At 66.6% G+C, this 45,306-nt stretch carries 40 protein-coding genes; 23 read left to right on the forward strand and 17 right to left on the reverse strand.

The window, feature by feature from the left end; translation table 11 throughout:
- Positions 1–95: 95 nt before the first annotated feature.
- Entirely contained in the window at positions 96–806 is a 711-nt protein-coding gene (locus E3D03_RS13805) for a tyrosine-protein phosphatase (RefSeq protein ID WP_263567408.1), read from the reverse strand.
- A 119-nt stretch (positions 807–925) separates the two neighbouring features.
- Complete coding sequence (locus E3D03_RS13810; protein WP_263567409.1) at positions 926–3,721, reverse strand: LuxR C-terminal-related transcriptional regulator; 2,796 nt, start codon at positions 3,719–3,721, stop codon at positions 926–928.
- 392 nt (positions 3,722–4,113) lie between these two features.
- Between E3D03_RS13810 and E3D03_RS13815 the strand changes: the two genes are divergently transcribed.
- The 5 genes from E3D03_RS13815 (at position 4,114) to E3D03_RS13835 (ending at position 9,064) form a co-directional block, all read left to right on the forward strand.
- On the forward strand, positions 4,114–4,971 hold the full coding sequence (locus tag E3D03_RS13815) for a branched-chain amino acid ABC transporter permease (protein ID WP_263567410.1): 858 nt from the start codon (positions 4,114–4,116) through the stop codon (positions 4,969–4,971).
- Positions 4,968–5,963 carry a branched-chain amino acid ABC transporter permease gene (locus tag E3D03_RS13820; RefSeq protein ID WP_263567411.1) on the forward strand — a complete coding sequence of 332 codons (996 nt, stop codon included), beginning with the start codon at positions 4,968–4,970 and terminating at the stop codon, positions 5,961–5,963. Before E3D03_RS13815 ends, E3D03_RS13820 begins: the two co-directional genes overlap by 4 nt.
- Positions 5,960–6,658 (forward strand): ABC transporter ATP-binding protein, encoded by a 699-nt coding sequence (locus tag E3D03_RS13825; protein ID WP_263567412.1) that lies wholly within the window; start codon positions 5,960–5,962, stop codon positions 6,656–6,658. The genes E3D03_RS13820 and E3D03_RS13825 overlap by 4 nt, the downstream gene beginning before the upstream one ends.
- Positions 6,655–7,350 (forward strand): ABC transporter ATP-binding protein, encoded by a 696-nt coding sequence (locus E3D03_RS13830; RefSeq protein WP_263567413.1) that lies wholly within the window; start codon positions 6,655–6,657, stop codon positions 7,348–7,350. Before E3D03_RS13825 ends, E3D03_RS13830 begins: the two co-directional genes overlap by 4 nt.
- Before the next feature lie 70 nt (positions 7,351–7,420).
- Positions 7,421–9,064, forward strand: a complete 1,644-nt coding sequence (locus E3D03_RS13835) for an AMP-binding protein (protein ID WP_263567414.1) — start codon at positions 7,421–7,423, stop codon at positions 9,062–9,064.
- Between the two features lie 66 nt (positions 9,065–9,130).
- On the opposite strand, the gene E3D03_RS13840 is transcribed toward E3D03_RS13835, so the two are convergent.
- Positions 9,131–10,039: an SDR family oxidoreductase gene (locus E3D03_RS13840; protein ID WP_263567415.1), complete on the reverse strand. Its 909-nt coding sequence runs from the start codon at positions 10,037–10,039 to the stop codon at positions 9,131–9,133.
- Complete coding sequence (locus E3D03_RS13845; protein WP_263567416.1) at positions 10,026–10,934, reverse strand: 3-keto-5-aminohexanoate cleavage protein; 909 nt, start codon at positions 10,932–10,934, stop codon at positions 10,026–10,028. The genes E3D03_RS13840 and E3D03_RS13845 overlap by 14 nt, the downstream gene beginning before the upstream one ends.
- 275 nt (positions 10,935–11,209) lie before the next feature.
- On the opposite strand from E3D03_RS13845, the gene E3D03_RS13850 reads away from it, so the two are divergent.
- On the forward strand, positions 11,210–11,971 hold the full coding sequence (locus tag E3D03_RS13850) for a glucose 1-dehydrogenase (RefSeq protein WP_263567417.1): 762 nt from the start codon (positions 11,210–11,212) through the stop codon (positions 11,969–11,971).
- Positions 11,972–11,982: 11 nt separating this feature from the next.
- Positions 11,983–12,456 (forward strand): PaaI family thioesterase, encoded by a 474-nt coding sequence (locus tag E3D03_RS13855; protein ID WP_263567418.1) that lies wholly within the window; start codon positions 11,983–11,985, stop codon positions 12,454–12,456.
- A 61-nt stretch (positions 12,457–12,517) separates the two neighbouring features.
- On the opposite strand, the gene E3D03_RS13860 is transcribed toward E3D03_RS13855, so the two are convergent.
- The 7 genes from E3D03_RS13860 to E3D03_RS13890 all read right to left on the reverse strand — a co-directional run bounded on the left by E3D03_RS13860 (position 12,518) and on the right by E3D03_RS13890 (position 21,105).
- On the reverse strand, positions 12,518–13,534 hold the full coding sequence (locus E3D03_RS13860; protein WP_263567419.1) for an NADP-dependent oxidoreductase: 1,017 nt from the start codon (positions 13,532–13,534) through the stop codon (positions 12,518–12,520).
- Positions 13,535–13,556: 22 nt separating this feature from the next.
- Positions 13,557–14,336, reverse strand: coding sequence for an enoyl-CoA hydratase-related protein (locus E3D03_RS13865; protein WP_263567420.1), 780 nt, complete (start codon positions 14,334–14,336; stop codon positions 13,557–13,559).
- Positions 14,337–14,632: 296 nt separating this feature from the next.
- Entirely contained in the window at positions 14,633–15,832 is a 1,200-nt protein-coding gene (locus tag E3D03_RS13870) for an ABC transporter substrate-binding protein (RefSeq protein WP_263567421.1), read from the reverse strand.
- A gap of 46 nt (positions 15,833–15,878) precedes the next feature.
- On the reverse strand, positions 15,879–17,429 hold the full coding sequence (locus E3D03_RS13875; protein WP_263567422.1) for an AMP-binding protein: 1,551 nt from the start codon (positions 17,427–17,429) through the stop codon (positions 15,879–15,881).
- Between the two features lie 28 nt (positions 17,430–17,457).
- Positions 17,458–18,258: an acyl-CoA dehydrogenase family protein gene (locus tag E3D03_RS13880; protein WP_263567423.1), complete on the reverse strand. Its 801-nt coding sequence runs from the start codon at positions 18,256–18,258 to the stop codon at positions 17,458–17,460.
- 41 nt (positions 18,259–18,299) lie between these two features.
- Complete coding sequence (locus tag E3D03_RS13885) at positions 18,300–19,124, reverse strand: acyl-CoA dehydrogenase family protein (protein WP_263567424.1); 825 nt, start codon at positions 19,122–19,124, stop codon at positions 18,300–18,302.
- A 52-nt stretch (positions 19,125–19,176) separates the two neighbouring features.
- Complete coding sequence (locus E3D03_RS13890; RefSeq protein WP_263567425.1) at positions 19,177–21,105, reverse strand: AMP-binding protein; 1,929 nt, start codon at positions 21,103–21,105, stop codon at positions 19,177–19,179.
- A gap of 121 nt (positions 21,106–21,226) precedes the next feature.
- On the opposite strand from E3D03_RS13890, the gene E3D03_RS13895 reads away from it, so the two are divergent.
- From E3D03_RS13895 to E3D03_RS13935, 9 genes are all read left to right on the forward strand, one after another.
- Complete coding sequence (locus E3D03_RS13895) at positions 21,227–23,527, forward strand: hypothetical protein (RefSeq protein ID WP_263567426.1); 2,301 nt, start codon at positions 21,227–21,229, stop codon at positions 23,525–23,527.
- Complete coding sequence (locus tag E3D03_RS13900; RefSeq protein WP_263567447.1) at positions 23,527–23,970, forward strand: helix-turn-helix transcriptional regulator; 444 nt, start codon at positions 23,527–23,529, stop codon at positions 23,968–23,970. Before E3D03_RS13895 ends, E3D03_RS13900 begins: the two co-directional genes overlap by 1 nt.
- 121 nt (positions 23,971–24,091) lie before the next feature.
- On the forward strand, positions 24,092–25,129 hold the full coding sequence (locus E3D03_RS13905) for an MBL fold metallo-hydrolase (RefSeq protein ID WP_263567427.1): 1,038 nt from the start codon (positions 24,092–24,094) through the stop codon (positions 25,127–25,129).
- 188 nt (positions 25,130–25,317) lie between these two features.
- Positions 25,318–26,106 (forward strand): SDR family NAD(P)-dependent oxidoreductase, encoded by a 789-nt coding sequence (locus tag E3D03_RS13910; RefSeq protein ID WP_263567428.1) that lies wholly within the window; start codon positions 25,318–25,320, stop codon positions 26,104–26,106.
- Between the two features lie 171 nt (positions 26,107–26,277).
- Positions 26,278–27,138 (forward strand): AMP-binding protein, encoded by an 861-nt coding sequence (locus E3D03_RS13915; RefSeq protein ID WP_263567429.1) that lies wholly within the window; start codon positions 26,278–26,280, stop codon positions 27,136–27,138.
- Between the two features lie 95 nt (positions 27,139–27,233).
- Positions 27,234–28,478, forward strand: coding sequence for an acyl-CoA dehydrogenase family protein (locus E3D03_RS13920; RefSeq protein ID WP_263567430.1), 1,245 nt, complete (start codon positions 27,234–27,236; stop codon positions 28,476–28,478).
- Positions 28,475–29,527 (forward strand): phosphotransferase family protein, encoded by a 1,053-nt coding sequence (locus E3D03_RS13925; protein ID WP_263567431.1) that lies wholly within the window; start codon positions 28,475–28,477, stop codon positions 29,525–29,527. Before E3D03_RS13920 ends, E3D03_RS13925 begins: the two co-directional genes overlap by 4 nt.
- Positions 29,528–29,538: 11 nt before the next feature.
- A complete protein-coding gene (locus tag E3D03_RS13930) occupies positions 29,539–30,264 on the forward strand; it encodes a nitroreductase (protein WP_263567432.1) in 726 nt (241 codons plus the stop codon).
- Positions 30,261–31,019 (forward strand): SDR family NAD(P)-dependent oxidoreductase, encoded by a 759-nt coding sequence (locus E3D03_RS13935; protein WP_263567433.1) that lies wholly within the window; start codon positions 30,261–30,263, stop codon positions 31,017–31,019. The genes E3D03_RS13930 and E3D03_RS13935 overlap by 4 nt, the downstream gene beginning before the upstream one ends.
- 162 nt (positions 31,020–31,181) lie before the next feature.
- Here E3D03_RS13935 and E3D03_RS13940 read toward each other — a convergent pair whose 3' ends face one another.
- Both E3D03_RS13940 and E3D03_RS13945 read right to left on the reverse strand, forming a co-directional pair.
- On the reverse strand, positions 31,182–32,210 hold the full coding sequence (locus E3D03_RS13940; RefSeq protein ID WP_263567434.1) for a TRAP transporter substrate-binding protein: 1,029 nt from the start codon (positions 32,208–32,210) through the stop codon (positions 31,182–31,184).
- A 72-nt stretch (positions 32,211–32,282) separates the two neighbouring features.
- Positions 32,283–33,839: an AMP-binding protein gene (locus E3D03_RS13945; protein ID WP_263567435.1), complete on the reverse strand. Its 1,557-nt coding sequence runs from the start codon at positions 33,837–33,839 to the stop codon at positions 32,283–32,285.
- 271 nt (positions 33,840–34,110) lie between these two features.
- On the opposite strand from E3D03_RS13945, the gene E3D03_RS13950 reads away from it, so the two are divergent.
- The 4 genes from E3D03_RS13950 to E3D03_RS13965 all read left to right on the forward strand — a co-directional run bounded on the left by E3D03_RS13950 (position 34,111) and on the right by E3D03_RS13965 (position 37,554).
- Entirely contained in the window at positions 34,111–35,265 is a 1,155-nt protein-coding gene (locus E3D03_RS13950) for a CaiB/BaiF CoA transferase family protein (protein ID WP_263567436.1), read from the forward strand.
- Between the two features lie 4 nt (positions 35,266–35,269).
- Positions 35,270–36,133 (forward strand): MaoC/PaaZ C-terminal domain-containing protein, encoded by an 864-nt coding sequence (locus tag E3D03_RS13955; RefSeq protein ID WP_263567437.1) that lies wholly within the window; start codon positions 35,270–35,272, stop codon positions 36,131–36,133.
- A 12-nt stretch (positions 36,134–36,145) separates the two neighbouring features.
- Positions 36,146–36,955: an SDR family NAD(P)-dependent oxidoreductase gene (locus E3D03_RS13960; protein ID WP_263567438.1), complete on the forward strand. Its 810-nt coding sequence runs from the start codon at positions 36,146–36,148 to the stop codon at positions 36,953–36,955.
- A 122-nt stretch (positions 36,956–37,077) separates the two neighbouring features.
- Positions 37,078–37,554, forward strand: a complete 477-nt coding sequence (locus E3D03_RS13965) for a hypothetical protein (RefSeq protein ID WP_263567439.1) — start codon at positions 37,078–37,080, stop codon at positions 37,552–37,554.
- Positions 37,555–37,597: 43 nt separating this feature from the next.
- On the opposite strand, the gene E3D03_RS13970 is transcribed toward E3D03_RS13965, so the two are convergent.
- A complete protein-coding gene (locus tag E3D03_RS13970) occupies positions 37,598–38,008 on the reverse strand; it encodes a VOC family protein (RefSeq protein WP_263567440.1) in 411 nt (136 codons plus the stop codon).
- 221 nt (positions 38,009–38,229) lie between these two features.
- On the opposite strand from E3D03_RS13970, the gene E3D03_RS13975 reads away from it, so the two are divergent.
- From E3D03_RS13975 to E3D03_RS13985, 3 genes are all read left to right on the forward strand, one after another.
- Positions 38,230–39,435 carry an MFS transporter gene (locus E3D03_RS13975; RefSeq protein WP_263567441.1) on the forward strand — a complete coding sequence of 402 codons (1,206 nt, stop codon included), beginning with the start codon at positions 38,230–38,232 and terminating at the stop codon, positions 39,433–39,435.
- Between the two features lie 260 nt (positions 39,436–39,695).
- Positions 39,696–40,553, forward strand: a complete 858-nt coding sequence (locus E3D03_RS13980) for an SDR family oxidoreductase (RefSeq protein WP_263567442.1) — start codon at positions 39,696–39,698, stop codon at positions 40,551–40,553.
- A 153-nt stretch (positions 40,554–40,706) separates the two neighbouring features.
- On the forward strand, positions 40,707–41,753 hold the full coding sequence (locus E3D03_RS13985) for a TRAP transporter substrate-binding protein (protein ID WP_263567443.1): 1,047 nt from the start codon (positions 40,707–40,709) through the stop codon (positions 41,751–41,753).
- 106 nt (positions 41,754–41,859) lie between these two features.
- Here E3D03_RS13985 and E3D03_RS13990 read toward each other — a convergent pair whose 3' ends face one another.
- From E3D03_RS13990 to E3D03_RS14000, 3 genes are read right to left on the reverse strand one after another with little or no spacing between them, the layout of a single operon-like run.
- Positions 41,860–43,017: an acyl-CoA dehydrogenase family protein gene (locus E3D03_RS13990; RefSeq protein WP_263567444.1), complete on the reverse strand. Its 1,158-nt coding sequence runs from the start codon at positions 43,015–43,017 to the stop codon at positions 41,860–41,862.
- 52 nt (positions 43,018–43,069) lie between these two features.
- Positions 43,070–44,275, reverse strand: coding sequence for an acetyl-CoA hydrolase/transferase family protein (locus tag E3D03_RS13995; protein WP_263567445.1), 1,206 nt, complete (start codon positions 44,273–44,275; stop codon positions 43,070–43,072).
- A 13-nt stretch (positions 44,276–44,288) separates the two neighbouring features.
- Complete coding sequence (locus E3D03_RS14000) at positions 44,289–45,083, reverse strand: enoyl-CoA hydratase-related protein (RefSeq protein WP_263567446.1); 795 nt, start codon at positions 45,081–45,083, stop codon at positions 44,289–44,291.
- Between the last annotated feature and the right edge of the window lie 223 nt (positions 45,084–45,306).

The raw sequence follows: 45,306 nt of genomic DNA on the forward strand, positions 1-45,306 counted from the left end.
ACCCGAATATGTGATCGCCCCGCCCGGCAGCCCCCACTCTGTCGCAGAATAGGGGGGCGATGCCATAGGCGCGCTTTTCGCGTGCGACCGCGCGGTCACTCCAGAAAGCGCCGCCGCAAGGCAGCAAACGCCGCCTCGTCCAGCCCGATCTTCCGGCGCAGATAGGTCTTGGCCGGCCCGATACTGTCCAGGAAGGCGTCCAGATAGGCGGCTTCGACCTGCAGCACCGGGCGCAGTGCCGGATCGTCCATGGAAGCCAGGTGCGGATGACGGACCCGGACGCTGGCGGCAATTTCTTGATAGGCGCCGTTGCTGAGCAGATAATCGTGATAGACCGCCTCGCGCTCGACCCCGAGCGCCTGCAGCAGCAGTGCCGTCATGGCGCCGGTGCGGTCCTTGCCCACGGCGCAATGGATATAGACCGGCCCCTCGCCGGTCACCAGATCGGCGAAGGCCGCCTCGAAGGTCGGCCGGAACACGCTGTGGAAGTCGCCATAGATCGCCAGCATTGCGGCGCGGTTGCTTTCGGCATCGGCGGCGCCGTCGCGAACCAACCGTATGGGCGCGGCAAGGTCGATGTCGTGATGGCGCAGCGGATGGCGCAGTCCCAGCTCGCGCAGCGCCGAGGGGCGGGCGGCCTCTTCGCGCCGGTTGCGCAGGTCGAAGACCGTGGTCACGCCATGGCCCCCGAGGCGCGCGGCCGTGGCGGGATCGGTGACAGCGCCGCCGCGAAAGATCATCCCCGGCCGGATCGCGCGCCCGTCATGGCCCCGCAGGCCCGAGACTTCGCGGAAGTTCAGCAGCATCGCAACACCCTTTCCATATGGCAGCTCATCATATGCATCGCATGCGGTCCCGTGAAATCGGGGCGGCGCCGCGATCCGCCGGCGGAAGCGTATCGCGCGCACCGTCTGTTCCGCACGGGCTATGCATCCTGCGTGAAGCGGCGCACCGCCGAGGTCCGGTTGGCGACGTCCAGCTTGCAGAACACGTTCTTGAGGTGCCATTTGACGGTGTTCTCGCTCAGGCCCAGCGTCCGTGCGATCATCGAATTGCTCATGCCGTTGCCGACCAGCTGCATCAGCTCGTGCTCGCGTTCGCTGAGGGGGGCAGGGGAAAGACCGGCCGCCCCGGACGGCAGGGCCACCGGATGTTCGTCCAGCCCCAGCAGGTCCAGGATCCGGCGGACGAACGCCCGTTCCCCGCGCAGGGGAAAGCAGCTTTCCAGCCGCTGCGCCATCCCGCCGGCAAGCGCCGCGATGACGGCGCGATGGTTCTGGAACGGCTGCAGGATGCCGCATCGTTCGGCCAGCCGCAGCGCGGCCAGGAGATGGCGCACGGCTTCGGGTTGGCGGCCGGTCTGGACGCTGATCGACATGATGGTCAGCTCAAGCCGGACGCATCGCAGCATCCGGCCCTGGTGCCTTGCCCGGCGCAGCTCCTGCCCGGCCAGTTTCAGGGATGCGGCATGGTCGCCGCGGCCGTGCAGCAACTCGATCGAGGTCATCACCAGCAGGTCGCGGAAGCGCGCGGGCTGTTCGTCGCGATTGCCGCGCAGGACCGCCTTGCGCATGTCCAGGTCGATCTCGCGCGCCACCGCCTCGGCATCCTGCATCCGGCCCAGCTGGACCAGCCGCCGCGCCAGCAGGCAGCGGAAGGTCAGCGCAAGGCGCGGGGCATCGGTGCCGATCAGGGTCTCAAGCCGCTGGAACGAGGGATCGGTCTCGTCGCCGTTCCAAAAGGCGATGGCGGTTTCGACGGCATAGGCGCTGGATCCGACCGCGCCGTGGCGGTCCATGCTGCGCAGGCCGCGCTCCAGCCAGGCGCGCGCGACCCGATGGTCGCCCTGCTCGAAGGCGCATTTCGAGCCGATCGAGCAGATCGCGTCGCAGATCTCCGCATCCGGCCCCATGCTTTGCTCGGCCGCGGCCAGTCCCGCGTCGATGATCCGGCGCGCCTTGGACAGGTTGCCCTCATGCACCGAGACGGTGCTGCGGATCAGGTCGCACCAGGCCGTCAGATAGGGCGAGCCGGCCTCGCGGATCATCGGTGCGGCCCTGCGCAGGCATTCGCGCGTCTCGGCCAAGCGATTGGCCCTCAGGTGGTGGGCCGCGAGGATCGACAGCACCCAGCCCCGGTCGAACGGGTCTTGGGCCGCGGGCGCGTTCAGCCAAGCCTGGGCCCGGCGCCCCGCCGCCGGAACGTCGTCGGCCAGAAAGGCAAGGGCGGCCGACAGATGCGCCAGCCGATGCGGGAAATCGGCAGGTCCGGGGCCTGCCGCGTCCAGCAGGTCCGCCAGCCGCCGCCGCTGCGTGTCCGCCGCAGCGTCGCGCAGGTGGAAGGACTGCGCGAAGGCATACCAATAACGCGCTGCGGTGCCCAGCGGGACGCCTTGTGCCTGCAGCCCGTCCACGATCCGCATATAGACCTGCAGGCGGCCCTGGTCCCGAACCAGCCGCGGCGCGGCCTGTTCGAGAACGGCGTTGATGACGCCGTGGTCCTGGGACCGGACGGCCGAGTCGATTGCCGTCTGCCAGGCGCCTTGCCTCATCGACCATTCGGCCATGCGGCGGTGGCATTCCTGGCGCCGGGCGGCGGGGATGCGCTGCTCGGCCTCGGACCGCAGCCGGTCCAGGAACAGGGTGTGAAACCGATAGGTCTGTTCCTGCCCCGCGACGGGAATGATGAACATGCCCGCGTCCAGCAGCATGGACAGGTGCCGAGCGGCATTGGCGATGCCCGTGACCTCGGCCATCTGGGCGGCGCTGAAATGCGCGAACAGCGAGGCGTGACGCAGGAAGTCCCGGGTTTCGGCCGGGACCGCCGCCAGCACGTGATGGTCGAACCAGGACCGCAGGTCGGGGGCATCGCCCGAAAACCCGCTGGCCGCGGCGGCGCTGTCCGGCGCGTTGTCCAGCAGCAGCCTGCCCAGGCGCAATCCGGCTGCCCAGCCTTCGGTCCGGGCGATCAGCGCGTCCAGCGTCGCGGTCTCGACCGGGCGCAGTCCGTCCTGCAGAACCTGGCGGGCCTCGTTCTCGGTCAGGGCCAGGTCGGCCGTGCCATGGGGCCGCAGGCGGTTGTTCAGCCGCGCAGCTGCCAGATCGCTGCCGATCGGGCGATTCGCGGTGACCAGCAGATGCACCCCCGCGGGCGCGGCCCGGACCAGCTCTTCGATGAAGTCCGGGCAATTGCCGGCATTCCGGCTGTCGGCACAGTAATCGGCATTGTCGATGCAGATCAGGACCGGGCGGGGCAGCCGTTCCAACAGATGCGCAAGATGGGACTGGCGGGACGGGTCGGTCCCGGCGTCGGCGGGGGACGGGGCACCCCTTGCGTCGGCGGCGGAACGATCAAGGCGCGCGGCCAGATGCGTGACAAGCGCCCGCGCATCGGTCCTTGCCCGGTTGAGCCCCAGCCACAGCCCCCGGTGTTTCAGCTCCTCGACCCAGTGCTGATAGATCTGGCTTGCGGCAACCGTCTTGCCCCAGCCGTTCGGCGCGACGATCAACTCGATCATCGCGGCCTTCGCATCGGCCCCCGCCAGCCGCTGCAGGATGGTCGAGACCAGGCGTGTCCTGACCGGCTTGAAATGGACCACGGGCGGCGCGGCCGCGAACAGGCCGCTCTGGGATTCGCTCCGTGGCAACGAGGGCCGGTGCAGAGCGGGCCCGGGCAGGACGGGTTCCGCCCCGGTCGCGGCCACGATAGATTCGGCTTTCATCCCGCGCCTCCCCTCGCGTTCCGACTAAAATGTATGCTAGTGAATTATCTGCTTGCAGGGAAGGCCATTATGTCGGGGCCCAGGGGTCGGCTGCGGAGATCATGCTGCAGAAGCGGCGCAACTCTCGGCATCGGCGAGCATCTGGTCGATGCTCGGCGACATGGCCGGGCTTGCCCCGACCGGCCAAGTTCCCGAAGCACCGGTTGCGATAGTCGCGGATGCATGCGCGAGATTGATGTGCGGATGGCGAGGCAGGATGTTGACTGCTTGCATATAGTTTGCTAGCGTTTTAAAGTCCTGACTGTGCCGATCGCCGATACGCCGCAGCGGGAACCGGAAAGGTCTTGGTCAACGGGCCTGCCGGGACTTTCTTCGCTTTGGGAGGGGCGGGAATGATACCCACATTGATACTGAACGCGCTGGCCGTGTCGTCGCTGTATATCATGATGGCAAGCGGTCTGGCGTTGATTTTCGGTCTGCGGAGGGTAATGAATTTCGGCCATGGCGCCATCTACATGGTCGGCGCCTATCTGGGCTATACCATCGCCTCGGGCCTGAATTTCTGGGCGGCGCTGATCCTCGTGCCGCTGATCATGTCGGTCTTTGGCGTGCTGCTGGAGCTGCTGGTGCTGCGGCCGCTGGAAAAGCGCCAGCAGATCGAGGTGGCGCTGATCACCTTCGGCATCGGCATCGTCATCGCGCAGATCGTGATCCGGATCTATGGCGGCACGCCGCTTTCGGTGTCGGCCCCGCCGCTGCTGGCCTCCTCGGTCAAGATCTTCGGGGCGGATTACCCGGTCTATCGGCTGTTCATCACCGTGATCGGCCTTTGCTCGGTCGTCGCGCTGGCGGTCTGGCTGAACGCCACCCGGACCGGGATGTTCGTCCGCGCCGTCAGCCATGCGCCGAATGTGTCCTCGATGATGGGGATCAACGCCAACCGGCTGAGCCTGCTGATCTCGACCCTCTCGACCGCCTTTGCGGGGCTCGCCGGGGTGCTGGTCGGACCCTATCTGTCCATCGACCCCGGTATGGACGTGGCGATGATCATCACCTGCATGATCGTGGTGGTCATCGGGGGCACCGGCTCGATCTGGGGGGCGATCCTTGCGGCCCTGATCTTCGGGTTCCTGCAAACCTTCGGCACCGTTTACCTGCACGAGATTTCCGTCCTTATTCCCTATCTGATGCTGATCGGCATTCTGGTCTGGCGTCCGCAGGGCTTCAACTTCGGAGGAAGCGCCGAATGAGCAGCGCCACCCTGTCCCTGCGCGCGGCCTCGCGGGCGCGGCTGCCCATCCTCGGCAGCGTTGCGCTGCTGATCTTCCTCGCCGGGTTCCTGCTGCCGGGCTATCTGGAGGGGGGCTATCTGCAGTCGATGCTGAACAATGGCCTGATCACCGGCATCCTGGCGCTTTGCGTGGCTTTCGTCATGCATCAATGCGGACTGGTGCTGTTCGGGATCGCCACCTATTACGGCCTCGCCGGCTACGCCTGCGCCATCCTGGTGAACAGCTTCGGCTTTTCCGCGATGGCGGCGGCGGGGCTGGCGCTGCTGATCACGCTTGCCGCGGCCTTCCTTGTCGGGGCGATCGTCATCCGCGTGAAGCCGCTGGCCTTCATGATGATCTGCCTGTCGCTGGCCGAGCTGATGCGCCATCTGGTCGCGCTGCCCAGCCTGCGCAAGACCACCGGCGGCAGCGACGGGTTGCTGTTCATGCCGGAAGGGCGGGTCTTCGGCATCGAGGCGATGGACCTGCTGGACCCCGCCCGCATCTGGCCGCTGATCTGGTCCGCGACCTGGGTGATCGGCGCGGCCTTCCTGATCGTGGTGTCGTCGCATTTCGGGGTCCGCCTGCGCGCGATCAAGGAAAACGAGGAGCGGATGCGCTTTTCCGGCTTCAATACCTATTGGCCGCGCGTCTTCGCCTTTGCCGGGGTCGGGCTGGCCGCCGGCGTCGCCGGGGTGATCCAGGCCTTGGCAAGCGGCTTCGCCTCGCCCGAAATGTTCAGCATCATCACCTCGACCAACGCCCTGCTGGCCGCGATCACCGGCGGCGTGTCTTCGGTCGTCGGCCCGGTCATCGGCGGCGTCCTCTATACCTGGGCAATCAGCGAATTCGGCGCGATGGGCTATTCCCAGCTGTTCACCGGCATCGCCGTGATCCTGGTCATGCTGTTCATCCCGCGCGGCATCCTGCATCCGCTGCGGCTTTTGCGCCGGAAAGGAGGCCGGGCATGATCCGCGTCGAGAATCTGACCGTCGCCTATGGCGCGTTCAAGGCGCTGACCGACATCTCGGTCGATCTGGGCCAACGCGGCCAGGTCCATGCCATCATCGGACCGAACGGCGCCGGGAAATCCACCTTCATGGACGCGATCGTCGGCAAGCGCCGGCCCAGTGCCGGGCGCATCTTCTACAAGGACCGCGACATCAGCCGCGAGACCATCCAGTGGCGCCGCAAGAACGGCATGGCGCGGGCCTTCCAGAAGACCTCGATCTTTCCCGGCCTGACCGTTTTCGAACAACTCGACCTGGTCGCCAAGCATCTGGACGAACCCGACCTGGACGCGATCATCGACACCATGGACCTGCGCGAAGTCTTGAATGTCGAGGCCACCCGCGCCGCCTATGGCGTCCAGCGCCGCGTCGATGTCGCGCTTGGCCTGATCGGCATGCCGGACATCCTGCTGCTGGACGAGCCGGGCGCCGGGCTTTCCGCGGAAGAAACGGCCAATCTGTTTCGTCACCTGCGCAAGCTGGCGGCCGAGCGCAACATTGCCGCCGTCGTGGTCGAGCATGACGTCGAGGCGGTGTTCGCGCTGTCGGACGTGGTGACCGTGCTGGATCTTGGCCGCCATCTTGCCACCGGCACCCCGGCCGAGATTCGCGCCAATCCGCAGGTCGTGGCCGCCTATCTGGGGACCGCAGCATGAGCTTTCTGGAAATCACGGACCTGTCCTCGGGCTATGGCAAGGCAACCATCCTGCGCAACCTGTCGCTATCGGTGGACCGCGGGGAATCCGTCGGCGTCCTGGGGCGCAATGGTGCCGGTAAATCGACGCTGCTGCTGTCGATCTTCGGCCAGACCCGCATTTTCGGTGGCGAGATCCATGTTGCCGGAACCCGTATCGACCGGCTGCCCGCCTATCGCGCCGCGCATCTGGGCGTGTCGTTCTCGCCGCAGGGGCGGATGATCCTGCCCAATCTGACGGTGCAGGAAAACCTGTGCATGAGCCTGGCGACGGGCCGCAAGGGCGACTGGAACCTGGACGCCGTCTTCGACCTGTTCCCGATCCTGCGCGAGCGTGCCCGCCAGCCCGGCGTGGCGCTGTCGGGCGGGCAGTTGCAGATGCTGGCCATCGGCCGGGCGCTGATGGCCAATCCCGAGGTGCTGGTCCTGGACGAGCCGACCGAGGGGCTGGCGCCCGTGCTGGTCGATGTCCTGACCGAGGCGCTCTTGAAGGTGCGCGCCAGCGGCACCGGAATCCTGGTGGTCGAGCAGCACCATGCGCTGATCCGGGCGGTCACCGACCGCTTCGTGGTGATGGCGAAGGGCGAGATCCGGGGCGGCGGCGACAGCGCCGCCATGGCGGCCGAGGAATACGCCCCCCTGTTTGAACTTTAGGCATTCGGGCCCCGGCCGGGGCCCGACCGAAATCGGCCCGCGGCGCAGTCCGCGGGCGGGGAGGAACGCAATGTCACATCTTCTGGGCCTGAGCATGGACCTGCCGCTGCTGATCTCCGCGGTCAATGAGCATGGGGCCGAGGCGCATGGGCGGACGGAAATCGTCTCCTACGATCTGGCGGGCCAGCGGCACTGCTACAGCTTTCTGGACATGAACCGGCGCAGCAAGCAACTCGCCAATGCCCTGACGGCGCGCGGCATGGCGCTGGGCAAGCGGGTCGCCACCCTGGCCTGGAACACGCATCGGCACATGGAGATCTTCTATGGCGCGACCGGGATGGGTTGTCCGATCCATACCGTCAACCCGCGCCTGACCACCGAGCATCTGGAATATATCCTCAACGAAGGCGCGGCCGAGGTGCTGTTCCTTGACGCGGATCTCGTGCCCCGCGCGGTCGAGCTTGCCGGGAAACTGCCGCATGTGCGCCATTTCGTCGTGCTCGAGCCGCGCGGGAACCTGCCCGACGGCGGGCCGCTGGTCCTGGAATCCTACGAGGACTGGCTGGCGGCGGAATCGTCGGAATTCCAGTGGCCGGAATTCGACGAACGTTCCGCCTCGACCATCTGCTTCACTTCGGGAACGACCGGGCTGCCCAAGGGCGTGGTCTATTCGCATCGGGCGACGGTCTTGCAGACGATGACCTTCACCTCGATGGGCTGGCTGCCGCCGACGCGCCGCGGCAAGCCCGTCCTGCTGGCCGTCGCGCCGATGTTCCATTCGAACGCCTGGAACTTTCCCTTCGGCGCGCTTTACGCCGGGGTTCCGCTGGTGCTGCCGGGCCGCGACCTGTCGCCTGAAAACCTGCAGAGGATCATCGCGGCCGAGGGCGTGACCTGCGCGGCCATGGTGCCCTCGATCCTGACCAACATCATCGAGCATGTCCGGGCGACGGGGCTGGATCTGGGCAGGCTCGAATCCGTCGTGACCTCGGGCGCTGGTGCGGCGCCGCGGCTGATCGCCTGGCTGCACGAGAACGGCATCGCCACCACCCACACCTGGGGCATGACGGAATGCATGTTCGGCACCTCGGGCGCGCTGCTGAGTTCCCACGCCGACCTGCCGCTGGAGGAGCGGATGCCCTACCTGCTGAAGGACGGCCGCCAGACCGCGTTGACCCGCATCCGGATCGTCGATGATGAGGGCAATGTGCTGCCGCGCGACGGCCAGACCCGGGGCCATCTGCGCGTCCGGGGCCAGTGGGCGGCCAAGGGCTATCTGAACCAGCCCGAGAATTGCACGCTGGACCGCGACGGCTGGCTGATCACCGGCGACATCGCCACCATCGACCCGGACGGCTATCTGAAGATCGTGGACCGCGACAAGGATCTCATCAAGTCGGGCGGCGAGTGGATCAGCTCCTCCGACCTTGAAAAAATCGCCGCCAGCCACCCCGACGTGGTCCAGGCTGCCGCGATCGCGGTCAGTCATCCCAAATGGCAGGAGCGGCCGTTGCTGATCGTGCAACTGCACGAGGGCGCGGTGCTGGACGCGAAGGCCATCCTGGACCTGATCGGCAGCCAGGTGGCGAAATGGTGGGTGCCCGACGATGTGGTGCAGATTGCCGCGTTCCCGCTGAGCGCGACCGGAAAGGTCCGCAAGATGGACCTGCGCGAGATCTATGCCGATCACTACAACCGGCGCGCCAGCGCCTGATCCGCCCGGACGAGAAACGAAAAGGCCCGCCGTCCGGCGGGCTTTCCTGTTGGTGCGGGAAAAGGATCAGGCCTTGCGGCCCTGCTTTTCCTTTTCGGCCGAAGCTCGCAGCGCCTCGCGCGCCGCCGCCCAGTCCTCGGCGCTCATGTCCGAAAGATCGGCGAAGGTCGAGGGCGCGGCCAGGTGGTGGCCGCCATCCACGGCGATGGTGGCGCCGTTGATATAGGTGCAGGCATCCGACATCAGGAAGGCGGTCAGGTTGCGCAGTTCGTGCATCTCGCCGAAGCGGCGCAGCGGCACCTTTTCCTTTTGCGTCGCGCCGACCGACGAGCCCGGGATCGGGTTCAGCTTTTCCCAGGCGTTCGGGGTCGGGAACGGGCCTGGCGCGATGGCGTTCAGGCGGATGTTCTTCGGCCCCCATTCGACCGCCAGCGACATGGTCATCGCCTGGATCGCCGCCTTGGACATTGCCGAGGGCGTGACGAAGGCCGAGCCGGTCCAGACCCAGGTCACCAGGTTCGACAGCACGGTGCCCGGCAGCCCGCCGGCGATCCAGCGCTTGCCGCAGGCCAGCGTGGCGAAGAACGAGCCGTCCATGACCGTCTGGGTGATCGCCTGGTAGCCGCGCGGGCTCAGCGTCTCGGTGGGCGCGATGAAATTCGCCGCGGCATTGTTGACCAGTCCGGTCAGCGGGCCGCTTTCCCAGATCTTGGCCACGGTCGCATCGACGCTTTCCGGGTCGCGGACATTGGTGATGAGATAGTCGGCCGCGCCGCCTTCGGCCGCGATGGTCTTGCAGGCCTCGGCCAGCACGTCCTCGCGCCGGCCGCAGATGAAGACATGGGCGCCAAGCGCGGAAAAGCCGCGCGACATTTCCAGCCCCAGGCCGGTGCCGCCGCCGGTGACCAGGATGCGCTTGCCCGCCAGCAGGTCGGGCTTGTAGGGGCTTTGCGCGCGGATCTCAGAACTTGACATGAGCGGCTCCTTTCAGACCCAGCATCGCGCGAGCTTCGTCCGGGGTGGCGGTTTCGATCGACAGTTCGTTCAGGATACGGGTGATCTTCTCGACCTGTTCGGCATTCGACTTGGCCAGTTCGCCCTTGCCGATATAGATGCTGTCCTCCAGCCCGACGCGCACATGGCCGCCCAGCGTGGCGTTGGTCACGGCCATCGTCATCTGGTGGCGGCCTGCCGCCAGCACCGACATGACATACTGGTCGCCGAACAGCCGGTCGGCGGTGCGGCGCATATGCAGCAGGTGCTCGGCTTCGGCGGTGATCCCGCCGAGAATGCCGAACACGCCCTGCACGAACAGCGGCCCATCGACCAGCCCGCGGTCCAGGAAATGCGCCAGGTTGTAGAGATGGCCGATATCGTAGCATTCATATTCGAAGCGGGTGCCCTGTTCGGACAGGGCGCGGATGCCGCGCTCGATCTGGGTGAAGGTGTTCGACAGGATGAAATCCTTGGTCATCTCCAGATAGGGGCGTTCCCAGTCGTGCTGGAACGCCTTGATCTTCGCGGCAGCGCCCGAGATGTTGAAGTTCAGCGAGCCCATGTTCATCGAGGCAAGCTCGGGCGCGAAGGCCAGCGCCGGGGCCAGCCGGTCCTCGAGCGACATGCCAAGGCCGCCGCCGGTGGTGATGTTGACCACCGCGTCGCAATTGTCGCGGATGCGCGGCAGGAAGCGGGCATAGTCCTCGGGCTTTTGCGAGGGGGCGCCGGTGCCTTCGACGCGGGCGTGCAGGTGCAGGATCGCCGCGCCGGCGCGGGCGGCGTCGATGGCCTGGGTGCCGATGGTTTCGGCGCTGACCGGCAGGTAGGGGCTCATCGTCGGGGTGTGAATCGAGCCGGTGATGGCGCAACTCACGATAACCTTCCTGGATGGTTGCAAGGCTTCCTCCTCCTCAAGGATCACGCGGGCACCGGCGCATCTGGCAATGGCCGCCGCCTTTGGCGCATATTGTTTGCTTGATTATGATATTGTACAGAACAATATCTGTAAAGCGGCGTGCGTGGCGAGGGCGCAAAAAAATCTGTTGCCAAGAAATATACGCTAGCATATCGTATCCATGCTAAATTCACGGCAGGGCAAGGATTGTCCGCCGGGCTCATCCTGTATTACGGCCATCGGAGGAGAAACCAATGTCCAGCACAACCAAGACCGCCATCGTCACCGGTGGCGGGCAGGGAATCGGGCGTGCCATCACCCTGCGCCTCGCCAAGGAAGGTTATAACGTCGCCATCTTCGATCTGAAGCCCGAACTGGCCGAGGAAACCGCCACCGAGGCCCGCGCCAATGGCGTCGAGGTCAAGATCTATGGCCTGGACGTGGCGGACGAGGCTGCGGTCAATGCCGCGGTCGCCGATGTCGAGGCGAATGTCGGCCCGATCTGGGTGCTGGTGAACAATGCCGGCTGGGACAAGCCCGCGATGTTCCTGCAAACCGACAGCGATCTCTGGGACAAGATCATCGCCATCAACCTGCGCGGTCCGCTGAACACCCACAAGGCGGTCTGCCCGCATATGGTCGGCCGCAAGGGCGGTCGGGTCATCAACATCGCGTCGGATGCGGCCCGCGTCGGCACCTCGACCGAGGCGGTCTATTCCGCCTGCAAGGGCGGCGTGATCGCCTTTACCAAGTCCATGGCGCGAGAGCTGGCGCGCAGCAACGTGCTGCTGAACACGGTCTGCCCGGGGCCGACCAATACGCCGATGATGGCCTCGGTGCTGGGCACCGGCGAGGATGCGGTGAAATGGAAGGATGCCATGGTGCGCGGCATCCCGCTGCGCCGCATGGGCGAACCCGAGGATTATGCCGGCATCGTCGCTTTCCTGGCGTCCGATGACGCGGGGTTCATCACCGGCCAGACCATCTCGGTTTCGGGCGGGATGAACATGATCTGACGGTAGTGGCGATGAACGATCAGCCGATCCCGGCGCAGGCCGAAGAGGCGGACGATCCGCCTCCCGGCTTCGTGCCCTTGGTGGACAGTTCCGAATCCGAACGGTTGTCGGGGCCGTATTATGTCCGGCTGGACAAGGATGCGCCGGCCATCGGCTTTCGTGTCCAGCGCCGCCACCTCAATCGCGCCGGCATGTGCCATGGCGGGGTTCTGGCGACGCTGGCCGACATGAACATCACGCCGATCAGCCGCAGCCAGGACCTGGCGGAAGTCAATCCGACGATCTCGATGTCGCTGGATTACTTCGCGCCGGTCCTGCTGGGGCAGTGGGTCGAGGCGCAGCCCGACATCCTGCGTCGCACCCGTAACATCCTGTTCAGCCAGTGCGTGCTGACCGCGGACGGGGTGCCCTCGGTGCGCGCCAGCGTGGTCTATCGCATCGGACACCCGCGCGATGCGGAAAAGCCGCCGGCAGGGGCGGCCTGATTGCGGCTCGCCGCCCCGCCGATGGTGGGGCGGCATCGGAAAGCGGCATGGGCCGACCCTGCTAAAGCCGGACCAGCTGCTTGCCGTTATTGCGTCCGGACATCATGCGCAGGAACGCCTCGGGCGCCGCGCCGATGCCCTCGAGGATATCCTCGCGGAATTGCAGATGGCCCTGGCGGTGCCATTTCAGCAGATGGGCGAAGGCCTCGTCCCGACGATGCCACCAGTCAAAGACGACCAGCCCCTGGACCGTGGCGCGGGTCACGACCAGCCGGGCGCTGGAGCGCAGGCCGATGTCCTCGGACGCCGGCTTGTCGATGACGGCGATGCGCCCGACGATGGCCACCCGGGCGAAATTCGCAAGATTGGCCAGAACCGCATCGTGGATCGGCCCGCCGGTATTGTCGAAAAAGAAATCGACGCCCTCGGGGCAGGCCGCGGCGATGGCGGCGGTCAGATCCGGCGCAGTGCGATAGTTGATCCCGGCATCGAAGCCGATCGAGCGGCAATAATCCAGCTTGTCGTCGCTGCCGGCGATGGCGACCACCCGCGCGCCCATCAGCCGGGCGATCTGGCCCGCAATCTGCCCGACCGCGCCCGAGGCGGCCGAGACCACCACCGTGTCGCCCGGCTTGGGGCGGCCGATCTCGAACAGGCCGATATAGGCGGTCAAGCCCGGCATTCCCAACCATGAGAGCGCGGCCTGCGGCGGTGTGCCGGGCAGCACACGGTTGGCGGCGGCGGTGCCGCCCTGGTCGGGTGCGATCACCGCATATTCCTGCCAGCCGAGGTTCATCGACTCGACCAGATCGCCCGCCTGCCAGCCGGGATGGTTCGAGACGACGACCTCGCCCACCCCGCCGCCATGCATGATCTCGCCCGGACGAACGCCGGCGGCATAGTTCTTCGCCGGGCTGATGCGGCCGCGCATATAGGGGTCCATGGACAGCCACCGCGTGCGGACCAGGATCTGGCCCGGGCCGGGCTCGGGAACCGGAGTTTCGACCAGCCGGAAATTCTCGGCCCGCGCCGGCCCTTCGGGATGGCTGTCCAGCACCCAGCCGCGGTTGGTTTTCATGCTGCTTTCCTCTGGTGAAGGTCTACAGGAAGCCGCGTTGACGGGCCACGCGCTCAAGATTGCCGGTGCCCTGCATCAGGATCTGGCTGCGGTTCTCCAGCTCGATCGCGGCGGCGAGGCTGCCGGCTTCCAGATTGGCCCACATGCCGCGCTTGGTCAGCCAGGTATTCAACCGGCCGTTCCCGGCAATGGTTTCGGCAAGTTCGAAGGCGGCCGGCAACAGGCCCTCGGCAGTGGTGGTCAGGTGCACCAGCCCGATGCGGCCGGCTTCCTCGGCGCCAACCATGCGGCCGGTCAGCATCATCTCGAAGGCGCGCGAGGTGCCGATGGCGCGCGGCAGCAGGTAGCTGACGCCAATGTCGCAACTGGTCATTCCAACCTTGATGAAGGCCGCATTGAATTTCGCCCGGTCCGAGCAGATGCGCAGGTCGCAACCCAGCGCCAGGCCCAGCCCGGCGCCGCAGGCCGGACCATTGACTGCGGCGATCACTGGCTGGCGCAGCGCCCGCAGCCGCGTGACCAGCCCGGCGAAATGCTCCTGGCGGCCTGTCCAATGCGCGGCGGTTTCGACCGCATCGCTGCTGGTTTCATCCGCAGCCTTTAGGTCGAATCCCGCGCAGAAGCCGCGCCCCTCGCCGGTGACGATGACGGCGCTGGCTTCCGAGGTGCCGACCCGGTCGAGCGCGGCGAAGAACGCATCGACCGCAGCGTCGTCGAAGGCATTCAGCCGCTCGGGACGGTTCAGCCGGATGACGGCTACCCGCGGATTGGTATCGTCCACGAGGACGGGGTCTTGCAGCATGCTCGCCTCTTGCCGGCTTCGGAATTGATTTTCGAGGAGTATGGTAAGCATGCAAACAAATAGCAAGCCCTGCCGCTGCATGGGCCGATTTCTGCCCGCGCCGACCCTCTGCAACGAAGAACCGCAGGCCGGGCCAGCCGGCGCATTCCCGGCCGCCTGGCGAGGGGCGGGCCTGCATTCCTGGGCCGGGACAATTCGCCCCAAAGGGGTTGTTCGCGCTGCTCTGGCCAGGCGTTTACCAGAATGTGCCGCATCATGAATGCGGCACAATTGTCCTTGCAGCGGCCCGGTCAGGATCACGAAGCGCTGCCGAGCTTGCACTCCGGGTTCGGGTTTCCGGCCACCTTTTCCCAGGGAACGATGGTCTGGACGGCAAGGTCGGGTTTTCCGTCCGTCATCACGACCTGGGAAATCACCACGGGACGCAGCAGTTGGTGGTCTTCGGCCCGGATCGTCAATTCTCCCAGCAGCGACCGGAAGGTCAGGCCGGAAAGGGCGGAAGCGATGTCCGCGGCCTGAAGGCTTCCGGCCTTTTGTGCGGCCGCCTGGGCCGCCTGCACCGCGATATATTGATCGGCCGCGACATAATCGGGAATCGCGTCGAACTTGTCCGCATAGCGGTCCGCGAATGTCCTGCTGTCCTCGGTCGGGAAGTCGGCAAGCCAGCCGAAGGTCTGGTAGTTCCCGATCACGTTGTCCGCCTGGCCGCCCAGTGTCGTGCGGGTAATATAGCTATGGCCCAGGATGATGTCGTATTTCTGGTCCAGCTTGAATTGGCGCTGTTGCTTGGCAAAACTGATCGCATCCGACCCGAAGGTCGAGATGAACAGCCCCTTGGAGGGCGAGGCCGCCAGTTGGGTGATCGACGTGCCGAAATCGCTCGTCCCCAGCGGTGCATAGGCGACATGGCCGATCGAAGCGCCATGTGCGGCCGCCATCTTCTGGAAGGATTCCGAGGCATTGCGGCCGGTCGTGTAATCGGCGGCAAGGATGTCCCAGGAGATCGGGCCCTTCTCGGCGATCATCTGGTCATAGGCGCTCAGCACCAGGTGGTCGGTGGTGGCGATATGGAAGTAGTTCTTGCGGCAATGCTCGCCGGTCAGGGATGCGGCCTGCGCAAAGCCGTCCAGCACGGCGACGTTCAGGGCCTCGGCCCGCGCGGCAAGGATGATCGAGGTGGACGAAGGCATCATGCCGGTGATGACCTGCACCCCGTCCTCTTTGGCCAGCCGCGACGCGGCTTGCAATGCCGTTTCCGGCGTGCCCGCATAGGTCGCGCGGCGGATCTCAATCCGGGGCGCGCCCGGCGCGCGGTTTTCATTCAGGTCGGTTTCGGCAAGTTCCAGCGCCCTGGCATGGCCTTCGTAGAATCCGGCAAGCGGGCCGGTGTCGATCAGCAGGGCGCCGATCTTCAGCACCTCTTCGGCGCGCACCTCGGGCGGCGCGAGAATTGCCGTTCCGGCCACGGCCAGCGCGGCCAAAAAACGTTTGCTCATTATATCCTCCCAGTTTTGATGAGCGTTCCGCAGGCTGTCGAAAAAGCTAGTGAACGCTTCGCTTTTGCTCTGCCCAGAAGCGTTCGCGCAGATGCCCCTTTTGGATCTTGCCCGCCGCCGACATGGGCATTTCCTCCAGAATCTCGACCGAGCGGGGGCATTTGTAATTGGCGATGCGGCTGTGGCTGTGGGCGATCAGCTCGCTTTCGCAGGCGGTCTGGCCGGGCTTCAGCACGACGACCGCATGGACCGCCTCGCCCCAGCGCGGATCGGGACGGCCGATGACGGCGCATTCCTGCACGGCGGGATGCGAGCGGATCGCGTTCTCGACTTCGACCGAATAGACATTCTCGCCGCCCGAGACGATCATGTCCTTCAGGCGGTCGACGACGGTGATATAGCCGTCCTCGTCCATCACGGCGACGTCGCCGGTATGAAGCCAGCCGTCGCGGATCGCCTCGCCGGTGGCCTTGGGGTTGTTCCAATAGCCCTTCATCACGTTGAGGCCGCGCACCACCACCTCGCCCGACACCCCGGCCGGGACTTCGTTGCCATCGGGATCGACCAGCTTGAAATGCGCGCCATAGACACTGCGGCCGGTGGCCCGGCGCTTGTTGGCAGAGCCTTCGCCGAAATGCGCCGCCCAGGGCAGGCAGGTCAGGATTCCGGCCACCTCGGTCTGGCCATAGCCCTGGATGAATTCCCAGGTCGGCAGCTTTTGGATCATCAGTTCGATCAGCACGTCGGGAATGGGCGATCCGCCATAGATGCACTTCCCCATGCTGGTCAGGTCATAGCGGTCGAATTCCGGATGATGCAGCATCATGTTGATCATGGTCGGCACGAAGGTCGATGCATTGGCCTTGTGCCTTTCGATCACCGCCATGGTCGGGACGGGATCGAACTTCGGTTCGATCACGTGGCAGCCGCCCGCGACCGAGATGGCGACCAGCGGCATGGTGGAGATGATGTGGAAGAACCCGCAGATATGCAGATAGCGCGTGGCATCGGTATAGCCGCAGGTCGAAAGCAGAAACAGCCCGGCAAGGAACACGTTGGTATGGCTCAGCGTGACCCCCTTGGGGTGGCCGGTCGTGCCGCCGGTATACATGATCCCCCAGATGTCGTCGCCGGAGCCCTGGTGCTCATCGACCGGCGCATGGCGCTCGAGCTCTGATTCCAGACCAAGGAAACCCTCGGGGCAGGGCGCCTCGCCGATGAAGATGCCCCGCAGGCCGGGATTGTCCGCGATCAGCTGGCGCGCCATGTCCAGGAAGGCGTCGTCCGCCACCAGGATCGACGGGCCGCAATCCTTGATGGCGCGGTCAAGCTCGTCCAGCGACCAGCGGGTGTTCAGCGGCACGATGGCCCCGCCCATCCACGGGACCGAATAGAGCAGCTCGAAATAGCGGTCGTTGTTCAGTGCCAGCACCGCCACCCGGCCGCCCGGCCTGACACCCAGCGCGGTGAACAGGCCCGCCTGGCGGCGGACGCGGCCGACCAGCTCCTTCCAGGTGGTGATCCTGTCGCCGTGGATCGCCGCGGGCGCGGCAGAGTGCAGTTTTTCGCAGTTGTGCAATACCGATGTCATGCGCATCGCTTGTCCTCCCATGCAGCCCGTGTCGTCATTCCGGCAACGCGCGTTCAAGAATGGCGTCGAACTTGATGTCGGCGGGCAAGGCGCCGAAGCAGGTGCCGCCCTCGCGGCAAAGCCTGGTGCGCAGGAAGGCGTCGGACACCGCCTCGGGGGCGTGGCGCAGCAGCAGGCTGGCCTGCAAAGCGATCGCCATCCGTTCCGCCAGATGGCGGGCCGTCAGGTCCGACAGTTCCGAATCCCGCACCCGCTGGGCCAGGTCGCGGATTTCCGCGTCGAGCGGCGCGCTCTCGCCCTTGACCCGGTTCAGTTCGGCAAAGAACGCCTCGCCCGACTCGGGCTCGCGCCGGAAGGCGCGCAGGATGTCCAGGCTGATGACATTGCCGGGGCCTTCCCAGATGCCGTTCAGCGGGCTTTCCCGGAAATAGCGCGCGATCGGCGATTCCTCGATATAGCCGGCGCCGCCGTGGGTATCCATGCATTCATGGACAAAGGGCACGACGCGCTTGTTGATCCAGTATTTGCCGACCGCGACCGAAATCCGGCCGAAGGCGCGTTCGTGCGGGTCTTGCGCGTGGGCGTCGAAGGATTCGGCCACCCGCATCATCAGCGTGGTCGCTGCCTCGGATTCGATGGCCAGGTCGGCCAGCACGTTGCGCATCAGCGGCTGGTCCACCAGGCGGCGCTGGAAGGCCGAGCGGTGGCGGGTGTGGTGGATCGACTGCGTCAGCGCCATGCGCATGATGCCGGCGGGAATGAAGCCGCAACCCAACCGGGTGTGGCGCATGAACTCCATCACCGTCGGAATGCCGCGGCCTTCCTCTCCGATCATCCAGCCATGGGTGTTCTCGAACTCCAGCTCGGTCGAGGCGTTCAGCGGTTGCCCATCTTTTCTTTCAGCCGTTCCAGCTGGATCGGATTGCGGCTGCCGTCGGGCAGCCAGCGCGGCACGAGAAAGCAGGACGGCCCCTTTTCGGCCTGCGCCACGACGAAGATCACGTCGGCCCCGGCGGCCGAACAGAACCACTTGTGCCCGCGGATCAGGTATTCCCGGCCGGGCCCCGGTTCCCCGACAGGGGTGGCAAAGGTCGAGTTGCGGCGGATGTCCGAGCCGCCCTGCTTTTCGGTCGAGGTGAAAGCGATGGTCACGCCGGTCTTTTCCCAATGCGGGATCGGCCGCGGATCATAGTCCTGGGACAGCATCAGCGGCACCCATTGTTCGGCCAGGTCCGGCTGATGCATGCGCAGCATCGGAATGACGCCATAGGTGATGTCGATCGGGCACAGGACCCCGCATTCCAGCTGGGCGAACATCAATTCGGCGGCGCTGCGCGCGACATGGGCGCCCCGCCGGCTGTCCCGCGCCGCAAGGGCGTGCAGGTCGTGCTGGAAGGCCATGCCGATGATGTCGTGATAGGCCGGGTGGAACTCGACCGTATCGACGCGCCTGCCGAACCGGTCGAACCGCTTGAGCTCGGGCGTCACCCGGTTCGCCAGTTCGGCGCGCTCCATCCAGGCGGGGTCATAGATCTTGGCCCCGAGGCTGGTCAGATTGGCCTCGGCCCAGCTGGCGCCGCCGCGCCGGACCGCTTCCTTCAGCACGATGTCGTTTTCAAATGCGTTGAGACCTTCCAGCGGCCCGGACTGGTTTTCGACGCTGTGGGTTCGCAATTCGGAGCGGGGCTGCAGATATGCCATTCTTGTTCCAATTCTTCCTTTTGTGACGGGCAGGGAGGTGGCCGGTCCGGCGCTAGTCCCGGGCCTCGACGGTGAACGCATAGGGCGCGAATGCACGCTTGAAGGCCTGGCGCTGCGCGTCGTCCCGCAGCACGGGGCCCAGCCCGGCGACCAGCGCGACGGGACGCTTGTTGAGCGCATCGACCCGGATCCGCGGCGAAATCCCGGGAAAGAGCTGCCGCAGCTCGGCCGCAACGGCGTCCTCGATCGCGCGGTGGCGCAGCGCGGGCTTGTCCAGCTTGCCCGCCCCGGTGATCGGCAGGCGGTCGAGGATCGAGACCCGGCAGGGCAGGGCGGCGCGTTCGGCGATATGGGCGGCGGCGACGGCCATCAACTCGTCCTCGGTCGCGCTGCATCCTTTCCGCAACTGCACGAAAGCCATGGGCTTTTCCCCAAGCCGGGGATCGGGATAGCCGATGCCCACCGGGATCAGCACAGCGGGGTGTTTTTGCAGCGCCTCCTCGATCACCTTCGGATCGATATTGGCCCCGCCCCGGATGATGAGATCCTTTTCGCGGCCGTGGATCCAGACATAGCCGTCCGCATCGACGGTCCCAAGGTCGCCGGTCATGCCCCAGACCTGGTGTCCGGGAGCATCGGTAACGAAAAGCTCATCCGCGCCGTCGCCGTGGTAACCTTCGCCGACGCAGGCGCCGCGGACGACCAGCACGCCCTGCTCGCCCGGCGCGCATTCGCCCAGAAAGCGGCTCCCCTCCAGCTTGAAGGCCTTGACCTCATGCCAGGGATGCGCCCGCCCGGTCGATCCCAGCCGGGGCATCCTGCCGTCGTCGGGATGGCCGCAGACCACGCCGTGGAATTCGGTCATGCCCCAGACCTCGCGCAGATAGATGCCGAACTTGGCATGAAAGCCGTGCAGCAGTTCGACCGGGATGGTGGCGCCGCCACAGGCGAAGGTGTGGATGCTGCCATGGCCTTCTGCGGCATCCGGCAGGTTCATGAAGGCTGCGGCGCTGGTCGGCGTGGCGATGACATTGGTCAGGCCGAATGTCTTGGCGATCTGCCAGAAGCGCGCGACGACCTGGCTGTTGCGATAGCCATCGGGCGACATCAGGACCACCGTCTGCCCATAGATCAGGGCCCGCAACGCCGCGCAGACTAGGCCGCCGACGTGGAAATGCGGCATGCCCTGGCCCACGACATCCTCGCGCGCGCTGCCCATCAGCGCGCCCATCATCCAGGCGTTCAGCAGGGTCTTGATATGGGTGTGCCGGACCAGCTTCGGGGCGCCGGTGGTGCCGCCGGTCGGCATCAGCGTGCATTCGTCATCGCCGCCGCGCCGAGGCAGCGCGGCGAAGCGGCTGCGGTCCACAGTTGCCAGGGCGCGTTCAAGCGACCGGGGATCATCGGGATCGCCGATCAGGAACACCGCCCGCAGCTCCGGAGCGGCCTCCAGCAGTTCGTCAAGCTGATCCCAGACGCCCTGCCCCAGCGCCGATGTGGCGCAGACCAGGATATCGGTTCCCGCCGCCTTCAGAAGCGCCGCGACGCCCGCGGGGGCAAGGAAGGGGTTGATCGGATTGACCAGGCCCACTGACTGCGCGCCCCAGGTCGCGGCCATGGCCAGCGGGTGCAGCGGGGCGATCACCGAAACCACCGGCGGGCGGCTGCCGCCATCCGGATTGGCCGACTGGTGAAACAGCACCGCCGCCCTTTCGATCTGGTCCAGGTGCTCGGCATAGCTGACGGGAATGGCCTCTGCGGTCTCGGCACCGGGCATGAAAATGATCGCGGGCTTCTTCGGCTCGACAGCCGCCGCCGCGGCGATGCAGCCGTGGATGCTGTCGTAAGGCAGCATGCTGGCCGGGTCCATCGCTTCCAGCTTCAGCCGGTCCTCGGCGGTGCGCAGCCGCATGCGCTGGATCGCCGGGCCGGTGTCGACCCGGTCGATCCGCTTCTCGGTCGGCAATCCGGAATCGCGCATGCAGGTTCCTCCTCTGTCCCTATCCGGAGGCTAGTTCCGAGCCGGGTTGCGACCGCCACCCACGTGGGTGGGGAAAAGATAAATTTCGTGCTCTATGCTTTCGGGCAGGAGGAGCAGGCCGATGAAGCAGCATCAAGGCACGATGCAAGGGCCGGCGGCCGGGGAGCCCGTCGCCGCCCGGACGGATCACGACAACTTTGTCGATGCGCCGCCCGATTTCCGGTTCCCCGTCGTCAGGACCCGGCTGATGGCCGATCTGGCCGGCCGCGCCCTGCAAAGGCCCTGCGGGCTGGCCACGGTCGAGACGCTGCTGTCGCCGCACGGCTGGGGAAAGACGGTGATCCTGGCCGAGGTCTTCCGGGCATGGCGACGGGACGCGGGCCTGCCGGGGGTCTGGTTGGGGCTGGGCTATCTGGACGACGACCTGGACACGGTCATCCTCCAGCTGTCGCGGCAGATCGCGGCATGGGTGCCCGGCATGGCGCCGGGCCTGGTCGCGGAACGCGGCCCGGTCTATGCTGCGCAGGACCGGATCCTGTGGCCGCTGCTGGAAAACGTGCCGCGGCCCTTCCTGATCTGCATCGACAATATCGACAATTGCACAGAATCGCTGGCCCCCGGTGCGCTGGATGCGCTGTTCGACACCACGCCGCCGGGCGTCCACTTCCTGCTGACCTCGAACCGCAGCCTGGGCTATGATCGGGTGGAGGCGATGATGCGCGGCGCCTTGCGCGAACATGGCATGAACGAGCTGGCCTTTGCCGATGCCGAGGCATGCGAGATGCTGGGCAGGACGGTGCAGGCGCTGGGGCCCGAGGTATTGCCCGCGCTTCTGGAACGCGCCGAGGGCTGGGTCGCCGGGCTGCGGCTGGTCGCCATGTTGCTGGACGCGCCCGCGGGCGGGGCGGGGATGCTCAGCCGGTTTTCCGGCGCGGCACCGGGCCTGCGCGACTGGTTCGATCGCAAGGTCCTGGCGGCGATGCCGCCGCAGATGCACCGCTTCCTCCTGTTCGCCTCGCTTCTGCCCAGTTTCGAACCGGGGCAGGTCGGCAAGGTGATCGGCGCGGGCGATGTCCAGAAGCATATGGACAGCATGCTTGCGCAGGGCATGTTCATCGTGCCGGTGGCGGGCCGGTGCAATCGCTTCCGCATGCATCAGCTGCTGCGCGACAGGCTGCGGTCCGAGGCCGAACAGACCGTCCCCGAGCCCGAGCGGACGGCCTTCTGCCGCGAGATGGCGCAGCTGGCAGCGGAGGACTGGCTGTGGGACGAGGCGATCTCCGCGGCCCGCAGTTCCCGCAGCGACAGCCTGATCGCACAGGTTCTGGAACGGGCGGCGCCCAGCCTGGTGCGCGACATGTGCCGGATGCGCTATTTCGTCGAGGTGGTGGACGAGTTGATCGCGGCCGGGGTGCCGCTGGGCTTCGAGACCCGCTATTGGCATGTCTTCGCGCTGACCTTCTACCTTCGCCATGCCTCGGCCGGCCGCCATCTGGAGCAGCTGCGCAGCATGGCCTGCGGCGGCGACGCAGGCGGTTGCAGCCTTGTGCACCGGGTCGAGCATCTTTCGGTGGCGCTGGCCTTCCTGCGTGACGATCTGCCGCTGGCCGGGCGGCACGCGCGGCAATGGCTTGAATCCGGCCATGACAAGGATCCGTTCGATCACGCCTGGGTCCTGTCGGTCATGGCGGCCTATCACCTGACGGCCTATCGCTTTGCCGAGACGCGGGATTGCCTGTGGCGGGCCCGGGCCTTGGCGCACGAGGTGCGCTCACCCTATCTGACCGGCTGGTGCGACCTGATCCTGGGCGCCAGCTATCTTTACGAAGGCAATGTCTTTCGCGGGCGCGAGATCATAGACCAGGCGCTGGCGCGGGCCGAGCAGGCACTGGGGGCGGATGCCGATCTGTGTGACCTCATCAGCTCGGTGGCGTCGAAATGCGCCGTCGAAGCGGGCGATCACGGGAAAGCGCGCGATCTGCTGGCCCGGGCCTTGCGCAGCATGCACAAGCACGGGAATGTCGGAACCAGCATGTGCGCCGTCGATGCCGCGTTGCAGCTTTGGGACGGGGACGAGCGCGATCCGGTCTTTCTCCGGCTGAAAGCCGTGGTGCCGCGCTATTCGTTCCGGCTTCGGCTGATGTTCTCCTGTTATCTGATCCGCCGGCTGGTTTCGCTCGGGCGGGTGGCAGACGCGCAGGCCGAGGCGGCGGCGGTCGGCCTGGATCTGGCCGAGGGTCGTGTCAGGCTCGCGGGAGGGGAGCTGCTGCCCCGCACCCGCGACATCATCGCCATGACCGCGATCGAATTGTTGCTGGGCATCGGCGATTCCGCGCCGCCCGCAAGCTGGCCGAGCGCGAGCGGGAGGCGGCCGAGCATGACGGCCGCGCCCTGCGCCAGGCCCGGCTTGAACTGGTGCTGATGGCGCTGGCGCGGCAGCGCGGCGACGACGCCGAGGCGGCGAACCGGCTGCGGACGGCGCTGCTGCTGGCGCGCCGCCGCCAGATGGTCGAGGCGTTCCGGCGGCACAGGCCGGACATCGACGCCTTGTTGGCCAGCCGGACTTTCGGGGCTGAGCATTTTCCGAATCCCGACGACCGCGCCTTTCTGTCGCGCTTGCTGGCGCATCTGGGCATTGAAGAGCCCGGCAGCAGCACGGAATCTCCGCGGCCTGCGGATGCTGGCGTGCCGCTGACGGGACGCGAGCGGGAATTGATGCGGCTGGTCCAGTCGGGGCTGAGCAACCCCGAGATCTGCGAGATCATGAATCTTAGCCGGAACACCGTCAAATGGCATCTCAAGAACATTTTCACCAAGCTCAATGTCCCGAACCGTACCGTCGCGGCCATGGTCTATTCCGAATGAACTGCGCTATTGATGGCAAGGCGGCGCATGACCGGCTCGATGGATGCGAATTCCTGGATCGGGGGCGCCGGTGTGATGGAACAGGTTGGTCTGGGATCAACCCGCTGCGAGGAGCTTCCCTGTGACCGACTTTTCTGGCCTGGAATTTCCGTTTGCCGAGCCGCCCGCCTATGGCGAGGTGCAGCCGATTGCGGAGGGGCTGTTGTGGGTCCGGATCCCGCTTCCCTATCTGCTGGACCATGTGAACGTGTTCCTGCTTCAGGATCATGACGGATGGGCGGTGGTGGACACGGGCATCCGCACGCCGGAAGCACTTGCCGTCTGGCGGTCCCTGCTCGCCGGTCCGCTGTCGGGGCTGCGGATCAGCCGGGTGATCATCACGCATTACCATCCCGACCATATCGGTCTGGCCGGCTGGTTCCATGAACAGCAAGGCGCCCAGCTTCTGACCAGCCTCAGCAGCTATGCGCTGGCTCAGCTGATCTCGCATGGGCGCAGCGAGCAGGCGGTGCGGCAGAACTTCGATTTCTTCCTGCGGCATGGAATGACCGCGGAAACCGCCGGTCTGGTCGCGATCCAGGGCAAGGAATACCTTCTGCGGGTTGCGCCCCTGCCCATGACCTTCCAGCGTCTGGTCCATGGCGACAGCCTGGCTATTGGTGGCCGCAACTTTCGCGTCCTGACCGGGGACGGGCATGCGCCGGAACAGGTCATGCTGTATTGCGCCGAGGAAAGGCTGTTCCTGGCCGCCGACCAGGTGCTGGAAAAGATCAGCCCGAACATCAGTGTCGAGGCGATCGAGCCGACCAGCGATCCGCTGGGGCATTTCCTGCGCAGCCTGCGGCTGATCGAGACCGAGATTCCGGACGACGTCCTGGTGCTGCCCGGGCATCGCCGCCCGTTCCGGGGGCTGCATACCCGCTGCCGCGAACTGATCCGGCACCATGAAAACCGCTGCGACATCATCCTTGCTGCTTGCGCCGACCGCCCGCATTCGGCGGCCGAGCTGATCCCCATGCTTTTCCGCCGCCAGCTCGATCCCCACCAGATGGGCTTCGCCTTCACCGAGACTCTCGCCCATGCCAACCGGCTGATCCGCCGCGGCCAGCTCGCCATCGTCGAAGAGCACGACCGGAGCCTGCTGGCCTTGGTGCGGTAACGGGCGAAGCCCGCGCGCTGTCCGCGCCGGCCCGCCCGAAAATCGCGGACCGCGTATCGTGGCCGGAGAAAAGTTCTTGCTTTCGGCGCCCGACATGGAATGCTTCCTTATCATATTATAGCGCAATTTCAGGCTGCGTGCCGCATGAGCCATGGCGGACCGGGGTGAGAGGTGCGGGAGGGGGAAACGTGAAACGTCTTGAAGGCCGAAGGGCAATCATCACCGGCGCGGGCAGCGGGATCGGCCGGGCCAGCGCGCTGCGGTTCGCGGCCGAGGGCGCAGTCGTTCTCGCCGCGGGCCGGCGCGAGGCACCGTTGCAGGAAACCGCGGACCTGGTGCGCGCCGCAGGCGGCACCTGCATCGCCCATGTCGCGGACGCCGGCGACGAGGCTGCCGTCCAGGCCGCCATCGACCGCTGCGTCCAGGATCTGGGCGGGCTGGAGATCTTCTTCGCCAATGCCGGCAACACCGATTCCGTCACGCCTTTCACCGAACAGACCGTGGAACAATGGCAAGGCATGTTCCGCGACAACGTGATCCCGGCCTTCATCGCCTGCAAGCTTGCGGGGCGCCATATGGCCGCGCATGGCGGCGGATCGATCATCCTGAACTCCTCGACCGGCTCGCTGCGGGCGCGGGGCGGGACCGAGGCCTATGGCGCGGCCAAGGCTGCGGTGAACCACCTGACGATGACGGCAGCCTGCGCCTTTGCCGGCCAGAAGGTGCGGGTGAACGCGATCCTGCCCGGCCTGACCGAGACGGGCCTGACCCAGCCCATGTTCGACTGGGCGCGCAATGCGGGCAAGGAGGACCGGCTGGGCAAGCTGACCCCGCTTCAGCGGCCGGGGCATGTCGATGACATGGCCGCCGTCGCAGCTTTCCTGGCCTCGGACGATTCGTCCTATATGGACGGCCAGCTGCTGCCGGTGGACGGGGGAATTTCCGCCACCCATCCGGCCGGAAAGTTCGTTTACTGAAACGGCTCCGGCGCTGCGCCCCCACGCAAGCCGGGCGCAACCCGGTCCAGCGCGGCACAGAACGCTTGACGCGGCCGAATTTGCTATGCTTGGATATAGTAGTCGAGCGTATCATTTGCGGAAATCGCCAAGCCGACATCCGCGCCGATGCCCCGGCAGGAGGAGGAAATCATGTCCGACGGATTCGATCTCGCGGCGCATGCCCGGGCCATGCGGGCGGCGGGCTGGTGGCAGGACAGAACCTTCGACGATCTGCTGGAATCGGCGATCGCCGCAGCGCCGCGGAAAAAGGCCGTGGTCGCCTATCGCAAGGATCGGGGCTTAGACATTCCCGCCCGGGTGATGACCTATGCCGGACTGGGCGGCGCGGTGGCGCAGGCGGCGGGATCGCTGCGGGCGCTGGGCATCGGCCGGGGGGACGTGATCGGGCTCATGCTGCCGAACTGGTGGGAATTCGTGGTCGCCGCCTTTGCCGCCTGCCGGATCGGCGCGGTGCCCAATCCGCTGATGCCCATCTTCCGCGAGCGCGAATTGCGCTTCATGCTGGGCTTCGCCGAGACGAAGGCGATCCTGATCCCGAAAAGCTTTCGCGGCCACGACTTTCCGGGGATGATCAACCGGCTGAGGCCGGAGCTTCCGGCGCTGGAGCAGGTGATCGTCGTGGATGGCGACGGTCCGCAGTCCTTCGGCGATCTCGCCCATATGGATGCCGAGGGCTATATCCGGATCAGCGGCCGTTCCAAAGACATCGTGATCCGCGGCGGCGAGAATATCCCGGTGGTCGAGATCGAGGCGATCCTCTATCGCCACCCCCGCGTCACCGATGCCGCGATCGTCGGCTATCCCGACCGGCGCATGGCGAACGGGCCTGCGCCTTCCTTGTGCTGGCCGACCGGGCGCCCTTTACCATGGAAGACTTGCGCGCCTGGATGGAAGGCAGCGGGGCGGCGAGGCCATACTGGCCCGAAGCGGTGGAGATCATCGAGACGATGCCCCGCAATGCCGCCGGCAAGATCCAGAAATTCCTGCTGAAGGAACAGGCGGCCCAATATGCCGCCCGTTGAAACGCGCGCGGCGGGGGCGCCCTGATCCACCCCCGCACCCTTGCAACCATCCGGGAAAGTGACATGGATTTCACACTGCCGCAGGCCGTCACCGACAAGCTGGCCGAACTCGACGCCTTCATCGAGGCCGAGATCAAGCCGCTGGAGCGCGAGAACATCCGGTTCTTCGACCATCGCCGCGAATATTGCCGCACCGATTGGGAAAACGACGGCGCCCCCAGCAAGGAATGGCGCGCGCTGCTGTCGGAAATGGAGCGCCGCGCCGACAAGGCCGGGCACCTGCGGCTGTGCCTGCCGGAAAGCTGCGGCGGCAAGGCGGCAGGGAACCTGATGAATGCCGCGATCCGCGAGCATCTGGCGGCCAAGGGGCTGGGGCTGCACAACGACCTGCAGGATGAGAACTCGATCGTCGGCAATTTTCCCATCGTGCCCGCCATCGCCAAATACGGCACCGCGGCGCAGAAGGTCTATATCGAGGGCATCATCACCGGCGAGCGCCACTTGAGCTTTGCGCTGACCGAGCCGCGCCACGGCTCGGACGCGACCTGGCTGGAGACCCGCGCGGTGCGGGACGGCGACCACTGGATCATCAATGGCCGCAAGCGCTGGAACAGCCAGGTCGGCCGGGCCGAGGCGAACCTGGTCTTTGCCCGCACCAGCGGCAAGGACGGCGAGGCGCGCGGCATCACCGCCTTCATCGTGCCGACCGATACGCCCGGCCACCGGATCGTGATGAACCACTGGACCTTCAACATGCCCACCGACCATTCCGAGGTCGAGCTGAAGGATGTCCGCGTGCCCGACAGCGCCATCCTGCATGTCGAGGGCGAGGGGCTGAAGATCGCCATGATGTTCATCCACGAAAACCGCATCCGCCAGGCGGCGGGCAGCGTGGGCGCCGCGCGCTACTGCATCCAGCAGGCGGTGACATACGCCAAGGAGCGGGTGCTGTTCGGCGAAGCCCTTGCCTCGCGCCAGGCGATCCAGTTCCCGCTGGCCGAGTTGCACGCCGAATGCGAGGTGGTGCGCAACTACGTCTTCCGCACCGCCTGGAAGATGGACCGGCAGGACCCCGCGACCATCTCGGACGAGGTGTCGATCTGCAACTACATGGCCAATAACCTGGTCTGCCGGGCGGCGGATTTCGCCATGCAGGTGCATGGCGGCCTGGGCTATTCCCGCCACATGCCGTTCGAGCACATCTACCGCCACCATCGGCGCTACAAGATCACCGAGGGCTCGGAAGAGGTGCAGAAGCGCCGCATCGCGCAGAAGCTGTTCGGCTTCGGCGGCAAGGGGGCGGAATGAGTGCGCAAGCCGCAGCCCGTGCCCCCGGCGCCGATTTCGACATCGAGGCCCTGCGCGGCTTTTTGAACGGCTTCCTGGGGCAGGCGGTGCTCGATCTTGCCGTCCTGCCGACCACGGGGGGCATGTCGAACCCGACCTATTTCGTCACCGCCGATGGCTGGCGGGCGGTGCTGCGCAAGCAGCCGGGCCTGAAGCTTGCCAAATCCGCCCATGCCATCGACCGCGAGTTCCGGGTGATGGGGGCGCTTGCCGCCAGCGCCGTGCCGGTCCCGCAGCTCTATCACTACGAGAAGGACGCCGGCCTGCTGGGCACGCCCTTCTACCTGATGGAATGGCTCGACGGCCGGATCTTCACCGAATATTCGCTGCCCGGCATGGCGCCGGAACAGCGCGGCGCGATCTACGGCGCGATGGCCCGGACGATGGCGGCGATCCACAGCCTGGACTTCCGGGCCGCGGGCCTTGGCGATTTCGGCCGCCCCGGCAATTACTTCGAACGTCAGATCAGCCGCTGGTCGCAGCTTTGGCAGCAGTATCGCAAGGGCGACACCGACAATCCCGACCTGGACCGGATGCTGGGCTGGCTGGGCGACCGCATCCCGGACAGCGCGCTTCTGGCGCTGTGCCACGGCGATTGCCGGATCGGCAACCTGATGTTCCACCCGACCGAGCCGCGCGTCATCGGCGTGCTGGACTGGGAGCTTTCGACGTTGGGCCATCCGCTGGTCGATGTCGCCTTCAATACGCAGGCCTGGCACATGGCCCCCGACGAGAATGGCGGCCTTCTGGGCATCGACCTGGCGGCCGAGGGCATCCCGACCGAGGCGGATTACCTGCAAGCCTATTATGCCGAAGCCGGGACCACCGAGTGGATGACCGATTTCCATCGCGTCTTCGCCATGTTCCGCGCCGCGGTCGGCAGCGCCGGCGTCGCCTGGCGCGGCGAGCAGGGCAACAGCACGCTACCCGATTCCGCAAGCGTTGGCCGCAGGCTTGCCGCCGCCTATGCGCGCCGGGGGATGGAGATCGCGGCCCGCAGCGGCCTGTAGAAGGGAACGCCATGATGATGACCATTGACGATGCCGTGGCAAAGCGCCGTTCCGTGCGCGGCTACCTGCCGGACGAGGTGCCGCAGGACATCCTGCGCGAGGTGCTGGGACTGGCCCAGCAGGCGCCCTCGAACTGCAATATCCAGCCCTGGATCACCCATGTCCTGTCGGGACCAAGCCTGCGCGGCCTTGGCCGGAAGATGGTGGCGGCAGCCCAGGCCGAGATTCCGCCAGACCCGGATTTCGCCGCAGACCGCAAATTCGAGGGCGTCTATCGCGCGCGCCAGATCGATGCCGCCATGCAGCTTTACGGAGCGATGGGGATCAAGCGGCACGACCGGCCACGCCGGGATTGGGCCTATCGCCGCAATCTGGATTTCTTCGGCGGGCCGCATGCGGCGCTGATCTTTCTGCACCATACGTTCGAAGAGCGCGAGGCGGTAGATCTGGGCATCTATGCGCAGACGCTGATGCTTCTGCTGACGTCGCGGGGGATCTCCTCCTGTGCGCAGGGGGCGCTGGGGCTGTATCCCGGCATCGTCCGCGACCACCTCGGCCTGCCCGACACGCATCGGCTGATCTTCGGCATCTCGTTCGGCTACGAGGACGCGGCGGTGGATGCCAACCGGGCGCGCGTCGGTCGCGCCGGACTGGATGAAACGGTGATCTTCCATCGCGACGGATATTCGACCCGACCGACGACGGAATGCGACCAAGGCCTGAGGAGAAGCGAATGACGGCACGGCTGGAAGGATGTGTGGCGCTGGTGACCGGCGCCTCGAGCGGGATCGGCGCGGCGGCAGCGGCCGAGCTTGCCGCGCAGGGCAGCAGGGTGGTTCTGGCCGCGCGGCGGGCTGGGCGGCTGGCCGAAGTCGCCGACCGGATCGCCGCGGCGGGGGGCGGGGTGCGCGTGCTGGAGGCCGACATTGCCCGGCGGGGCGTGCCGGCGCAGCTTGTCGCGGATGCCGTCGCGGCCGAGGGGCGGCTGGACATCCTCGTCAACGCCGCCGGCGTGATGCTGAACGGCAATTCGATCGATCGCCCGCTGTCCGAATGGGAGCAGATGGTCGATCTGAACCTGATGGCGCTGCTGGCGATCACCAAGGCGGCGCTGCCGCATCTGGTCGAGGCGGCCAAGGGGCCCCGCGGCGTCGCCGATGTGGTGAACGTCAGCTCTGTCGCGGGCCGGGTCGCGGCGGCGACGGCGGGCGTTTACAACGCCACGAAGTTCGGCGTCAACGGCTTCAGCGAGGCGTTGCGGCAAGAGTTCGCCCGGCGCAATGTCCGCGTTTCGGTCGTCGAGCCCGGCGCCGTGCGAACCGAGCTGTTCGATCATCAGGCGCCGGTTGCGCAAGCCCGGCTGTCGCGCATCCTGGCGGACGTGGAATACCTGCACCCCGAGGACGTGGCCGAAACCATTGCCCATATCATCACCCGTCCCCGCCGCGTCGCGTTGGCCGAGGTGGTGGTCCGGCCCACCGATCATATCTGACCCGCGGGGCGCCGCGCTCTTGCAACAACGAAACCGCGCGGTCGCAGGCCGGGCGGTGCCGCAAGGATGGGCGGCACATCGCGAAATGCCCCCGGTTCGCGTTCCGGCAAGTAGGGCGAGCCTCGAAAGGCTCGCCCCCGATCGCGCAAGACAAGAGGGAACTTACTGCGCGGCCCGGTTCAGTTCGGAACGGAAGAAATCCAGCATTTCCTGCGGATTTTCCAGCCCGGCGGTCTTGGCCTTTTCCAACCATTCGGCGGTCAGCGGCGCCACCCGCTCCTGCATCCTGGCCAGTTCCGCGTCGCTCATGCGGGTCACGGTCATGCCCTTGGCCTGCATCTTGGCAATGGCGGCCTCGGTTTCCTTGCGGTGCAGGTCGCCCGACATCCTGGCGACCACTGCGCCCGAGACCTTGCGGATCGCCTGCTGGTCTGCCTCGGAAATCCTGCCCCAGGCGTCGGGGTTGACCGAGACCAGCACCGTGGTCGAGCCGAGGCTGCCCGGCACGAAGATCATCGTGTTCAGCACCTCGTCCAGCTTGAAGCCCAGCAGCGCGTCGGGGGGCGTGGTCGCGCCGTCGATCACCCGGCCGGACGCCAGCTCATAGACCTCGGACACCGGCTTGTTGATCGGCGTGCCGCCCATCAGTTCGACGATGCGGGTCAGCGAGGGGCTGGAGGTGCGGATCTTGGCGCCGGCCCAGTTGTCCACCAGTGCCAGGTCGCGCCCGGTGGTGAAGACGTGGAACACGCCGGTCTGGAACATGGCCAGCGGGACGACATCGGGGAACACGTCCCTGTCGGCCAGGAACTTCTCGTAGGTCGCCCAGACGGCGGGCGAGGTGCGCGTTTCGTCGTCGCTGGCAAAGGGCAGTTCCATCCCCTCGACCAGCGGGAAGCGACCCGGGGCATAGCTCAGCACCATCAGCGACATGTCCGCCATCCCGTCGGCCACCACGTCGTATTGCGAAGCGACGCTGCCCACGACCTTGGGGCTTTTCTGGATCTTCACCCGGCCCTCGGTCGCCTGCTCGATGGCGGCGATCCACGGCTCCATCAACGCGACGTCCAGCGTATAGCCGGCGGGCAGCCAGTTGGAATAGCGCAGCGTGACCTCCTGCGCCTGGGCCGCCGCGACGCCGGCCGCCAGCACGAGGCCGGCGAAAATGCCGGCGCGGTGGAAAAACGACATTCGATACTCGCTGTTTGTTGCCGCCGCGGGGCGGATGAAAGGCTCTGGCCGGGTGGGCCGGCCGCCGTCGGGTCAAATCCTGCGCTTGTGCCCGACCCAGTAGGGATCGCGCAGCAGGTTCTTCATCACGGTATTCTTGGGCGCCAGCGGCAGCGGTTCCGTGCGGAACTCGACCGATTTGGGGCATTTGTAGCCGCCGATCAGGCTGCGGCAATGCGCGATCAGCTCCGCCTCGGTGGTGGTCGCGCCGGGTTTCAGGACGACGACGGCATGAACCTGCTCGCCCCATTCCTCGGACGGGATGCCGATCACCGCCGCCTCGTGGATGGCGGGATGCTGGAACAGCGCCCGCTCGACCTCGATCGAATAGACGTTCTCGCCGCCGGTGACGATCATGTCCTTCACGCGGTCGGCGACATAGAGATAGCCGTCCTCGTCCAGATAGCCGGCATCGCCGGAATACATCCAGCCGTCGCGCAACACCTCGGCGGACTGCTCGGGTTTGCCCAGGTAGCCCATCATCAGATAGTCCGAACGCATGGCGATCTCGCCCAGTTGGCGGGGTGGCAGGGTCTCGCCGTCGGGCGAGACGATCTTGACCTCGACCCCGGGCCCCGGCTGGCCGCAAGAGCGGATCCGCTCGGCCTTGGGGCCGCTGAAGACGTGGTCGCGCCAGCGCAGCATGGTGGCGAAGCCGCCGGTTTCGGTCATGCCGTAGATCTGGTAGAAGCGCAGGTGCGGCAGTTTCGCCGCCGCCGCGGCCATCAGCGCCTCGGGCATGGGCGAGCCGCCATAGACGCAGGTGCGCAGGCTCGACAGGTCATACTTGTCGAAATCGGGATGGCTGATGAGCATGTTGACGATGGTGGGCACCATCACTGCGTTCGAGACCTTGTGCGCGTGGATGGCCTGCATCATCGTCAGCGGCTCGAACTTGGGCAACACGACATGGGTGCCGCCGGCCATGGTGATGTAATGCACCGGGCTCGCGCCCGAGAAATGGAAGAAGCCGCCGACATAGGCAAAGCTCAGATCCTCGACATCCGGGATCATCGCCAGCCAAGCGGTTGCGGCATGGCCAAGCGCGGCATGGCTGAGTGCGACGCCCTTGGGCTGGCCGGTGGTGCCGCCGGTGTAGAACACGGCATAGAGGTCGTCCCCCTTGCGGTCGGCATCCGCCACCGGCTCGTGGCTGGCGATCAGGTCCTCATAGGACAGCATCCCCTCGGGCGTGGGGGCGTCGCCGATATGGATCACGGCCTTGAGCCCGGGGAACTCGCGGCGCAATTGCTGGCCCTGCTCGGCGAAGGTGTCGTCCACGCAGAGGATCGCCGCACCGCAATCCTGCAGCGCATAGAGGTTTTCCTGCGCCGACCAGCGGACATTCATCGGTGCGAAGCAGCCGCCCGCCCAGGGCACCGCGTAGAACAGCTCCAGGTAGTTGTCCGAGTTCATTGCCAGCGTAGCGACGAAGCCACCGCTTTCCAGACCCAGCCTGCGCAACGCCGCCGCCATGCGCGGTATGCGGTCGCCCAGCTCGTGCCAGTGGCGCTTGCGGGTCCCGCAGACCGTGGCGACGCCTTGCGGGTTGCGATGCACCGCCTGCTTCAGCAGCAGCGTTCCCTGCATCTCGTCCTCCTCCCTCTCTCGTTCACGACATGCTCATGACAATCCGGCGCCGGCTTTCCGCCCGGGTCTGCGGATCCTGCGCCCCTCCTCCTCAAGAGGGCGCGGTTCCCGAGCGGCGGACCGATCATTGCGCCGGCTTGCCAAATTTGTTTCGCAATATTACTGTATGATAGAGAATATAAAACGCAAGCATCGTTTTGGGACGCGCGCCAGCGGGAGAACTCCGGCGCTGCGCCCGTGGCGTCTGCTTCGCAAGAGGAGGGAGACTGCGATGACAGGACCGCTGTCCGATCTGCGGATCGTCGAGTTTTCCGGCCAGGGACCGGGGCCGTTCGCCGGCGGGCTGCTGGCCGATTTCGGCGCCGATGTGATTCGCATCGACCGGCCGGCCGAGCCGCTGCTGCCGCCGAAATACGATTTCTACAACCGCAACAAGCGATCCATCGCGCTGGACCTCAAGTCGCCTGCAGGGCATCAGGCCGCGCTGGCGCTGATCGCCGCCGCCGACGTGGTGATCGAAGGTTACCGCCCCGGCGTGATGGACAAGCTGGGCCTCGGCTACGACGCCTGCGCCTCGGCCAACCCGCGCATCGTCTACGGTTCGATGACCGGCTGGGGCCAGGACGGCCCGATGGCAAGGGAGGCGGGGCACGACATCAACTATCTGGCGCTGACCGGGGCGCTTGATGCCATCGGCTATCCCGACCGGCCGCCGGCGCCGCCGCTGAACCTGGTCGCGGACCTGGGCGGCGGCGGGATGTATCTTGCCTTCGGCATCCTTGCCGCGGTGCACGAAGCCCGGCGCTCGGGACAGGGGCAAAGGGTGGATGCGGCGATGATCGACGGGGTGTCGCATCTGATGTCCGCCTTCACCGCCTTCACCCAGCAGGGCACCTGGACCGAGCGCCGGGCCGGCAATATCGTGGACGGCGGCTCGCCCGACTACGGCTGCTATGAGACGGCGGATGGCAAGCATGTCGCCGTCGGCGCGATGGAGCCGCAGTTCTATGCCGCGCTTCTGGACGTGCTGGGCCTTGACCCGGCGGCCATTCCGGACCGGACGGACCGGGCCAACTGGCCGGCGCTGAAGCAGCTTTTCGCCGAACGCTTCCGGCAGCGGACCCGTGCCGAATGGGAGGCGGCAATGGCTGGTCGCGACGCCTGTTTCTCGCCGGTGCTGAGCATCGCCGAGGCCTGGGCGCATCCGCAGATGCAGGCGCGCGGAGTGCATGCCGAATTCGACGGGTTGCTGCATCCGGCACCGGCGCCGCGGTTGTCCCGGACGCCGGGCAGCCTGCGCCGCGCCACGCCGGCACCGGGGGAAAACAGCCGCGAGATCTGCGCCGACTGGGGCCTGCCGCAGGCGCTGTGCGCGCGGCTGGAGCGCGAGGCGGGGCCGCCCCGGTCCGCGGTCGGGACCGGCTGACGGCATGGCGGTCGTCCCCGACCGGGCGCTGGCGCTTCGGATTCCCGAACTGGCGCAGAGCTATGCCGAGCGGGATGCCATCCTTTATGCGCTTGGCATCGGGATCGGACATGACAGCACCGATCCGGGACAACTGCGCTTTGTCTACGAAACGGGGCTGAAGGCGGTTCCCACCATGGCGGTGGTCCTGGGAGAGACCATGGACTGGGTCCATGATTCCGACCTGGGGATGGACGTCAACCAGGCCCTTCACGGCGAGGAGCGGGTGATCCTGCACCGACCGCTTGCGCCGCAGGGACAGGTCATTGGGCAAACGCGGGTGATCGGCCTGGCCGACAAGGGCCCGGGCCGCGGCGCGCTGGTCCACAGCCGCAAGGAACTGCGCGATGCCGGGACCGGCGCGCTGATCGCAACCACGCTGCGCACCGCCTTTGCCCGCGCCGACGGCGGCTTCGGCGGCCTGCATGGCGAAAGTCCCGCGCCCTTGCCCGCCGTCCCCGACCGGGCGCCGGACCTGTTCTGCGACCTGCCCACCCTGCAGCAATCGGCGCTGATCTATCGGTTGAGCGGCGACCGCATCCCGCTTCATGCCGATCCGGCCGTGGCGCGCGCAGCCGGGTTCGAGCGGCCGATCCTGCATGGGCTGTGCAGCCTCGGCATCGCCTGCCACGCCATTCTGCGGCTGGTCTGCGGCTATGATCCCGACCGCATCGCCGAGATCGGCTGTCGGTTCAGCGTCCCGGTCTATCCGGGCGAGACGCTGCGGGTCGAGTTGTGGCGCGCGGGGCGGGCGGTTCATTTCCGCGCCTTGGCGGCGGAACGTCAGGCAGTTGTCCTGAGCAACGGCCATGCGACATTGCGCGAGTGAATGGAGAAGCGAATGACGAAACCCTTGCTGGGCAAGACGGCCATCGTGACCGGCGCGGCGCGCGGCATCGGCCGGGCCTATGCCCTGCGGCTGGCGCGGCTGGGCGCCGATGTGGTGGTGGCCGACCTCAACATGCAGGGCGCGGCCAGGATCGGCGAGGAACTGACCGCCGAAACCGTGATGGCCGAAGTCGAGGCGCTCGGTTCCCGTGCGCTGGGGGTCGAGGGCGATCTGAGGAAGCCCGAGACCGTCGCGCGGCTGTTCCGGGAAACCGTCGGTGCTTTCGGCGGCGTGGACATTCTGGTCAACAATGCCGGGGCGGGCGTCTATCGCCACGAGAGCCCGCTGCCCAGCCAGACCACACCGGAGGGCTTTGACTTCCTGGTGGACGTGAACCTGAGGTCCTGCGTGATGTGCTGCCAGGTCGCCGCGCCGATCATGGCGGCCAAGGGAGCCGGGGTGATCGTCAACATCTCGTCCCAGACCGCGCTGGAGCCGCTGAAAGGCGGCGCGATGGCGGTCTATGGCGCGGCGAAGTCGGCGGTCAATACCTATACCCGCAACCTGGCCGCCGAGCTGGGGCCCAAGGGCATCCGGGTGAACGCCATCGCGCCGGGCATCACGCTGACCGCGCGGCTGATGAAGCTGGACTCCGAAACCGGCGTCGGCACGTCCGAACAGCTCGAGGCTATCGCGCTGCGCCGCTTTGCCATGCCCGAGGACATGGCAAACGTGCTGGAGTTCCTGGTCGGCGACCTGTCCGCCTATGTGACCGGACAGGTGATCTCGGTCTGCGGCGGGGCGGTGCTGACGCCCAGCTAGTTCTGCCGTCCGGCCCGACCTTCTTCGAGGACGTGAAGCACACGAGGTCATCGGCCGCGGATCGATAGCGCCCGCTTCCGGATCATCGCCTGGAAGCGTTCGAGAGGTCCGGCGCAGCGAGGATGAGTGCGGCGTTCTCGATGATCGCCACGGTGACCGCGAATTCTCTGGTGATCGCGTTCTGCATCAGCATCATCGCGATCTTCCGGGCCGAAGGCCAGCGCCGTCTCCCGGCGGCGGCGCGTGGCCCACCCGGCAACGACCCGCAGGCCGTCGCCGAAGCCGGCGAGACGACGCCAGAGCTCGGCCCCATTGCGGCATCCGCCGGACCGAGCATCGTCGAGCTGGACGCGCCAAGGCTCGAGCGAGTTGGCGCGGATGCGGAACGCACGCCGCAGGATGCGCCGGACGGTCTGCCGGCTGCAGCCGGTCCGCAGGGCGATGTGCCTGATCGGAACGCCCTCGCCGGCGAGGAACGGACGGCTGCGTTCACCTGCTCTCGCCGCGTGAAGCCCTCGTATTCCAACCGCTCGGCTGAGGGTACCCGCGCTGAGCGCGCGGCAACCGGAGATTATCCGACAGCCTGGTCAGTGGACTGATTTTGGGTCAGAGCCAAAAATTGCATGCCGAAACACACCGACCCTAGCTTCCCGCGCCCCGGACGAAGGCCGCGACTTCGCCCTTGGGACAAAGCTCGATAACGTTTCCATGCCCTCCGGCCTTGGTGATCCAGCCCCGGCGCAGCGGCAGGTTCGCGGTCGGCGGCTGGTCGTAGACCCTGAGCCCGCGGGCGCGGTATTCCGCGATGGCGGCGTCCAGGTCCTCGACCTCCAGCGCCACGACCACGTCGCCCGGACGCAGCTCGGTCTTGCCCGAGGCTTCGACCAGTTCGATGATCGGCCCGGCGGGATTGTCGAAGAACGCCAGCCGCAACCCCAGTTCCGGGACCAGCCGGATGACCGGCTGGCCCAGCCCCAGCGTCCTGCCATAGAATTCCAGCGCAGGTTGCAGCTCGGCGACCGCGATTCCGATATGGTCCAGAACCGGCTTCATTTTCCTTGCCTCGTATATGATACATATATTTATTATAAATCAGATTATGATATAGGCGGGCGTCCGGCAACGGGCGGTCGGAGAAAGATGGACAATTCGGACAACCGGTGGCGGAGCCGTGCATGGCCGCAGGACGGCGCGTTGCGCGCCGGCCAATCCGCGCGGGCCGAGACACCCAGGCCTGACCCCCTAGCCGGCAGGGCAGGGGAGGGAGCCGCATCGTGACGGGTCCGGCGCAGCAGGGCCGGTGCCAGCCGGCGGCCGCATCGCCCCTGGCCATCGCCGTTCTGGCGGCGGGGAACTTTGTCGTCGGCACCGCCGGCTTCATCGTCGTCAGCATCCTGCCCGAGATCACCGCCGGGCTGAATGTCAGCCTGGCTCAGGGGGCGCTGCTGTTCACCGTCTATGCGGGGGCCTACGCCATCGGCTCGCCGCTGCTCATTTCCTTGACCGGAGGGATCGGGCGGCGGCGGCTGCTGCTTGCCGCCATGACGATCGTCGTGGCCTCGGCGCTGGTCTGCGCCTGCACCCGCTCGTTCCAGGTGATGCTGGCGGCGCGGGCCGCGGCGGCCTTCGGCGGCGGGCTTTACACGCCGGTCGCCGCCTCGGTCGTCTTTGCCGCCGTGCCGGAACCGCGGCGGGGTCGGGCGCTGGGCCTTGTCTTTGCCGGGCTTCAGTTATCGCAGGCGGCCGGGCTGCCGCTGGGCGTGGTCATCGCGCATCAGCTGGGCTGGCCCGCCGCCTTCCTGATCGTCGGCGGGCTGGGCGCGCTGTCGGCGGTCGGGTTGTGGTGGACGCTGCCGCGTCGGGTCGTGGTCCCGGTGACCTCGCTGCGCACGCTGCTGGACGCGGGCCGTGATCCCAAGGCGCTGGCGGCGGTCTTCGTCATGGCGCTGCATGCCTGCGCGCTGATCCTGTGCTATGGGCTGATCGCGCCGCTGGTCATGCGGCACGGCGGCAATGTCGGCCTGACGGTCGGGGTGTTCGGCATCGGCGGGGTCGTCGCCGGGCTGATGATGGGGCGCGTAACGCAGCGGCTGGGCGCGGTGCGGGCGCGGATGCTTGCCCTGGGTTCGCAGGTGGTGATCCTGCCGGTGCTGTCGCTGCCGCTGGTCGGCATCGCGCCGCTGCCGGAAGCGTTGCTGGTCGTGCAGGCGCTGCTGTGGCACCTGTTGGCGGGCGGCATGATGATCCCGCAGCAGATCCTGCTGATGCAGCGCAATCCCGAGCGGGGGGCGGTGGTGCTGGGGTTGAACGCGACGATGAACTATCTGGGCTTCGCGCTGGGATCGGCATTGGGCGGCCTCGTCGTGGCGGGCCTGGGCTATGACTGGCTGGGTCTCGCGGGTGGTGTGGCGGCGGGGCTCGCCGTGCTTGTCTCGATCCACAGCGAGCGGATGTATCGCCGCGACGGGCAGGCCCTGTAAGAAGCGGCAAATAATCGTTGCACCGCCCGTCACGCCATATAGTATGCAAGCACACGATATGCCCGCCCGCTCGGAGGAGGAGAGCGGCAGGACGGGGCAAGGCCGGCGCGGCAGGGCAGGGCGCAGCCGAAGTCCCGTGACGGCCATCGCACACCCGCCCGCAGCCGGCGCATTCCGATTCCGGCTCTGCCGGGAAGATGACAACAGGCGGCCCCGGGGGCCCGCCGCAGCACGAGCGAGATCCAATGCCTTACAATTCCGTGTATGCACCAGGCCTGTTCAAGGACCAGACCATCATCGTCACCGGCGGCGGCAGCGGCATCGGGCGCTGCACCGCGCACGAGTTGGCCCATTTGGGCGCGCAGGTCGTGATCGCCGGCCGGAACCCCGAAAAGCTGGAAACCGTTCGGCAGGAGATCGTCGAGGACGGCGGCAAGGTTCACGCCGCGACCTGCGACATCCGCGATGAAACGCAGGTCGTCGCCCTGATCGATCAGACGCTGGAGCGTTTCGGCGCCATCAACGCGCTGGTCAACAACGCCGGCGGGCAATACCGGGCCGAACTCAAGACCATCTCGACCAAGGGATTCGAGGCGGTGGTCCGCAATAACCTGACCGGGGGCTTCATCTTCATGCGGGAAATCTACAACCGCTGGATGGAAGCCAATGGCGGTGCCATCGTCAATGTCATCGCCGATATCTGGAACGGCTGGCCCGAGATGGGGCATTCCGGCGCTTCGCGCGGCGGCATGTGGACCCTGACCGAAACGGCGGCCTGCGAATGGGCCCATTCTGGCGTGCGCGTGAATGCGGTGGCACCGGGGGGGATCGCATCCTCGGGCTTTGACCAATACGCCCCCGAGATCACCGAGCGCATCCTGGCCTATCCGGCGCAGGTCCCGCTGCCGCGCTATGGCACCGAATCGGAAATCTCGGCCGCGATCACCTATCTGCTGTCGCCCGCGGCGGCCTATGTGACCGGCAGTTGCCTGCGCGTCGACGGCGGCGCGCCGAACCGCCGGCAGACCTGGACCCAGGATTATCCGGCGACCAATATCCCCGAATACAATGGCTTCCACCGCGCCGTGCAGCCCGAGGTTCTCAAGAACCGCGGCTGACCATCTGAAGCTGGCGAACGAATGCCCCGATTGTCGGGGCCTTTGTGTCGGGGCGGTAGAATCAGATAGCGAAGATGATCTAACGCTTATCATACTCTGACATACGGTATGGAGAAACGCCGGCGTCGTCCTCATGTTCCATGGGAGGGAAACATGACATTCATATCCAGAAAACTTTTGCCCGGTATCGCGGTGGCGATCATGGCCGCGGCTTCCGTTGCCGCGCCGGTGCAAGCCGAAACGGTAACCTTTCGTTATTCGCAGTGGCTGCCGCCCACCTATCCGCTGCAGGCCGAGATCATCGACCCGTGGTTCGAGGAAATCGCCCGTGTCACCGAAGGGCGGGTCAAGATCGTCGCGACCCCAAAGGTCGTCGGCACGGTGGCGGGCCAGTATGACGTGCTTGTGGATGGCATGGCCGATGTGGCGCTGGTTGTGCCGGGCTATACGCCGGGCCGGTTTCCGCTGAGCGAGGGGCTGGAACTGCCGTTCCTGGGCGATGATCCGCGCGTCTCGATGCCGGTCAGCTATCGCACCTATGAAACCTATCTGGAGCCGACCGGGATATTCGACGAAATCGTGCCGTTGGCCGTGTTCACCGGCAACCCGGCGCATCTAGCGCTGCGCTCGGGCGAGGTGACGGCGCTGTCCGATCTGGCAGGCAAGAAGCTGCGCAGCCCGCAACAGGCGGCGTCGAACTCGATCGAGCTGATGCAGGCCGTCCCGGTCTCGAAGCCAATGTCCGAGGTCTATGAGCTGGCGTCCAGCGGGGCGATCGACGGCGGCATCATTCCGCCCGACACGCTGCTGGGCTTCAAGCTTGCGGGCACGCTCAGAGAATATGTGCTGGTGCCGGGCGGGGTGGTGAACACCGTCAACATGCTGGCCTTCAGCCGTGATGCCTGGGACCGGATCTCGCCCGAGGATCAGGCCGCGATCCGCGAGGTCTCGGGGTTGCCACTTGTCACGAAAATGGGCGAGATCTATGCTGCCTCGCTGGCCGACGCGCTTGAAACCATGCGAGCCGAAGGCATGGGGGTGCAGACCCCGCCGGAAAGCTTTGTGGCCGAGTTGAAAGAGCGGCTGGAGCCGACCCGCACAAGCTGGATAGAACTGGCGCGCAAGAACGGGCTGGAAGACCCCGAAGCGATGATCCGGTTCTTTGAAACCGAATACGCGGCCGGGATAGCCGCGCAATAAAACGGCTGCGCAAAGACCAGGGCCGCCCGGGCGTCTTCCCGGGCGGCCCTTGTTTTTCGGCCGCGGTCCAATGGACCCGCGCCGCATGGGCGCCGGTTCCGCCTTGTCAGCGTTTGTCGTGTTCGGCTTTCATGGCCTTGGCGATGATGGTCTTCATGATCTCGATCGAGCCGCCGGCAATCTTGGTGATCCGCGCATCGGCATAGGCGCGGCAGATTGGATATTCCCACATGTAGCCCCAGCCGCCGAACAGTTGCAGGCATTCGTCGGCCGCCTTGCAATGCAGTTCGGTCGTGTACATCTTGGCCATGGCGGCGTCCACGGGGTCCAGTTTGCCCTGCATGAACAACTCGATGCACTTGTCGGTAAACACCCGGGCCAAGGTGGCCTGGGTCTTCAACTCGGCCAGCTTGAACTGGGTGTTCTGGAAATCGAAGATCGTCTTGCCGAAAGCTTCGCGCTGCGTCGTGTAATCCAGCGTCCATTCGATGATCGTCTCGGCCACGGTGGCAGAACGGATGGCCTGGGCCAGCCGCTCCTGGCTCAGCTTGGTCATCATCAGGGCAAAGCCCTCGCCCTCGCCGCCCAGCATGTTCGCGGCCGGGACGCGCACATTGTCGAAGAACAGCTCGGAGGTGTCCTGCGCGTGCATCCCCAGCTTTTCCAGGTTGCGGCCGCGGCGGAAGCCCTCGCGGTCGCCCTCGATCAGGAACAGCGTGACGCCCTTGGCGCCGGCGTCGCGGTCGGTCTTGGTGGCGCAGACCAGCACGTCGGCGTGCTGGCCGTTCGAGATGAACACCTTCTGCCCGTTGATGACGTAATCGTCGCCGTCGCGGGTGGCGCGGGTGCGGATGGCCTTGAGGTCCGAGCCGGCATGCGGTTCGGTCATGCCAAGCGCGCCGATCCATTCCCCGGTGACCATCTTGGGCAGGAACTTGCGCTTCTGCTCCTCGCTGCCGAAGGACAGGATATAGGTCGCCACCAGATCGGTGTGGATCAGGAAGCCGGGACCCGAGGCGCCGGCGCGCCACAACTCCTCGAACACCACCACGTCGAACAGGTAGTCGAGGCCCAGCCCGCCATATTCCTCGGGCACGGTGCAGCACAGCAGGCCCTGTTCGCCGGCCTTCAGCCACAGCTCGCGCGGGACGATGCCGTCCTTTTCCCATTGCGCGTGATAGGGCGTGATCTCTTTTTCGACGAACCGCCGGACGGTTTCCCGGAAAAGCTCATGTTCCTGGTTGAAAAGGCTGCGTTCGATCATCTTGGGTTCCTCTGGTGGCGGGTGCCGCAAGGCCTTGCCGGATGGATGGGAGTCAATTTTCCGCCAGTTCGGCCCGGTGCTCCGGAGCGGCGATGGCAATCAGTCTTTCGCGGCGCTGCGCCGGGCTTGCCGCCCTCAGGTCCGCAAAGCCGTGTTCGGTGACGACGATATCGGTGTCGAACCGGCCCAGCGACACCGGGCCGGGCGCCTGCCCCGAAGGGACGATGCGGCTGATCTTGCCGCCCGCCGCCGTTGCGGGCAGCACCAGGATGCGCAGCCCCTGCAATCCGCGGGCGCCCGCCGCGAAATCGGAGGCTCCGCCAGGGCCCGACACCAGGCCCTTTCGGGTGGCTTCGGCATGGCCGTTGCCGGCCAGGTCCACCTCGATGGCCGAGTTGATGGTGACGAAGCGCCCGATGCCGGCCAGTTGCGCCAAGTCATGCGTGACCGAAGGCGGGGCAAAGCGAAACGCGGGCCGGCCGACGGCATCATAGAGCCGCCGGCTGCCGATGGCGACGCCGGCGCAGATCGGCGCGTCCGCGCGCAGCGCCCCGGCCTCCAGCAGGTCCAGCGTCGAATCCCCGATCAGGCCGGAATGGATGGACAGGTTGCGGTGGCCGGTCAGGCCGCGCATCACCGCCTCGGGCGTGCGGCCAAGGCCGGCCTGGATCGTCGCGCCCTCGGGCACCAGTTCGCGGGCCAGCGCGGCGATGCGGGCCGAGACCTCGTCCATGCCGGGGTCCGAGACGGGCAGCGGCGCCTCGCCCTCGACCACGGCATGAAAGCGGTCGAGGGGGATGGACCGGCCCTGCGTCCGCGGCACCAGCGGGTTGACATGGCCGATGATCCGCGGAACCTGCGGCCAGATGTCGCCGATGAAATCATTGACCGGGCCAAGGCTGCACAGCCCCTGTTCGTCCGGGGGCGAGACCATGACCAGGGCCGCATCGGGCGGGTTCGCCGCCAGATGCAGCCGGATCTCGCGATAGCAGAACGGCAGGAAGTCCACCTGCGCCTCATGGCCCGCGAACTCGGGCATCATGAAATAGCTCTCGATCCGGGCCCCGGCCGCCAGCAGCCCGGCCAGCCGGTTCAGGCCGGGCACGAAGATGCCGGTGAAGGTCAGGCCGCGCAAGTCCGCGGCCTCCAACCCATCGCGGATCAGCGCGCTTTCCCCCGAACAGGCATGAAGCCAGATCCGGGCGCCGGCGGGAAGGTGACCGGCCAGGTCGCGCGAACCGATCTGCAAGGGTGCCATGACCGTTCCCGCCTTATTCCACGAACTTGTAGAAATCGGCCTTGCGCTTCTCGTTGAAGGCATTGACGCCTTCCTGCGATTCCGGCGTCGCGTAATACAGCTTGACCGCATGCAGGGCGAGGTTCGAGATGCCCCGGATCGAGTCGCTGTCGGCGTTGAACGACCGCTTCAGGAAGGCCAGCGCCGTAGGCGAGCGTTCCGCCAGCGTATCGGTCCATTGCGTGACGGCGGCGTCCAGCTCCTCGAGCGGCACGACCTTGTTCACCAGGCCGTAGCCCATGGCGTCGCGGGCCGAGATGCGGTCGTTGAGATACCAGATCTCGCGCGCCTTCTTGTCGCCGACGATGCGGGCCAGCATGCAGGTGCCCCAGCCGGCGTCGAACGAGCCGACCTTCGGACCCACCTGGCCGAACATGGCGTTTTCCGAGGCGATGGTCAGGTCGCACAGCGTCGCCAGGACGTTGCCGCCGCCGATGGCAAAGCCGTTCACCCGGGCGATCACCGGCTTCGGCACGTCGCGGATCAGGCTTTGCAGCTCGTCGATGGGCAGGCCGACGACGCCGCGGCCGTCATAATTGCCCTCATGCGCCGACTGGTCGCCGCCGGTGCAGAACGCCTTGTCGCCGGCGCCGGTAATGACGATCGAGGCCACGTCCTTGTTGTTTCCCGCAAGCTGCAGCGCCTGGATCATTTCCTCCAGCGTCTGGCCGCGGAAGGCGTTATAGACTTTCGGACGGTTGATGATGATCCAGGCCGCGCGGCCGCGGACCTCGTAGATGATGTCCTCGAAAGCGGGGATGTTTGCCATGGTCTCTTCCTCCAGTTACGCAAGGCTGCGGTTGCGCTTGCTTGTCACGACTATCGTTCACATGCACATCATGAACAGGCATCTTGTCCTGCGATCCTCGGGCGAGGGCTGCGCAGGACGGAATTTCGTCCGGCTCAGAGCTTCCCTGTGAGTTCCGGGACGGTTGTGAACAGGTCTCCGACCAGGCCGTAGTCGGCGATCTGGAAGATCGGCGCCTCCTCGT

This window comes from Paracoccus sp. DMF (genome assembly GCF_004407025.1).
Classification (GTDB): Bacteria; Pseudomonadota; Alphaproteobacteria; order Rhodobacterales; family Rhodobacteraceae; genus Paracoccus; species Paracoccus aminovorans_B.

Excerpts from the sequence above, each read along its gene's own strand:
- E3D03_RS13805 (WP_263567408.1), bottom strand. The coding sequence starts at position 806 with ATGCTGCTGAACTTCCGCGAAGTCTCGGGCCTGCGGGGCCATGACGGG.
- E3D03_RS13810 (WP_263567409.1), bottom strand. The coding sequence starts at position 3,721 with ATGAAAGCCGAATCTATCGTGGCCGCGACCGGGGCGGAACCCGTCCTG.
- E3D03_RS13815 (WP_263567410.1), top strand. The coding sequence starts at position 4,114 with ATGATACCCACATTGATACTGAACGCGCTGGCCGTGTCGTCGCTGTAT.
- E3D03_RS13820 (WP_263567411.1), top strand. The coding sequence starts at position 4,968 with ATGAGCAGCGCCACCCTGTCCCTGCGCGCGGCCTCGCGGGCGCGGCTG.
- E3D03_RS13825 (WP_263567412.1), top strand. The coding sequence starts at position 5,960 with ATGATCCGCGTCGAGAATCTGACCGTCGCCTATGGCGCGTTCAAGGCG.
- E3D03_RS13830 (WP_263567413.1), top strand. The coding sequence starts at position 6,655 with ATGAGCTTTCTGGAAATCACGGACCTGTCCTCGGGCTATGGCAAGGCA.
- E3D03_RS13835 (WP_263567414.1), top strand. The coding sequence starts at position 7,421 with ATGTCACATCTTCTGGGCCTGAGCATGGACCTGCCGCTGCTGATCTCC.
- E3D03_RS13840 (WP_263567415.1), bottom strand. The coding sequence starts at position 10,039 with ATGTCAAGTTCTGAGATCCGCGCGCAAAGCCCCTACAAGCCCGACCTG.
- E3D03_RS13850 (WP_263567417.1), top strand. The coding sequence starts at position 11,210 with ATGTCCAGCACAACCAAGACCGCCATCGTCACCGGTGGCGGGCAGGGA.
- E3D03_RS13855 (WP_263567418.1), top strand. The coding sequence starts at position 11,983 with ATGAACGATCAGCCGATCCCGGCGCAGGCCGAAGAGGCGGACGATCCG.
- E3D03_RS13860 (WP_263567419.1), bottom strand. The coding sequence starts at position 13,534 with ATGAAAACCAACCGCGGCTGGGTGCTGGACAGCCATCCCGAAGGGCCG.
- E3D03_RS13865 (WP_263567420.1), bottom strand. The coding sequence starts at position 14,336 with ATGCTGCAAGACCCCGTCCTCGTGGACGATACCAATCCGCGGGTAGCC.
- E3D03_RS13870 (WP_263567421.1), bottom strand. The coding sequence starts at position 15,832 with ATGAGCAAACGTTTTTTGGCCGCGCTGGCCGTGGCCGGAACGGCAATT.
- E3D03_RS13875 (WP_263567422.1), bottom strand. The coding sequence starts at position 17,429 with ATGCGCATGACATCGGTATTGCACAACTGCGAAAAACTGCACTCTGCC.
- E3D03_RS13880 (WP_263567423.1), bottom strand. The coding sequence starts at position 18,258 with ATGATCGGAGAGGAAGGCCGCGGCATTCCGACGGTGATGGAGTTCATG.
- E3D03_RS13885 (WP_263567424.1), bottom strand. The coding sequence starts at position 19,124 with ATGGCATATCTGCAGCCCCGCTCCGAATTGCGAACCCACAGCGTCGAA.
- E3D03_RS13890 (WP_263567425.1), bottom strand. The coding sequence starts at position 21,105 with ATGCGCGATTCCGGATTGCCGACCGAGAAGCGGATCGACCGGGTCGAC.
- E3D03_RS13895 (WP_263567426.1), top strand. The coding sequence starts at position 21,227 with ATGAAGCAGCATCAAGGCACGATGCAAGGGCCGGCGGCCGGGGAGCCC.
- E3D03_RS13900 (WP_263567447.1), top strand. The coding sequence starts at position 23,527 with ATGGCGCTGGCGCGGCAGCGCGGCGACGACGCCGAGGCGGCGAACCGG.
- E3D03_RS13915 (WP_263567429.1), top strand. The coding sequence starts at position 26,278 with ATGTCCGACGGATTCGATCTCGCGGCGCATGCCCGGGCCATGCGGGCG.
- E3D03_RS13920 (WP_263567430.1), top strand. The coding sequence starts at position 27,234 with ATGGATTTCACACTGCCGCAGGCCGTCACCGACAAGCTGGCCGAACTC.
- E3D03_RS13925 (WP_263567431.1), top strand. The coding sequence starts at position 28,475 with ATGAGTGCGCAAGCCGCAGCCCGTGCCCCCGGCGCCGATTTCGACATC.
- E3D03_RS13930 (WP_263567432.1), top strand. The coding sequence starts at position 29,539 with ATGATGATGACCATTGACGATGCCGTGGCAAAGCGCCGTTCCGTGCGC.
- E3D03_RS13935 (WP_263567433.1), top strand. The coding sequence starts at position 30,261 with ATGACGGCACGGCTGGAAGGATGTGTGGCGCTGGTGACCGGCGCCTCG.
- E3D03_RS13940 (WP_263567434.1), bottom strand. The coding sequence starts at position 32,210 with ATGTCGTTTTTCCACCGCGCCGGCATTTTCGCCGGCCTCGTGCTGGCG.
- E3D03_RS13945 (WP_263567435.1), bottom strand. The coding sequence starts at position 33,839 with ATGCAGGGAACGCTGCTGCTGAAGCAGGCGGTGCATCGCAACCCGCAA.
- E3D03_RS13950 (WP_263567436.1), top strand. The coding sequence starts at position 34,111 with ATGACAGGACCGCTGTCCGATCTGCGGATCGTCGAGTTTTCCGGCCAG.
- E3D03_RS13955 (WP_263567437.1), top strand. The coding sequence starts at position 35,270 with ATGGCGGTCGTCCCCGACCGGGCGCTGGCGCTTCGGATTCCCGAACTG.
- E3D03_RS13960 (WP_263567438.1), top strand. The coding sequence starts at position 36,146 with ATGACGAAACCCTTGCTGGGCAAGACGGCCATCGTGACCGGCGCGGCG.
- E3D03_RS13965 (WP_263567439.1), top strand. The coding sequence starts at position 37,078 with ATGAGTGCGGCGTTCTCGATGATCGCCACGGTGACCGCGAATTCTCTG.
- E3D03_RS13970 (WP_263567440.1), bottom strand. The coding sequence starts at position 38,008 with ATGAAGCCGGTTCTGGACCATATCGGAATCGCGGTCGCCGAGCTGCAA.
- E3D03_RS13985 (WP_263567443.1), top strand. The coding sequence starts at position 40,707 with ATGACATTCATATCCAGAAAACTTTTGCCCGGTATCGCGGTGGCGATC.
- E3D03_RS13990 (WP_263567444.1), bottom strand. The coding sequence starts at position 43,017 with ATGATCGAACGCAGCCTTTTCAACCAGGAACATGAGCTTTTCCGGGAA.
- E3D03_RS13995 (WP_263567445.1), bottom strand. The coding sequence starts at position 44,275 with ATGGCACCCTTGCAGATCGGTTCGCGCGACCTGGCCGGTCACCTTCCC.
- E3D03_RS14000 (WP_263567446.1), bottom strand. The coding sequence starts at position 45,083 with ATGGCAAACATCCCCGCTTTCGAGGACATCATCTACGAGGTCCGCGGC.